The 56540-nt window shown below is 63.9% G+C and carries 55 protein-coding genes, 2 tRNA genes and 3 pseudogenes (1 of these 60 running past the window's edge); 33 read left to right on the plus strand and 27 right to left on the minus strand.

What is annotated here, in order from left to right; genetic code table 11:
- From LZA78_RS04690 to LZA78_RS04730, 9 genes are all read left to right on the plus strand, one after another.
- Nucleotides 1–374, plus strand: a 374-nt coding sequence (locus LZA78_RS04690) for a formyltransferase family protein (protein WP_306798960.1), incomplete at its 5' end; no start/stop codon positions are given.
- A 593-nt stretch (nt 375–967) separates the two neighbouring features.
- Nucleotides 968–2110, plus strand: coding sequence for a glycine cleavage T C-terminal barrel domain-containing protein (locus tag LZA78_RS04695; protein ID WP_233675788.1), 1143 nt, complete (start codon nt 968–970; stop codon nt 2108–2110).
- A 28-nt stretch (nt 2111–2138) separates the two neighbouring features.
- Nucleotides 2139–2588, plus strand: coding sequence for an OsmC family protein (locus tag LZA78_RS04700; RefSeq protein WP_218631451.1), 450 nt, complete (start codon nt 2139–2141; stop codon nt 2586–2588).
- Between the two features lie 21 nt (nt 2589–2609).
- The gene (locus LZA78_RS04705; RefSeq protein WP_233675789.1) at nt 2610–3410 is read left to right on the plus strand and encodes an enoyl-CoA hydratase; all 801 of its coding nucleotides are present in this window, start codon (nt 2610–2612) and stop codon (nt 3408–3410) included.
- Between the two features lie 4 nt (nt 3411–3414).
- On the plus strand, nt 3415–5085 hold the full coding sequence (locus LZA78_RS04710) for an acyl-CoA synthetase (protein WP_233675790.1): 1671 nt from the start codon (nt 3415–3417) through the stop codon (nt 5083–5085).
- Nucleotides 5086–5188: 103 nt separating this feature from the next.
- Nucleotides 5189–5767: a methylenetetrahydrofolate reductase C-terminal domain-containing protein gene (locus LZA78_RS04715; RefSeq protein WP_233675791.1), complete on the plus strand. Its 579-nt coding sequence runs from the start codon at nt 5189–5191 to the stop codon at nt 5765–5767.
- Nucleotides 5764–6822, plus strand: coding sequence for a methylenetetrahydrofolate reductase (locus LZA78_RS04720; protein ID WP_233675792.1), 1059 nt, complete (start codon nt 5764–5766; stop codon nt 6820–6822). The genes LZA78_RS04715 and LZA78_RS04720 overlap by 4 nt, the downstream gene beginning before the upstream one ends.
- 65 nt (nt 6823–6887) lie before the next feature.
- Nucleotides 6888–7304 (plus strand): universal stress protein, encoded by a 417-nt coding sequence (locus LZA78_RS04725; RefSeq protein WP_233675793.1) that lies wholly within the window; start codon nt 6888–6890, stop codon nt 7302–7304.
- Nucleotides 7305–7334: 30 nt separating this feature from the next.
- Nucleotides 7335–9002 (plus strand): BCCT family transporter, encoded by a 1668-nt coding sequence (locus LZA78_RS04730; protein ID WP_233675794.1) that lies wholly within the window; start codon nt 7335–7337, stop codon nt 9000–9002.
- A 260-nt stretch (nt 9003–9262) separates the two neighbouring features.
- Here LZA78_RS04730 and LZA78_RS04735 read toward each other — a convergent pair.
- Together LZA78_RS04735 and LZA78_RS04740 are read right to left on the minus strand one after the other, a co-directional pair.
- A pseudogene (locus LZA78_RS04735) lies at nt 9263–9898 on the minus strand (DUF5681 domain-containing protein); the annotation flags it as partial.
- Between the two features lie 110 nt (nt 9899–10008).
- Nucleotides 10009–11289 (minus strand): site-specific DNA-methyltransferase, encoded by a 1281-nt coding sequence (locus LZA78_RS04740; protein WP_368861015.1) that lies wholly within the window; start codon nt 11287–11289, stop codon nt 10009–10011.
- A 309-nt stretch (nt 11290–11598) separates the two neighbouring features.
- Here LZA78_RS04740 and LZA78_RS04745 point away from each other — a divergent pair, with 309 nt between their 5' ends.
- The 3 genes and pseudogenes from LZA78_RS04745 to LZA78_RS17835 all read left to right on the plus strand — a co-directional run.
- The gene (locus LZA78_RS04745) at nt 11599–12120 is read left to right on the plus strand and encodes a DUF2924 domain-containing protein (protein WP_233675795.1); all 522 of its coding nucleotides are present in this window, start codon (nt 11599–11601) and stop codon (nt 12118–12120) included.
- A pseudogene (locus LZA78_RS17830) lies at nt 12117–12539 on the plus strand (recombinase family protein); the annotation flags it as partial. The gene LZA78_RS04745 and the pseudogene LZA78_RS17830, both read left to right, overlap by 4 nt.
- 125 nt (nt 12540–12664) lie before the next feature.
- Nucleotides 12665–12883 (plus strand): annotated as a pseudogene (locus LZA78_RS17835) (recombinase family protein); the annotation flags it as partial.
- Nucleotides 12884–12985: 102 nt separating this feature from the next.
- Here the strand turns inward: LZA78_RS17835 and LZA78_RS04755 are convergent.
- A complete protein-coding gene (locus tag LZA78_RS04755; protein WP_233675796.1) occupies nt 12986–13693 on the minus strand; it encodes an IS6 family transposase in 708 nt (235 codons plus the stop codon).
- Between the two features lie 100 nt (nt 13694–13793).
- Nucleotides 13794–14726 carry a LysR family transcriptional regulator gene (locus tag LZA78_RS04760; protein WP_233675797.1) on the minus strand — a complete coding sequence of 311 codons (933 nt, stop codon included), beginning with the start codon at nt 14724–14726 and terminating at the stop codon, nt 13794–13796.
- 98 nt (nt 14727–14824) lie between these two features.
- On the opposite strand from LZA78_RS04760, the gene dctP reads away from it, so the two are divergent.
- From dctP to LZA78_RS04790, 6 genes are read left to right on the plus strand one after another with little or no spacing between them, the layout of a single operon-like run.
- A complete protein-coding gene (dctP, locus tag LZA78_RS04765; protein ID WP_233675798.1) occupies nt 14825–15829 on the plus strand; it encodes a TRAP transporter substrate-binding protein DctP in 1005 nt (334 codons plus the stop codon).
- 16 nt (nt 15830–15845) lie between these two features.
- Entirely contained in the window at nt 15846–16319 is a 474-nt protein-coding gene (locus LZA78_RS04770) for a TRAP transporter small permease (RefSeq protein WP_233675799.1), read from the plus strand.
- Nucleotides 16320–16323: 4 nt separating this feature from the next.
- Nucleotides 16324–17607 carry a TRAP transporter large permease gene (locus LZA78_RS04775; RefSeq protein WP_233675800.1) on the plus strand — a complete coding sequence of 428 codons (1284 nt, stop codon included), beginning with the start codon at nt 16324–16326 and terminating at the stop codon, nt 17605–17607.
- A 9-nt stretch (nt 17608–17616) separates the two neighbouring features.
- Nucleotides 17617–17967 carry a hypothetical protein gene (locus LZA78_RS04780; protein WP_233675801.1) on the plus strand — a complete coding sequence of 117 codons (351 nt, stop codon included), beginning with the start codon at nt 17617–17619 and terminating at the stop codon, nt 17965–17967.
- Nucleotides 17964–18923: an alpha/beta hydrolase gene (locus LZA78_RS04785; protein ID WP_233675802.1), complete on the plus strand. Its 960-nt coding sequence runs from the start codon at nt 17964–17966 to the stop codon at nt 18921–18923. Before LZA78_RS04780 ends, LZA78_RS04785 begins: the two co-directional genes overlap by 4 nt.
- A 9-nt stretch (nt 18924–18932) precedes the next feature.
- Nucleotides 18933–19106 carry a hypothetical protein gene (locus LZA78_RS04790; protein ID WP_233675803.1) on the plus strand — a complete coding sequence of 58 codons (174 nt, stop codon included), beginning with the start codon at nt 18933–18935 and terminating at the stop codon, nt 19104–19106.
- 377 nt (nt 19107–19483) lie between these two features.
- On the opposite strand, the gene LZA78_RS04795 is transcribed toward LZA78_RS04790, so the two are convergent.
- Nucleotides 19484–19573: transfer RNA gene (locus tag LZA78_RS04795), tRNA-Ser, on the minus strand.
- A gap of 129 nt (nt 19574–19702) precedes the next feature.
- Entirely contained in the window at nt 19703–20800 is a 1098-nt protein-coding gene (gene ychF / locus LZA78_RS04800) for a redox-regulated ATPase YchF (RefSeq protein WP_233675804.1), read from the minus strand.
- Nucleotides 20801–20931: 131 nt separating this feature from the next.
- Here ychF and trpA point away from each other — a divergent pair, with 131 nt between their 5' ends.
- The 3 genes from trpA to LZA78_RS04815 all read left to right on the plus strand — a co-directional run bounded on the left by trpA (nt 20932) and on the right by LZA78_RS04815 (nt 23329).
- Complete coding sequence (trpA, locus tag LZA78_RS04805) at nt 20932–21723, plus strand: tryptophan synthase subunit alpha (protein ID WP_233675805.1); 792 nt, start codon at nt 20932–20934, stop codon at nt 21721–21723.
- Nucleotides 21724–21792: 69 nt separating this feature from the next.
- Nucleotides 21793–22719: a polyphosphate kinase 2 gene (ppk2, locus tag LZA78_RS04810; RefSeq protein WP_233675806.1), complete on the plus strand. Its 927-nt coding sequence runs from the start codon at nt 21793–21795 to the stop codon at nt 22717–22719.
- Complete coding sequence (locus tag LZA78_RS04815; protein ID WP_233675807.1) at nt 22712–23329, plus strand: TetR/AcrR family transcriptional regulator; 618 nt, start codon at nt 22712–22714, stop codon at nt 23327–23329. The genes ppk2 and LZA78_RS04815 overlap by 8 nt, the downstream gene beginning before the upstream one ends.
- 5 nt (nt 23330–23334) lie before the next feature.
- Here the strand turns inward: LZA78_RS04815 and LZA78_RS04820 are convergent, their stop codons facing one another.
- Together LZA78_RS04820 and LZA78_RS04825 are read right to left on the minus strand one after the other, a co-directional pair.
- Nucleotides 23335–23961, minus strand: a complete 627-nt coding sequence (locus LZA78_RS04820; protein WP_233675808.1) for a LysE family translocator — start codon at nt 23959–23961, stop codon at nt 23335–23337.
- Nucleotides 23958–24410, minus strand: a complete 453-nt coding sequence (locus LZA78_RS04825; protein WP_233675809.1) for an Lrp/AsnC family transcriptional regulator — start codon at nt 24408–24410, stop codon at nt 23958–23960. Before LZA78_RS04825 ends, LZA78_RS04820 begins: the two co-directional genes overlap by 4 nt.
- A gap of 208 nt (nt 24411–24618) precedes the next feature.
- On the opposite strand from LZA78_RS04825, the gene LZA78_RS04830 reads away from it, so the two are divergent.
- Complete coding sequence (locus tag LZA78_RS04830) at nt 24619–25449, plus strand: TPM domain-containing protein (RefSeq protein ID WP_233675810.1); 831 nt, start codon at nt 24619–24621, stop codon at nt 25447–25449.
- Nucleotides 25450–25496: 47 nt separating this feature from the next.
- On the opposite strand, the gene LZA78_RS04835 is transcribed toward LZA78_RS04830, so the two are convergent.
- Complete coding sequence (locus LZA78_RS04835) at nt 25497–26084, minus strand: outer membrane protein (RefSeq protein WP_233675811.1); 588 nt, start codon at nt 26082–26084, stop codon at nt 25497–25499.
- Between the two features lie 180 nt (nt 26085–26264).
- Between LZA78_RS04835 and LZA78_RS04840 the strand changes: the two genes are divergently transcribed.
- Nucleotides 26265–27011 carry an SDR family NAD(P)-dependent oxidoreductase gene (locus LZA78_RS04840; RefSeq protein WP_233675812.1) on the plus strand — a complete coding sequence of 249 codons (747 nt, stop codon included), beginning with the start codon at nt 26265–26267 and terminating at the stop codon, nt 27009–27011.
- Nucleotides 27012–27026: 15 nt separating this feature from the next.
- Here the strand turns inward: LZA78_RS04840 and LZA78_RS04845 are convergent, their stop codons facing one another.
- Nucleotides 27027–27875 (minus strand): DUF2059 domain-containing protein, encoded by an 849-nt coding sequence (locus LZA78_RS04845; protein WP_233675813.1) that lies wholly within the window; start codon nt 27873–27875, stop codon nt 27027–27029.
- A gap of 198 nt (nt 27876–28073) precedes the next feature.
- On the opposite strand from LZA78_RS04845, the gene LZA78_RS04850 reads away from it, so the two are divergent.
- Nucleotides 28074–28163: transfer RNA gene (locus LZA78_RS04850), tRNA-Ser, on the plus strand.
- A 254-nt stretch (nt 28164–28417) separates the two neighbouring features.
- On the opposite strand, the gene LZA78_RS04855 is transcribed toward LZA78_RS04850, so the two are convergent.
- Nucleotides 28418–28783 carry a cupin domain-containing protein gene (locus LZA78_RS04855; protein WP_233675814.1) on the minus strand — a complete coding sequence of 122 codons (366 nt, stop codon included), beginning with the start codon at nt 28781–28783 and terminating at the stop codon, nt 28418–28420.
- Nucleotides 28784–29502: 719 nt separating this feature from the next.
- Here LZA78_RS04855 and LZA78_RS04860 point away from each other — a divergent pair.
- From LZA78_RS04860 to LZA78_RS04885, 6 genes are read left to right on the plus strand one after another with little or no spacing between them, the layout of a single operon-like run.
- Complete coding sequence (locus LZA78_RS04860; protein ID WP_233675815.1) at nt 29503–32946, plus strand: transglutaminase family protein; 3444 nt, start codon at nt 29503–29505, stop codon at nt 32944–32946.
- A 20-nt stretch (nt 32947–32966) separates the two neighbouring features.
- The gene (locus LZA78_RS04865; RefSeq protein ID WP_233675816.1) at nt 32967–35387 is read left to right on the plus strand and encodes a circularly permuted type 2 ATP-grasp protein; all 2421 of its coding nucleotides are present in this window, start codon (nt 32967–32969) and stop codon (nt 35385–35387) included.
- Nucleotides 35388–35395: 8 nt separating this feature from the next.
- Complete coding sequence (locus LZA78_RS04870; protein ID WP_233675817.1) at nt 35396–36280, plus strand: transglutaminase family protein; 885 nt, start codon at nt 35396–35398, stop codon at nt 36278–36280.
- A 32-nt stretch (nt 36281–36312) separates the two neighbouring features.
- Nucleotides 36313–37062: a 5-oxoprolinase subunit B family protein gene (locus LZA78_RS04875; protein ID WP_233675818.1), complete on the plus strand. Its 750-nt coding sequence runs from the start codon at nt 36313–36315 to the stop codon at nt 37060–37062.
- Entirely contained in the window at nt 37059–38075 is a 1017-nt protein-coding gene (locus LZA78_RS04880) for a 5-oxoprolinase subunit C family protein (protein ID WP_233675819.1), read from the plus strand. The genes LZA78_RS04875 and LZA78_RS04880 overlap by 4 nt, the downstream gene beginning before the upstream one ends.
- Nucleotides 38072–38809, plus strand: a complete 738-nt coding sequence (locus tag LZA78_RS04885; protein ID WP_233675820.1) for a LamB/YcsF family protein — start codon at nt 38072–38074, stop codon at nt 38807–38809. Before LZA78_RS04880 ends, LZA78_RS04885 begins: the two co-directional genes overlap by 4 nt.
- On the opposite strand, the gene LZA78_RS04890 is transcribed toward LZA78_RS04885, so the two are convergent.
- The 14 genes from LZA78_RS04890 to pyrH all read right to left on the minus strand — a co-directional run bounded on the left by LZA78_RS04890 (nt 38806) and on the right by pyrH (nt 51269).
- Nucleotides 38806–39042: a hypothetical protein gene (locus LZA78_RS04890; RefSeq protein WP_233675821.1), complete on the minus strand. Its 237-nt coding sequence runs from the start codon at nt 39040–39042 to the stop codon at nt 38806–38808. The two genes, LZA78_RS04885 and LZA78_RS04890, sit on opposite strands and share 4 nt — an antisense overlap.
- 23 nt (nt 39043–39065) lie before the next feature.
- Complete coding sequence (gene lpxB, locus LZA78_RS04895; protein WP_233675822.1) at nt 39066–40229, minus strand: lipid-A-disaccharide synthase; 1164 nt, start codon at nt 40227–40229, stop codon at nt 39066–39068.
- A complete protein-coding gene (locus LZA78_RS04900) occupies nt 40226–41038 on the minus strand; it encodes an LpxI family protein (protein WP_233675823.1) in 813 nt (270 codons plus the stop codon). The genes lpxB and LZA78_RS04900 overlap by 4 nt, the downstream gene beginning before the upstream one ends.
- Nucleotides 41035–41829 carry an acyl-ACP--UDP-N-acetylglucosamine O-acyltransferase gene (gene lpxA, locus LZA78_RS04905; RefSeq protein ID WP_233675824.1) on the minus strand — a complete coding sequence of 265 codons (795 nt, stop codon included), beginning with the start codon at nt 41827–41829 and terminating at the stop codon, nt 41035–41037. Before lpxA ends, LZA78_RS04900 begins: the two co-directional genes overlap by 4 nt.
- Before the next feature lie 4 nt (nt 41830–41833).
- The gene (gene fabZ, locus LZA78_RS04910; RefSeq protein WP_233675825.1) at nt 41834–42295 is read right to left on the minus strand and encodes a 3-hydroxyacyl-ACP dehydratase FabZ; all 462 of its coding nucleotides are present in this window, start codon (nt 42293–42295) and stop codon (nt 41834–41836) included.
- Between the two features lie 86 nt (nt 42296–42381).
- On the minus strand, nt 42382–42975 hold the full coding sequence (locus tag LZA78_RS04915; protein ID WP_233675826.1) for an OmpH/Skp family outer membrane protein: 594 nt from the start codon (nt 42973–42975) through the stop codon (nt 42382–42384).
- Nucleotides 42976–42992: 17 nt separating this feature from the next.
- Entirely contained in the window at nt 42993–45326 is a 2334-nt protein-coding gene (gene bamA / locus LZA78_RS04920; RefSeq protein WP_438811057.1) for an outer membrane protein assembly factor BamA, read from the minus strand.
- Between the two features lie 131 nt (nt 45327–45457).
- Nucleotides 45458–45628: a hypothetical protein gene (locus LZA78_RS04925; RefSeq protein ID WP_233675828.1), complete on the minus strand. Its 171-nt coding sequence runs from the start codon at nt 45626–45628 to the stop codon at nt 45458–45460.
- Nucleotides 45629–45711: 83 nt separating this feature from the next.
- On the minus strand, nt 45712–47058 hold the full coding sequence (rseP, locus tag LZA78_RS04930; protein WP_233675829.1) for an RIP metalloprotease RseP: 1347 nt from the start codon (nt 47056–47058) through the stop codon (nt 45712–45714).
- 3 nt (nt 47059–47061) lie between these two features.
- A complete protein-coding gene (dxr, locus tag LZA78_RS04935; RefSeq protein WP_233675830.1) occupies nt 47062–48240 on the minus strand; it encodes a 1-deoxy-D-xylulose-5-phosphate reductoisomerase in 1179 nt (392 codons plus the stop codon).
- A 3-nt stretch (nt 48241–48243) separates the two neighbouring features.
- On the minus strand, nt 48244–49050 hold the full coding sequence (locus LZA78_RS04940) for a phosphatidate cytidylyltransferase (protein WP_233675831.1): 807 nt from the start codon (nt 49048–49050) through the stop codon (nt 48244–48246).
- Nucleotides 49047–49811, minus strand: coding sequence for a polyprenyl diphosphate synthase (gene uppS, locus LZA78_RS04945; RefSeq protein WP_255697182.1), 765 nt, complete (start codon nt 49809–49811; stop codon nt 49047–49049). Before uppS ends, LZA78_RS04940 begins: the two co-directional genes overlap by 4 nt.
- Before the next feature lie 41 nt (nt 49812–49852).
- Entirely contained in the window at nt 49853–50416 is a 564-nt protein-coding gene (frr, locus tag LZA78_RS04950) for a ribosome recycling factor (RefSeq protein ID WP_218629808.1), read from the minus strand.
- A 121-nt stretch (nt 50417–50537) separates the two neighbouring features.
- A complete protein-coding gene (pyrH, locus tag LZA78_RS04955; protein WP_218629807.1) occupies nt 50538–51269 on the minus strand; it encodes a UMP kinase in 732 nt (243 codons plus the stop codon).
- A 135-nt stretch (nt 51270–51404) separates the two neighbouring features.
- Between pyrH and miaA the strand changes: the two genes are divergently transcribed.
- A complete protein-coding gene (gene miaA / locus LZA78_RS04960; RefSeq protein ID WP_233676108.1) occupies nt 51405–52295 on the plus strand; it encodes a tRNA (adenosine(37)-N6)-dimethylallyltransferase MiaA in 891 nt (296 codons plus the stop codon).
- A 234-nt stretch (nt 52296–52529) separates the two neighbouring features.
- Complete coding sequence (locus tag LZA78_RS04965) at nt 52530–53291, plus strand: AraC family transcriptional regulator (protein WP_233675832.1); 762 nt, start codon at nt 52530–52532, stop codon at nt 53289–53291.
- A gap of 75 nt (nt 53292–53366) precedes the next feature.
- On the opposite strand, the gene adh is transcribed toward LZA78_RS04965, so the two are convergent.
- Both adh and LZA78_RS04975 read right to left on the minus strand, forming a co-directional pair.
- The gene (gene adh / locus LZA78_RS04970; RefSeq protein ID WP_233675833.1) at nt 53367–54893 is read right to left on the minus strand and encodes an aldehyde dehydrogenase; all 1527 of its coding nucleotides are present in this window, start codon (nt 54891–54893) and stop codon (nt 53367–53369) included.
- A gap of 180 nt (nt 54894–55073) precedes the next feature.
- Nucleotides 55074–55976, minus strand: a complete 903-nt coding sequence (locus LZA78_RS04975; protein WP_233675834.1) for a LysR family transcriptional regulator — start codon at nt 55974–55976, stop codon at nt 55074–55076.
- Between the two features lie 100 nt (nt 55977–56076).
- Here LZA78_RS04975 and LZA78_RS04980 point away from each other — a divergent pair, with 100 nt between their 5' ends.
- On the plus strand, nt 56077–56540 hold the 5' end (the start) of the coding sequence (locus LZA78_RS04980; RefSeq protein WP_233675835.1) for a YeiH family protein. It continues 541 nt past the right edge of the window; 464 of the gene's 1005 nt are visible here — the first part of the coding sequence; it begins with the start codon at nt 56077–56079; its stop codon lies off the right edge, out of view.

Raw genomic sequence — 56540 nt, forward strand, 5'->3', positions numbered from 1 at the left:
TGCAGATCCTTTCGGACGAGATGTGCAAGAAGATGTCGGGCCGGATCATCAACATCCACCATTCGTTCCTGCCCTCGTTCAAGGGCGCCAACCCCTACAAGCAGGCGTTCGAGCGCGGCGTCAAACTGATCGGCGCGACCTCGCACTATGTCACCGCCGACCTCGACGAGGGCCCGATCATCGAGCAGGACACGATCCGCGTCACCCATGCCCAATCGCCCGACGATTATGTCAGCCTCGGCCGCGACGTAGAAAGCCAGGTTCTCGCCCGCGCGATCCATGCGCATATCCATCATCGGGTGTTCCTGAATGGAGACAAGACCGTCGTCTTCCCCGCAAGCCCAGGAGAATATGGCTCCGAGCGGATGGGCTGACCGGACCGGATTTGAGCCGGACACAGGCGCGCGCGGGACAGGTTTCCGCGCGCGCCTCGATTATGACCAGTCGATAATATAGAGGGCATGAAGTCCCGCGCAGCCGTCGCCTTCGCCCCTTGGAAAAGGGACTAATGCTGAACGTTCAACGCGGTTCTCCCAAGAGGGAGAGCGGATCTACCATGACATGCACTTCGCAACTCTTCTTCATGTCTGACGCAGACCAAAGGTGATAACCGCGCGCTGAGTTCAGCAAGTCCTGGCAGGCACAGAGAGTCGCTCTGTTGCCGACGCCGGCCGGTTTTCAGGACCTGGTGGGAACCCAACCCAAAGATGGTTTGGAGCTCGGGGCGCCACATGCCCCACATCGTGACTCGCCACATAGATTCTGCCCGCCCAACCTGACGGATCAGCTCCCTAGGGGCAGGCGCTAGACGCTGCAGACCAAACAGACTTCGCGGCGCCTGACAAAAGCCCGTTTGGTCTTTCTGCGGCGTGTTTCCAGTCCACATGCCAACGGCGTCCAGCGCTAGTCTGTCTTCCAGTTCAAATCCTCAACGGCGATACGGCCTGCGGCCCAGAAAGGACACGCAATGGTACAAGCAGACGACTTCGGTTTCGGCACCCAGATCCGCAAATCCCCCTACTTCGACGCTACCGTGCGTTGGGGCGCAAAGGGTTTTTCGGTTTACAATCATATGTATATCCCCCGCGACTTCGGCAACCCGGAACAGAACTTCTGGAACCTGGTGAATGAAGCGATCCTGTGCGACGTCGCCGTTGAGCGTCAGGTCGAGATCACCGGGCCGGATGCCCAAAAGTTCGTGCAGATGCTTACTCCGCGCGATCTTTCGAAAATGGCGGTCGGGCAGTGCAAGTACGTCCTTATAACCAATGCCGACGGCGGAATTCTGAATGATCCGATCCTGCTGCGCCTGGCAGAGAACCACTACTGGATTTCACTGGCCGACAGCGACATCCTGCTTTGGGCGCAAGGCGTGGCAATCAATTCCGGGCTGGACGTTCAGATCGGTGAACCCGATGTCTCTCCGCTTCAATTGCAGGGTCCAAAGTCGGGCGAGATCATGCGAGCGCTCTTCGGCGACGACATCATGGATCTCAAGTACTACTGGCTGCGCGAACTTGAATTGGACGGAATTCCGCTGATCGTGTCGCGTACCGGATGGTCCAGCGAACTGGGCTATGAGCTGTACCTTCAGGATGGATCGCGCGGTGACCAACTGTGGGAGAAGATCATGGCGGCTGGAGAGCCTTTCGGCCTCAAGCCCGGCCACACGTCTTCGATCCGCCGGATTGAGGGCGGCATGCTGTCCTATCACGCCGACGCCGACATCAACACCAACCCCTTCGAACTTGGCCTCGGCCGGCTGGTGAACCTCGACATTGAGGCCGATTTCATCGGCAAGGCCGCGTTGCGCCGCATCAAGGAAGCAGGCGTCAGCCGCAGACAGGTGGGCCTGGTCATCGACAGCGCGCCGCTGAAAGGGCCCAACACCAAATTCTGGGCGATCAGCCGGAACGGTGAGACCATCGGCAAGGTGACTTCGGCGGTCTACTCGCCAAGGCTGAAACAGAATATTGCGCTGGCCATGGTGTCCGTGAAGCATGCGGAACTCGGCAACACGGTCCAGGTCGCCATGCCTCATGGCGTGGTACAGGCCACCGTGGTCGAGGTGCCCTTCTTCGACCCGAAAAAGGCGCTCGCGGCTGCCTGATTGCACCGCCCAACAAAGGAACCACACCATGTCCAACCTCTCGATCGAACTTCACTGGCATCGCTCGGTTCCGGTCCTGGAAACCGGTAAATACTCGGCCGAGCACACTGTCCGCTACAATGACAGCCACGAGGTCTTGGTAGATGCCGCCCCTGATTGGGGTGGCAACGCCAACAACACCAACCCCGAGCAGGCATTGGCATCCGCGCTGTCGAGCTGCCATATGATGACGTTCCTGGCGCTGGCCGCCAAGGCGGGATGGCCTGTGGCAAGCTACCACGACTACGCCGAGGCTCATCTGGGAAAGAACCCCAAGGGCCAGATGTCAGTAACCAAGATTGATCTGCACCCTGTGGTGCGCTTCGACACCGGGTTCAACGTCGATCCTGCCGAAGTCGAGAAGATGCAACATCGTGCGCATCGCTATTGCTTCATCGCCAACTCGCTCGCGGACAGCGTCGAGATGAATATCCTCTAAGCCCCAAGAAGGACCCGCACCGTGGAAAAGCGCGACATCCTGCTGCGTGACCTGGATGCCGACGGCATCCTGCGCCTGACCCTGAACGACGGCGCCCGCCGCAACCCCTTGTCCGAGGCTATGCTATTCGAACTGGGCAGCGCCTTCGCCAAGGCCGGATCCGATCCGGAGGTGCGGGTCATCGTCCTTGCAGCAAACGGTCCGGCCTTTTGCGCCGGCCATGACTTAAAGGAAATGACCGCTGGCCGAGCCGCCCCAGACCGAGGCCGAGCCTATTTCACCAAAGTAATGACGGCCTGTTCCGGGGTCATGCAGGCGATCGTCGCCTGCCCCAAACCCGTTATCGCCGAGGTTTCCGGCATCGCCACCGCCGCAGGGTGCCAGTTGGTTGCCAGCTGCGACATCGCCTTCGCGGCCGAGGGCGCCCAGTTCAGCACGCCAGGCGTCCATATCGGGCTGTTCTGCTCCACTCCGATGGTCGCGCTGTCGCGCAACGTGACCAACAAGCACGCAATGGAGATGCTGCTTGGGGGCGACATGATCTCTGCTGGCCGGGCCGAGGACATCGGGCTTGTGAACCGCGCGGTTCCAGCCGAAGCCCTGACCGAGACCACGATGGCAATGGCGCGCAAGATCGCGTCCAAGTCCAGCATGACTCTGGCGACCGGCAAGCGCGCCTTCTACGCGCAGCGCGAGATGACGCTAGCCGAAGCCTATGACTATGCCTCCGGCGTGATGGTCGAGAACATGCTCGCCCGCGACGCGGAGGAAGGCATCGGAGCCTTCATCGAGAAACGTGCGCCCCATTGGCAGGACAAGTAAGGCCATGAACAACCCCTACAACACCGATCTGGATCGCAACCCTGCGAACTACCAGCCCCTCACTCCGCTGAATTTTCTGGAGCGGGCAGCCAGCGTATTTCCCGATCATACTGCGATCGTCCATGGTGAACTGCGGCGTAGTTACGCCGCGTTCTATGCCCGGTCGCGGCAACTCGCTTCGGCCTTGGCCCAGAAGGGGATCGGGCGCGGAGATACGGTTTCTGCGCTGCTGGCAAACACGCCGCCGATGCTGGAATGCCACTACGGCGTGCCGATGTGTGGCGCAGTACTGCATTCGATCAACACGCGGCTCGACGCGTCGATCATCGCGTTTCAGCTCGACCACGCCATGTCCAAGGTCGTGATCGTCGATCGGGAGTTCATGCCGTTGCTTCAGGAAGCGCTGACGATTGCCAAGGTTTCGCCCGTCCTGATCCAGTACGACGATCCCGAGTTCGACGGCCCACCGACATCGGTCCAAACGACAGATTACGAGGAGTTTCTAACTGGCGGCGATCCTGATTTCGCTTGGCTGATGCCCGAGGACGAGTGGGACGCGATCTCGATCAACTACACCTCAGGCACCACAGGCGATCCGAAGGGCGTCGTGTCGCACCACCGGGGAGCCTATCTGCTGGCGCAAGGCAATGCACTAACGACGGGGATGCTGAAGCACGCCGTCTATCTCTGGACCTTGCCGATGTTCCATTGCAACGGTTGGTGTTTTCCCTGGACTCTTTCGGCGATCATCGGCACCCATGTCTGCCTGCGACAGGTGCGAGCCGAGCCGATCTGGAATGCTCTGGCCGATGAAGGAGTGACGCATCTGTGCGGCGCGCCGATCGTCATGTCGCTGATGATTTCGGCGCCTAAAGACGTCCAGCGCGATCTCAACCGGACCGTGCAGTTCTTCACAGCCGCCGCGCCACCGCCTGAAAAGCTGCTGGCCGACATGCGGGACGCGGGGTTCGATGTCACGCATCTGTATGGGCTTACCGAAACCTATGGTCCTGCGGTGGTCAATGACTGGCATGATGCTTGGTCGTGCTTGCCCCGCGCCGAGCAGGCAGCGCTCAAATCTCGTCAGGGTGTGCGCTATCTGCCGTTGGAGCAGTTGGACGTGCTCGACCCTGACACGATGCGCGCTGTGCCACGCGACGGCAAGACGATGGGCGAGGTCATGTTTCGTGGAAATGTCGTCATGAAGGGCTATTTCCGCAACCCAAAAGCCACGAATGAGGCCTTCAAAGGCGGCTGGTTCCATTCCGGTGATCTCGGCGTGATCCATCCCGACGGCTATATCCAACTCAAGGACAGGTCCAAGGACGTAATCATCTCGGGTGGCGAGAACATTTCCTCGATCGAGGTCGAGGAGGCACTCTACCGCCATCCCGCCGTCGCTGTCGTGGCCGTCGTCGCCATGCCACACGAAAAATGGGGCGAAACGCCCTGCGCGTTTGTCGAACTGGCCGAAGGGCAAACAGCGGATGCGCAAGCATTGCGCGCCTGGTGCCGCGAGCATCTCGCCTCCTACAAGGTTCCCGGACAATTCGTCTTCATGACCATCCCAAGAACCTCGACAGGTAAAATCCAGAAGTTTCTCCTGCGCGATGCGGCAAGAGAGCTTTCGGCTGGCCAACCCGATGCCTTGGCGCCGACAATCGGGACGAAATAGGTGGGGAGTCGGCCACGCACACGCGGCCACAGAACTACGACGCTCGACCTGCCCTGAAGCAATCGCGCTCTTGCGCCAACCGACCTTGAATTGAGGTGATGCCATGTACCGGGTTCGTCTGTTTGCCGTCCGCCATTCCAGGGCCTTCGAATGGCTCTACGCCCGGCTCGAGAGCACCATGGTCGCGCTCGACCCGCTGTTTGCCCGCATTGGGTATGGGCGCATCGAGCGTCCAATAGCTGCCATCGAACGCGCGACCAAAGGTCTGTTGTTCGATTGCAAGATGTGTGGCCAGTGCGTACTATCTTCCACAGGAATGTCCTGCCCGATGAACTGCCCGAAGCAGCTTCGTAATGGCCCCTGCGGTGGCGTCCGCCCCGGCGGCTATTGCGAGGTAAAGCCGCAGATGCGCTGCGTTTGGGTCCTGGCGTGGGATGGCGCCGCGCGCATGAAGGACGGCAGCAAGGTTCGCGACGTCCAGCCACCCGTTGATCGCCGCCTCGAGGGCTCATCCTCGTGGCTTAGGGTAAGCCGTGAGAAGGCAGCCGGGCTCCGCGAGGCCCGAGAGGCATCGCGCACGACCATCGCGAAAGCGTTCCCCGATGCCCGCGCTCATGAACCTGCGGCGGCCCCCCTCGCGACGGAGCCCGCTGCGGCGATCAAGCCAGGAAGAGATCAATGAACGAAGATCAGCAACTCAAGCCAGAACCGTGGCTGCCGTCTTACGACGATCCGCCCCCCGGTCACGTTTCGGGCAGTCGACTCGAACGAGTGCTCCGCAGCGGCCAGTTCGCTGTAACTGCCGAGCTGAATCCGCCTGACAGCGCGGATCCGGCCGACGTATTCGAGGCGGCGCGGCCGCTCGCCGAGGTTGCCGATGCGATCAATGCGACCGATGCTTCGGGCGCCAACTGCCACATGTCGTCGATTGGCATCTGCTCCCTGCTGACCCGCGCAGGACACGGCACGATCTACCAGATCTCCTGCCGCGACCGGAACAGGATCGCGATCCAAGGCGATGTCCTCGGCGCTGCTGCAATGGGGGTGAGAAACGTGCTGTGCCTGACCGGCGACGGCGTCGGCGTCGGTGATCAGCCGGGAGCCAAGCCAGTGTTCGACTTAGACTCGCTCTCGCTGCTACGCACGATCCGCACCATGCGGGACGAGGGCACGTTTCTCTCCGGCCGCCGCATCACCCGTCCACCACGGATGTTCCTGGGCGCTGCCGAGAACCCCTGTGTCCCACCGCTCGACTGGCGCCCCGAGCGACTTGCGAAGAAGGTCGAAGCGGGTGCTGATTTCATCCAGACAAACTACATTTTCGATGTGCCCGTGTTCGAGCGCTTCATGGCGCGGGTGCGCGATCTGGGTCTCGAGCGCCGCGTGTTTATCCTAGCCGGCGTCGGTCCGCTTGCCTCGGCAAGGGCCGCCCGTTGGATGCGCAGCAACGTTCCCGGCATTCACATACCCGACGCGGTGATCGAGCGGATAGAGAAGTCCGCGAAACCGGCTGAGGAAGGCAAGCGCCTCTGCATCGAGCTGATGCAGCAGATCCGCGAAATCCCGGGCGTCGCCGGGGTCCATGTCATGGCCTACCGCCGTGAGCACGAGGTCTCAGAAATCGTTGCGGAATCGGGTGTCCTGAAAGGGCGGGTGCCGGAGAGAAGGCGGACACCAGTCACCAAGGAACCAGTCGGTGAGAATGCTGTCGAACCCGCAGGCATTCCGGGTAAGTGAGCCGAACAGGCGGCCGGAAAGTGATCTGCGTAAACCAGATCAGATATTTTGGAGGGGAAACCAACATGTCCTATACTCAGATCATGCTCCCGATAGACCTTGAACATGCAGACCGCATGGAAAAGGCGATCCAAACAGCGCTGGCGCTCGCGGTGCAGTTTGGAGCGAAGCTGACACTCGTCGGGGTGACCTCGGAGCTTCCGGGAGTGTCCGCCCACAATCCGGCTGAGTTCAAGGAAAAGCTGTCAGCTTTGGCGCAGCGACTTGGTGAAGGCCTCCCGCAAGGCGCGCAATCGAGAACCTATGTGGCGCATGACCCGTCCGTTCAGATCGACGGCATTCTGCTCGACGCGATTAAAGACGTCGGAGCCGACCTCGTCGTAATGGCGTCGCATATCCCGAACGTTTTGAACGCGATATGGCCGTCCCACGGCGGGAAAATGGCGTCGCACGCCGACGTTTCTGTTTTCGTTGTGCGCTGAATCGCGTCAACAATCTGGAGGAGGAGAAAGATGACAGAAAAAGACCCCGGCGCCGAAACCGATCTAGATACGCAATCCAAGGTTGAGCCCGTTCCAGCGCCTCAGGGCCGCACCGAGATCATCGAGACTGACTATGAGATCGGGCGCGACAATTTAACAAGCTCTTGGAAGCTGGAATTCGACATCCATCAGGTCGTGTTTACTGTGTCGGCACTGGGCGTCCTGGCGTTCACCTTCTTCACGATGGCCTTCCAAGAGGAACTCGAACCCGTGTTCATAGGGATGCGTGGCTGGCTAACCAGCAATCTCGACTGGTTCTTCCTGCTCTCGGCTAACATCTTCGTGCTGCTGAGCCTTTTCCTCATCGTCTCGCCCTTGGGCAAGGTGCGCCTTGGTGGCCCTGAAGCGGAACCATCATTCAGCTACATCGGATGGTTCTCGATGCTGTTCGCGGCGGGCATGGGCATCGGCCTGATGTTCTACGGCGTCTCCGAGCCATTGAGCCATTTTGATAGCGCCATGGGCGGCATCTCGGTTGGCGAGGACGGCATTCGCACCGACTGGGCGCCGCTGGGTGGCGCCGAAGGCGACGTTGCCGAGGCCACTCGGTTGGGCATGGCTGCCACGATCTTCCACTGGGGCCTGCACCCGTGGGCAATTTACGCAGTGGTTGGACTGGCACTGGCGCTCTTCTCTTACAACAAGGGGCTGCCGCTGACGCTTCGCTCGTGCTTCTATCCGATCTTCGGCGAGCGAGTCTGGGGCTGGCCCGGCCACATCATCGACATCCTCGCGATCTTCTCTACGATCTTCGGCCTAGCGACATCGTTGGGAATCGGTGCGCAACAGTCCGCAGCGGGTCTGAACTTCTTGTTCGGTTTTTCGACCTCCAATCCCATGCTGATCACGCTGATTTTGGCGATCACGGCGGTGGCGTTGGTTTCGGTCGTCGCGGGCCTTGATGCTGGCGTCAAGCGGCTTTCCGAGATCAACATGGCGCTCGCAGCAATCCTGTTGTTCTTTATCATTGCCTTTGGCCCGACCCTGGAAATCGTCAGCGGATTCTTCGCTAACCTCTTAGCTTATGGTGAATATCTGCCGGCGCTGTCGATGCCCTTCGAGCGTGAAGACGCCAACTTTGCCTCGGGCTGGACCGCGTTCTACTGGGCCTGGTGGATCAGCTGGTCTCCGTTTGTCGGCATGTTCATCGCCCGCGTCAGCCGAGGCCGCACTGTGCGCGAGTTTCTGATCGCCGTGCTGATCGTACCTACGATCTTGTCGGTTATCTGGATGACGGCAATGGGCGGAACCGCCATCAGCCAGCTTGTGAATGATGGGCTGACCGGCGTGCAGGACACGGCACTGGAACTGAAGTTGTTTGAGATGCTCACGCATCTGCCGCTGACTGGCCTGACGTCGTTCGTGGGCATCATCCTCGTGATCGTTTTCTTTGTGACTTCGTCGGACTCGGGCTCGCTTGTGATCGACGCTGTCGCGGCAGGAGGCAAGGTAAACGCTCCGACACCGCAACGGGTGTTCTGGACCATCTCGGAGGGTTTGGTGGCGATAGCACTGTTGCTGGGTGGTGGGCTGGCTGCGTCGCAGGCCATGGCGGTTTCCACAGGCCTGCCGTTCACAGTCGTCCTACTGGGCGCGTGCTACGCCATTGTCCACGGCTTGTTGAAAGAGGCGCGCTGAGAATCCATCGGGGCGGCGATTAGCCGCCCCGTTTTCCAAGCCAACCCGGCAGCCTGCAATGTTAGCCGATAGTACCCGAACTAAAGATGAAAGGTCAGACGATCCGGTAGAGGTCCGCCACGAATGATTTCCCAAGCGGTACCTCTTACCTGATAGATCACAAGTGATATCGTCCAGATGGTTCTGCCCTGCCTACCAATTTTGGACCATCTAAAGCCGGCGGTTTCGGCTGAAGTCATCCGCTCCCCAGACTTCACCTCTCACCCATTTCGTCCGAGGAGGCGTGTCGAACCGGGCTTGGGCACTGGAGAGAGCGCAGTGTCGATGATGTCGATCAGGTTGCGCGAACGAACCGCGTCTTCCTCGAATATCTGGCGCAAACGCGGTTCCTCTTCGGTCGCAAGCTGCTCTTCGAGCCAGACGACTTCCTCTAGATAATCCTGCCGGCGCTTCTGCCAACGCTCCAATGCAGCCTTTTCCTCGTGCGTCGAAGATCCTTGGATCTGCGCTGTTCCAAGTTTCATATCGATGATCCCGTGATCGGGATGCGGCACGGGGTCCGGCAGATCGGTGATGCCGAGCCGTTCGCGTCGGTCCAGTTCACGCTCCCAGGCGATCTTGTAATCCATCGCCGCGTTGAAATACTCCTCGTGCAGAGCCTTGTTGCTCGTCTCAACGGAGGCGAGAAGTTCGGCAAAGAGCCGCTGTGCGCGATGCTGCCCCTTGACCGCGTTGACCGCCAGGGACCGTATCACCGCCTGCACAATCGGAACGCTGACATCACGCTGCCCGTCCCGTACCGTGATCCCCCGATAGGCCTCCTCAAGGATGATCCTCTTCATGCGCTCTTCGTGCAGACCGGGGACCTTGTTCTTGCTGCCCTTCGGACGTCCGCGGGGATTGCCGGACTAGCCCTTTTTGAACTGTCCGCCCTTGGGGGGCTTGCCATAACCCACCTCGCAACCCGGCCGGGCGACCAAGGGCCCCTTGCCTCCGCGTTTGCCTGTCATTGCGCCGCCTCCATCATGCGAGAGGCGCGGGGCCAGCCACAGACAAGCTGCTCCGCCGAGTCCTTGGCGAAGCTCTCCCACCTTGCGAGAATCCGGTCACAGTAGATCGGGTCAAGTTCGACCAGCCTGGCGCGGCGCCCGGTCTTGTGGGCGGCGATCAAGGTCGAGCCGGAGCCCCCGAACGCATCAAGCACGATCTCGCCACGCCCCGACACATCGCGAATGGCATCGGCGATCATTTGCACTGGCTTCACCGTCGGATGCAGCCGAAGCTCGTCCATTCGCCCCTTCCGCATCGTGTTGACGCCCCGGTAGTTCCAGACATTGGTCCGGTAGCGCCCGTGCTGACCGAGTTCGAAGCTGTTCGTATGCGGCGCGGCGCCCTTCTTGAAGGCGAAGATCAGCTCGTGGCGAGAGCGATAGAAGCTACCCATGCCGCAGTTATCCTTGGCCCAGACGATCAGGTTCTTGAGTTCGTCATAGACCGCCTCGCCCGCCGCCAGCATCTCGCGCATGTGTCGCCAATCCATGCAGATGAAGCGGATCGAGCCGTCACAGCTGTGCTCGGCCATGTTGCGCAAGGACTGTGTCAGGAACCCGGTGAACTCCGACTCGGACATCTCGCCAGATGCCATAGCGAACTCGCGGTGCTTGACCTTGCCCGCTCCACCGACATGGCCGTCGATCTTCACGTTATAGGGCGGGTCGGCAAAGACCATCCGGGCGCGCTCGTCTCCCATGAGGAGATCGAAAGTGCTCGGATCGAGCGCATCCCCGCAGATGAGCCGATGTGGCCCCAGCTGCCACAGATCTCCCACCTCGACCCGGCGCGGCGCGATCTCGGGACAGAGGTCATCCTCCGGGTCGTCGGGTTCTTCGGGAGCGAGCCCCTCGATCAGGCTGTCGATCTCGGCCACCTCGAACCCGATCACGCCGATCTCGAAACCGGGATCCTCGATCGCGAGCAAGGCCTGAAGTTCCTCCGCGAGAAGGTCCTCGTCCCAGCCCGCGTTCAACGCGAGCTTGTTGTCGGCAATGACATAGGCCCGCTTTTCCTCGGGCGTCATGTGCTCAATGCGCAGGCAGGGCACCTGCGCAAGCCCCATGAGCCTTGCGGCCTCGACCCGTCCACGGCCCGCGAGGATCGTGTTCGACTGGTCAATGAGGATGGGATTGGTGAAGCCGAAGGTCTCGATCGACTGCGCGATTTGCTTCAGTTGCTTCTTCGAATGCGTGCGCGCATTACGCCCCAGGCGCTCACGCCTTGGGCGTAAGATACTCGATGGTCTGCTCGGTCATGGCGATGGGTCCTTTCTGTCCTTCTGCCTCTCATGCGGTCTCTCCTCTTTTCTGTTTCTTGTTCGTTGTTTTGTTCGGTCATCTGATAATAGCGCTAGTGCAGCATCGAACCCCCAACAGGAACTTATAGTGAACAGACCACGAACATCACGCAAGATATGCGGTCTGAGGCGCTGAGACATCTGGACTTCCAAGTTGAACAGAGCGTTGGTCTGACCACGCCCGGCCCCGTCCGGGCGCGTCCCGGTAGCGGGGATCGGCCCTCGCGGAATGACCGGGAGACAGGCATGCGACGGGACTACGCCCAGGGCGAAGTGACGGCAGAAACGAGGGTACCGCGACGGGCACGTCGGCGAGGTACCGGCGATAATCCCGAAATTACCGTCTCGGAGATAGAGGCGCTCGACCGCGCAGCGCTCTCGACACTCTGGACGGATCTCTTCGGCGAGGCGGTTCCCGCGAAGATGAGCCAGCCGATCCTGCGCCGCTTCATTGCCTTCGAGATCCAGGCCCAGGCGGAGGGCGGTTTGCCTACGAGCTTGGTGGGGCGGCTCGCGCGGATCGCCGCTGGCGATGACCGCAGGGCCACGCCGGAGCTGCGCTCCGGCTCGCGGCTCCTGCGGGAATGGAGTGGAACAACCCATGTCGTCGAGTTGACAGAGAACGGGTTCCTTTGGGACGGCGTCCGTCACCGCTCGCTCTCCGCGATTGCCCGCGCGATCACCGGGGCGCGCTGGTCAGGACTGCGCTTCTTCGGCCTGACAGACGCAAGCGTTGCGCCAGCCAAAAGAAAGGTGCGATCGTCATGAGCACTAAACCAGCCATCCGCTGCGCGATCTACACCCGCAAGTCTTCCGACGAGGGGCTTGAGCAGGAGTTCAACTCGCTCGACGCCCAGCACGAGGCCTGTACCGCCTATGTCGCGAGCCAGCGACACGAAGGCTGGAAGCTTATTCCCGAGCGTTACGATGATGGTGGCCTCTCCGGGGGCACGCTCGAGCGCCCTGCCCTGCAGCGCCTGCTTGCCGAGATCGAGGACGGCCGCATCGGCATGGTCGTCGTCTACAAGATCGACCGGCTCACCCGGTCGCTGCCGGACTTCGTCCGCCTCGTCGAGCGCCTCGAGGCCAAGGGCTGTTCCTTCGTCTCCGTCACCCAGGCCTTCAATACCTCCTCTTCCATGGGGCGCCTGACCCTGAACGTGCTGCTGTCCTTCGCCCTGTTCGAGCGCGAAGTGACCGCAGAACGGATCCGGGACAAAATCGCGGCCTCGAAGCAGAAGGGTCTCTGGATGGGCGGCACCGTGCCACTCGGCTATCGCATCCGCCAGATCCGCAGCGGCGCGAACTCGTCGTGGCCCCCGATGAAGCCAGAACCGTCGCTCAGCTGTTTGCGCTCTACGACGACTTGGGCAATCTGCGGACGCTTGAGGCTGAGGCAGCCCGACTGGGGTTGCGCCCTCGAGCCTCAGCCCGCCCCGGCGCGCGGACCGATGCGCCCTTCTCCCGGGGCCAGTTGCATTACCTGCTGACCAATCCTGTCTATCTCGGGCGGATCCGGCACAAGACGACAAGCTATCCCGGGCTGCATCCCGCGATCGTCACGCAAGAGCTCTGGGACCGGTGCTGTCAGACGGATTCGAACTCGTCTCCACAAGGACAGTGGCGCTGCCGCTTATCCCGCACAGAGAACGCGCCACTCGGCGAGAGCGGCGGCGCGGTTCTGCTTGAAATTGGCCCTGGAGTAGAGGCTTCGCTCCGCGTTGAAATGGTTAAGGACCGAGGCGTGAACGGCAACGAATTTCTGCAGACTTCGCATCCGCCGGAACCGCTGCATAGCCCGTTCACGTCGTCGTAAGGGCAAGTGTGAATTCTCTGCCCGGTTGTTCAGCCAACGGCCAGTCTCCTGCAGGGTAGCCGCGCCGATCGCCTTCAGGGCTGCGCCATAGGACCGCAGCAGATCAGTGACGATGGCCTCGGGCCAGCCATATCTCCGCATCGTTTTTTTCAAGAATTTCAAGGCCGCTTTCTTGTCCCGCGTCTTCGTCACGAAGCTCTCAAGAACCTCACCTTCGTGATCGACCGCCCGCCAAAGATAATGGCGCTCGCCGTTGATCTTCACGAAAACCTCGTCGAGGTGCCAGCGCCACTGGGGACCGGATCGCAACCGCTCGGCTCGTTTCGCCCGGATCTCGGAGGCAAACATCGGGCCGAACCGGTTCCACCAAAACCGGACGGATTCATGGCTGATGTCGATACCCCGTTCGTGCAGCAGATCTTCGACGTTCCGCAGCGACAGCGGGAACCGGACGTACATCATGACCGCCAGGCGGATGATTTCCGGGCTGGTCCGGAAGTACTTGAATGGGGCGTCTCTCGTCATCCCAAGACGCTACGAGACTGCCCTGCCCCGCTCAACAGATTCCCTCTGACAAAGCCTTCGGTAGACCAAAACGCACAAGCTGACGCCGACCGGGGACCGATCAGGTAGGCCATGCGCCAGAGTCGTGAAGGTCCGATGCGAGCGCTTCCACCTCGGCCGCGACGCGGGTCCGGGCGGGGTCGCCCAGCATGCGCCGGTGATGGCTCAGGCTGACCGTGCGCAGATAGGACGGTTCGAGCGGCACGGCGGCGACCTGTCCGCGCAGCAGTTCGCCCGCAAAGGCGCTTTGCGCGAACACCCCGAACCCCACCCCGGAACTGACCAGTCGGACCAGCTGTTGGCCGGCGTCGATCTCGTAGAGGATGTTCAGCTTGAGCCCCAGGGCTTCGACCTGCCGTTCAAGGTTCGACCGCAGGGTGTGTCGCCCCGACGTGACGATCAGCGGCAGGTCCGGAATGCGGCTGACGGGAAAGGGATCGGGCATGTCCCGCATCTTGTCCGCGGCGCCGATCAGCATCATCTCCTCCTGCATCAGCGGGCGCGAAATGACGGTTTCGGTGTCGCGGGCGTTGAACGTGACGGCAATGTCCAGTTCCCCGGCATCGACCCAGTCGGAGAGATAGCCTGACATCGCCTCGACGATCCGCAGCTTGACGTTTGGAAAGGCGGTGGACAGCCGTTGCAACAGCGGCTGAGTCATCACCACAGAGACCGATGGCGGCAGTCCGATGGACACGTCCCCGGACGGCTCAAAGCCGATCTGGCGCAGTTCGGCCTGAAGATTTCCGAGTATGCCGAACACTTCGTAGACCCTGGGCAACAGGTGCCGGCCTGCCCGGGTCAGCGTCACGCCGCGCGGCAAACGCTCGAACAAGGGTTGGCCTATGTCGGCCTCAAGCCGTCGGATCGACGTCGACAGCGCCGGTTGCGCCACGCCAAGCCGTTCTGCCGCAGCGGTGATCGAGCCCTCTTCGGCGACGGTCATGAAGGCCCGCAGACGGACAAGATCGAATTGATGAACGAGTTGCGCCATGACCCATATAAACTCTCATATGTCACCAGAGGCAATCCATATGAGTTTCCTTTGCTAATCCGGGCTAACAAGATGCGGCAGTTTTCTGGGAGGAATACATGAAACATCTGGCACTCATCGCGACCACGGCCGCAAGCGCCCTGTTCGCGGGTTCGGTCCTTGCCGCCGACTACACCATCTCGGTCACGCTCGACACCAGCCCGCAGCACGTGCGCAACGTCTGGCTGAAGGATTTCGCCAAGGCGATCGAGGAAAAGTCCGAAGGCAAGCTGGAGCTCGAGATCTTCGAGGCTGCCGCGAAATACAAGGACAGCGAGGCCGCCGCCGCGGTCGCACAGGGCGCCATCGACATGGCGATCCCGCAATACCAGTTGATCTCGCGCTTTGTCCCCGAGGCGGATTTCGAGCAGTTGCCGATGTTCTACGGCCTTGGCCGTGACCAGATCTATGCCGTGGTCGATGGCGCGGTCGGTGACGAACTGCACGCCAAGATCGAGGAAAAGCTGCGTGTCAAGGTGCTGGGCCGTCCGATCGACCTGGGTTTCGGCACCGTGTTTTCCACCGATGTCGAACTGAAGACGCCTGCCGATCTCGCCGGGCTGAAAGTCCGCGTGCCGGGTGGCCCGGCGACGGTTCAGCGCTACGAGAACATAGATGCGGTTCCCGTGCAGATTTCCTGGCCCGACGTGCCGCAGGCATTGCAGACCGGCACGATCTCTTCGCTCTGGTCGACACAGGAATCCGTCGCCTCGGCCAAGCTTTGGGATGCCGGCGTCAAATACGCGATGGAGGACCGTCAGGCCATCGTCCAATACGTGCCGCTGATCAACCAGCGTGCGCTGGACAAGCTGCCCGAGGATCTGCGCGCCCTGCTGATCGACACCTGGGACGAGATGGTCGATGCGCAGCGCGACTTTGCGGCGCAGCGGCAACAGGATGCCCGCGACCTGAACGCGCAGAACGGCATCGTCACCTCGGACCCCGACGCCGAGGCGCTGGCCGCGATGCGCCAGAGGCTGATGCAGGTCCAGCCCGCCTTGGTCGAGGAACTGGGCATCGACCCGGCCTTCATCGACCGGATCGCCGCCGTGACCGGCGACTGATCGGGCGGACCTGACGATGAAATCCCTCCTTGTCGGGCTGGAGACCGGGGCAACCGGTCTCCTTGCCCTCGCGGCTGCCCTGCTGACCGTCAGCGAATCCGTGTTGCGCTATGTCGCGCCCATGAGACTGCCCGACTGGGGCGCTGAAGTGACCGTCTACCTTGTCGGATGGGCGGTCATGCTGAGCGCCAGTCGCCTGATCCGCGACCGGATGCATGTCAGCGTCGAGATGCTGGCAGAACGGCTTCCGGAGCGCACCCAAAGTGCCCTGCGGCTGTTCACCTGCCTGTTCGGGCTGGTTGTTGCAGGCTGCATCGCATGGGCGGGCTGGTTGATGGTGGATTTCGCCCTGATGCTGGGGGAACGGTCCGACAGCTCGATCCGCTTTCCCATGTGGGCCTATTACGCCGCCATTCCCGTAGGCTTTGCCCTGTCGGCGGCCACCTATCTTTGGCAGGCGGTCATGATCGCCACCGGGCGGGAGGCATGATGCGATGCTTCTGACCGTTGTCCTGATCCTGTTCTTCATCCTGCTGCTGATCGGCGTGCCGATCTACCTCGTGTTGTCCGGCCTTGCCGTCATGGTCTGGGTGGTCGAGGGCGATCCCTTGGTCTCACTGGGGCAACAATACGCCAACCACCTGAATTCCTACACGCTTGTGGCGGTGCCACTGTTCGTGATCGCCGCGACCTTCATGCAGCGCGGCGGCGTGGCCCGCGCGCTGATCGACATGGCGTCGGCATGGGTCGGTCGGACGCGTGGCGCGCTGGGGATCGTCTGCATCCTTGCGACAGCCCTCTTTGCCGCGATCTCGGGTTCGTCCGTCGCCACGGCGCTGGCGATCGGCGCGGTGCTGATCCCCGCGATGAAGCAGCGCGGCTACCCGATCACCTTCGCCACCGGCACCATCGGTGCAGGCGGCACGCTGGGCATCCTGATCCCGCCTTCGCTGGCCATGCTGATCTACGGCATCATCGTGGACGAATCCGTGCCGCGCCTGTTCCTTGCCGGTGTGATACCCGGCCTGATCCAGGCGGCGCTGCTGATGGCCTATGTCCGCTACTACGCCGTTCGCTACGATCTGCCGGTCGAGGAGCCGATGGACCGGCAGCAGTTCATCACCGCAAACCTGAACGCGATGCCCGCCCTGCTGGTGCCGATCATCATCCTTGGCGGCATCTACTCTGGCCTTGTGACCATCTCCGAAGCAGCGGGCCTGTCCGCCGTGGTCGCGATGATCGTCTCGCTGACCTTCTACCGTGAAATCCGGCTGCGCGACGTGCTGCCGATCCTGGCCGACGGTGTGCGTCAGACGGGTGTCATCATCTTCATCGTGCTGGCCGCCCTGACCTTTGCCCATTGGCTGACCGGAGCAGGCGTGACCCGTGCCCTTGTCGGCTTCATCGAACACATGGACCTGACCGCGCTGCAATTCCTGATCGCGGCAAACATCATCATGTTCATCCTGGGCATGTTCCTCGAAGTGATCTCGGTTATTCTGATCTTCGTACCGCTGGTCGTGCCGGTTCTGCTGAAACTGGACATCGATCCGATCCACTTTGGCGTGATCCTCGTGGTGAACATGGAAATCGCGCTGCTGACGCCGCCGGTCGGGTTGAACCTGTTTGTCCTGAAATCCGTCGCCGATACCGGCATCGACAAGGTGATCCGGGGCGTGACCCCCTACATCGGGCTGATGCTGGTGCTGCTGGTCTTCATCACGCTGGTCCCGGCGGTGTCCACCTGGCTACCGGACCTCGTCTTTGGCGCAAGATAGGAAGTTTCCATGCCCATTTCCCAGATCATCGTCGCACCCCAGCTGGCGGGGACCGTCGCGGCCGAGGCCGACAGGATCACCGCCGATCTCAAGGCGGCCCTTGTCGAGGGCCTGTCGACCGATCCGCATCTCGTGCAGATCACGATCACCGCTGCGCTCTGCCCGCCCGAGGGCTGCGAGACGCTATGCCTCGTGCATCATCGGGCCTCGGAGACGCGGACCGAGGACATCCGCAAGGAAACCGCCCGGCAGCTGCACGACATCCTGCGCGACGCAACGAATGCCACGGTGCGGGTCCGCCTGATCGCGACGGACCCATCGCATATCGCAGCCTGTGACACTCCGGAGGCCCTGTCGTGACCTGTAACACAATCTCGCTTCGCGACATCCGGTCGTTCCATGTCGGCGGCGCGACTGTCGAATTGACCGGCCAGACCTGCAAGGACGTGCGCGTGTCCCCCGACGCGGCGCTGCGGACCGTGGACCTGAACGGCCACTATGTCAGCGGGCAGCTTTACGCCCAGCACTTCATGTTGGACCGGCCGCGCAGCGACGTGCCCATCCTGTTCTGGCATGGCGGGGCGATGACGGGCGTCACATGGGAAACGACTCCCGACGACCGGCCGGGCTGGTCGCAGATCTTCCTGCGCCATGGCCACGATGTCGTCGTCTCGGATGCCGTCGAGCGGGGTCGCGCCTCGTGGTCGCCCTATCCGCAGATCTACGACAGCGCACCGCTGTTCCGGACGGCGGAAGACGCCTGGTATCTGTTCCGCATGGGCGCGGCCAAGGATTTTGCCCAGCGACGTCCCTTTGCCGGGCTACGGTTCCCGATCGCGCAGTTCGATCAGCTCTGCGCGCAGTTCGTGCCACGCTGGACGACGAATGCCCAGGCCACCATCGCCGCCTACATGCAGCTTGTCGCGCGGTTCGAAAGGGTCATCATCGTTGCCCATTCGCAGGGCGGCTGGTTCGCGCAATGCCTTGCCGCCCGCATGCCCGAACACATTGCCGCTGTCGTGCTGCTTGAACCCGCGGGCGCACCGAACCTGAAGCCGGAGGAGATGGCCCGCTCGGCCCAGGTTCCGCACTTGTATGTGTGGGGGGACAATTGCGACGGTCACCCGGCATGGAATTCCTACAAGAACGATGCGACGGCCCACTCGGAGTCGCTTCGCGTGCTCGGCGGGACTGTCGAGACCCTCGACCTGCCCAGACGTGGGATAGTCGGCAACTCGCATATGCCGATGATGGACGACAATTCCGACGAAATCGCGTCCATGATCCTGGCATGGCTTGCGCGAACGAGGGGTTGAGAGCGGCCGATGCATGGGGCGTTCCGTGCCTCGGCATTTCCAACGTTCGAAGAAATCAAACGTGTTGGACTTAGTGCGGCCGACGAAGACAAGGGAACGTTACCAGTCGTGCATAACACGATGAAAGTCGGCTACTTGCTCGACATGCCGATCAACCGGATGTCTGTCAGACTTCTCGGCTGAATGTCTGCTTTCGCAGCGGACCATGGGTCTATTCGCCTACTTCGTTGCTCGGCTATCAGCGTTAATCGAGCAGGAAGTTTAGCCTCCACGCGCAGCCTTTTTTGCTCCGTCGTTGTTCGATCCCGGTTCCATTTGAGGCGGACGGGCCTGACATCGAAAGCAACGTTGGTCACGGAAACTTATTGTTCAAGTACAGTAGCTTAAAAGAAATTCACCGAATCCGCGCAGTCATGAGGTCCGGAGAATATCGGCTCTGAGAGACCGCTTCCGGGCCTCTTGGTGCCGGGGCCAGTGCTCAGCCCCTCCCGCATAACCCTCTCAAACAACGGAAAAATCCGGCCGTAGCCGGCTCGGGAGAACGCTTTCGCGAGGGCAAGTGGCGGAGTGGAAGGGATTCGAACCCTCGAGACGGTTTCCCGCCTGCACCCTTAGCAGGGGTGTGCCTTCGACCACTCGGCCACCACTCCGCCGACCCGTTTAGCGGGAGTGTCGGGGGTCGGCAAGGGCAATCTCGTTTCCAAGGTCGCTGTTTTCATGGCGAAAAGCAAAGGGGGACCCGAAAGCCCCCCGCGAAAGATCGGATACAGCCGAACTGTTCATGCGTTGAACAGGAAGTGAAGGACGTCGCCGTCCTTGACCTCGTAGGTCTTGCCCTCGACGCGGAACTTGCCGGCCTCCTTGGCGCCCGTCTCGCCCTTGTAGGCGACGTAGTCGTCATAGGCGACGGTCTCGGCGCGGATGAAGCCGCGCTCGAAATCGCCGTGGATGACGCCGGCGGCCTGCGGTGCGAGCGTGCCCTTGCGGATCGTCCAGGCGCGTGCCTCCTTGGGGCCAACGGTGAAATAGGTCTGAAGGCCCAGAAGCGCGTGACCGGCACGGATCAAACGGTCGAGGCCAGCCTCTTCCAGACCCATCTCTCCCAGGAACATCTCGGCTTCCTCGTCGTCGAGCTGGCTGATCTCTTCCTCGATCTTGGCCGAGATGATAACGATCCCCATCCCCTGCTCTGCCGCCATCTTTGCGACGCGCTCGGACTGGCTGTTGCCGGTGGCGGCCGAGGATTCCTCGACGTTGCACACGAACAGGACGGGCTTGGCGGTCAGCAGTTGCAGCATGTTCCACTGCTTGCGATCGTCTTCGGACACCTGAACCGTGCGCGCGGGCTTGCCCGCCTCAAGCACGGCCAGCGCGGCCTTGAGCAGCTTCTCCTGCTCGACCGCTTCCTTGTCGCCGCCCTTGATCTTGCGCGAGATATTGGCGAGGCGCTTCTCGATCGACTCCATATCGGCGATCATCAGCTCGGTCTCGATGGTCTCGGCATCGGCGATCGGATCGACGCGGCCTTCGACATGGGTCACATCGCCATCCTCGAAACAGCGCAGCACATGGGCGATGGCATCGACCTCGCGGATGTTCGCGAGGAACTGGTTGCCCAGGCCTTCACCCTTGGACGCGCCCTTCACCAGACCCGCGATATCGACGAAGGTCATCCGCGTCGGGATGATCTGCTTGGAGCCCGCAATCGCTGCCAGCTTGTCGAGGCGCGGATCGGGCACGGCCACCTCGCCCACGTTCGGCTCGATGGTGCAGAAAGGGAAGTTGGCGGCCTGCGCGGCGGCCGTTTTCGTCAGCGCGTTGAACAGCGTCGATTTGCCAACGTTCGGCAGCCCGACGATCCCCATCTTGAAGCCCATGATCTTTCCCTTTCAATCGTTGCGCGCCTCATACGCGGGCAAGGCCCTCAAGGCAAGTCGCGCCCCCTTTCGGCATTGATTTTCCCGTCCCCATGCCGCAAACCGCTTGGGATGAATTCCAAGGGGACGCCATGACTCGCATCGACGCCAAATTCGCCGCGCTCAAAGCCGAAGGTAAACGGGCCTTCGTGGCCTATATCATGGCGGGCGATCCGGATCTGGACACCTCGCTTGAGGTGATGAAGGGGCTGCCGGGCGCGGGCGTTGACGTGATCGAACTGGGCCTGCCCTTCACCGACCCGATGGCCGACGGCCCGACGATCCAGCTGGCGGGTCAGCGCGCGCTTGATGGCGGTCAGACGCTGCAAAAGACGCTCGACATGGTTGCGGCCTTCCGCGAGACCGACGCGACCACCCCGATCGTGATGATGGGCTATTACAACCCGATCTATAACCGCGGCGTGGACCGGTTCCTGACAGATGCCAAGACCGCAGGCGTCGACGGGCTGATCGTGGTGGACCTGCCGCCCGAAGAGGATAGCGAGCTGTGCCTGCCCGCGCGCGAGGCCGGGCTGAACTTCATCCGCCTCGCCACGCCCACCACCGATGACAAGCGCCTGCCGAAGGTGCTGCAAAACACCTCGGGCTTTGTCTATTACGTTTCGGTCACCGGCATCACCGGCAGCCAGGCCGCGCAGGCCGCCGAGGTCGGCCCCGAGGTCGCCCGCATCAAGCGCGCCACCGACCTGCCCGTGATCGTGGGCTTCGGCATCAACACGCCCGAGGCCGCGCAAACCATCGCCAGCGTGGCCGATGGCTGCGTGGTGGGCTCCGCCATCGTCAAGGAGATCGGGGCGGGCAAACCCGTCGCCGAAGTGCTTGCCAAGGTTGCCGCACTGGCCTCGGGCGCACACGCGGCCTGAGGTCGGGGACGCGCTTGCGGTGCGGCCCGCGCGCTCTATAGTGAATCCGGTTCACATCAGGAGCGGCAGATGGGCAAGAAGCACGACAAATCCGACGACAAGGCCAAGCCGCCCACGCCGCTGGCCGCCGACATTCCTTTTGTCGGCGACATCACCCGCTATCTGACCGACGAAGCGCCCGAAACCGTGCGCACCGCGATCACGGACGCGAAGAAAGACGAAATCCTTTCGAAATCATATCCCTACCGGGAGGAGATGTCGAAAAAGGCCTATGAGCGGCAGATGGAGGCGCTTCAGGTCGAACTGGTCAAGATGCTCTGGGATCTCAAGGCCACGGGCAAGCGCCTTGCCGTGATCTTCGAGGGACGCGATGCCGCTGGCAAGGGCGGCACCATCGCCCGGATGAGCGAGAACCTGAACCCGCGCTCGGCCTATGTGGTGGCCCTGCCCAAACCGACCGAGCGCGAGGCGACCCAGTGGTATTTCCAGCGTTACGTCGATTGGCTACCCGCCGCGGGCGAGATCGCGATGTTCGACCGCTCCTGGTATAACCGCGGCGTGGTCGAGCATGTCTTCGGCTTTTGCAAACCCGAGCAGCGCGCGCATTTCTTCGCCCAACTCCCCGATTTCGAGAAGATGCTGATCGAGGAAGGCATCATCCTGGTCAAGCTCTGGCTCAGCGTCGATCGCGCCGAGCAGTTACAGCGCTTCCTCGACCGCGAGAAAGACCCGCTGAAGCAGTGGAAGCTGAGCTGGATCGACGTCGAGGGCCTCAAGAAATGGGATGCCTATTCCGAGGCGATCAACGAGACGCTGGAGCGCAGCCACAGCGATCATGCGCCCTGGACGGTGATCCGCTCGGACGACAAGATGCGTGCCCGGATTGCCGCGATCCAGACCGTCCTGCACCGCGTGAATTACGCGAACAAGGACGCACAGACTATTGGTGTTGTTGACGAAAACATCTGCGGCGGCCCTGGAATCCTGAATGACTAAGCAGGGCTATCACCACGGCAATCTGCGGCAGGCCCTTGTGCAGGCCGCGCTAAAGCTGATCGCCGAGCGCGGCCCGACCGGGTTCACCCTGTCCGAGGCCGCCAAGGATGCGGGCGTGACCCCCGCCGCCGTCTATCGCCATTTCGCCGGGCGCGACGATCTGATAGCGGAATGTGCGCGCCAAGGTTATGCAATTTTCGCCGACCTGCTCGAACATGCCTGGAACGCGGGTAAACCCTCGTCTCTGTCCGCGTTTGGCGCGGTCGGGCGGGCCTATCTGGCCTTCGCGCGCAAGTTCCCCGGTCACTACATGGCGATGTTCGAAAGCGGCGTCGTGCCGAACCGCAACCCGGAGCTTTCGGCGCAGGCGCAACGCGCCGAAACCGCCATGCACCGAGCGACGGAGGCGCTCTTGCGCGCCATCCCCGAGGGGCGCCGCCCGCCTGCAGCAATGGTGGCCGCACATGTCTGGGCGATGGCGCATGGCGTGGTCGAGTTGCACGCCCGCGCCGCCCCCGGTTCGCGCGCGCCCTATGACCCCGAGGCGCTGCTTGAATCCGGCATCGGCATCTATCTGCGCGGCCTTGGGCTGTTGCCCCCCGACAGCTGAGCGCGCTAGGTCAGCGCGTGCCAGAGCGCCCAGATCCCGAAGGCCCCCATCATCACGCTGGAAATCCGCGCGGTCCATTGCGCGAAGGCCTCGGGAAGGCGGTGATGGAGCGCCGCGACCAGACCGGACAGAAAGACCCACCACAGCATCGAGCCCGCGAAAACCCCCGCCACCACCGTGACCGAGGCCCCGACCGAGGCCGTGCGCGCTAGCCCCAGCCCCGCGAAGATCGCAGCAAAGCTGAGGATCGTCGCCGGGTTGGTCATCGTCAGCGCAAAGGTGGTGAGCGTCGTCGCCCAAAGTCCGCGCACCTCGGGCGCGGCGGCGGCACGCACAGCTCCCCCGCCCGCGCGCGGCCAGCCGCGCCAGGCCAGCCACAGCAGAAACGCCCCGCCAACCAGCCCAAGCGGCCCGCTGATCTTTTGCAGCACAGCCGCGAAGGTGGCAAACCCCGCCGCCGCCGCCGCCGCATAGCTCGCATCGGCCAGCGCCGTCCCCAACCCGCCTGCGACTCCTGTCGCGAAGCCGCGCGCCAGTGTGCGCTGGATGCACAAGGCGCCGATCGGCCCAAGCGGCGCCGCGATCGCCACGCCCATCGCGATGGACTTCCCTAGAAGCAAAACAGTGCTCATGCGATCCCCCGGTAGCGGAAGGGCGGCTCAACGACACTCGAAAGCGCAAGGTTTGTCTCGGACCGCGCGATCCAGCCGCCCGCTTTCAGCTCGGACAGGAAGGCCTCGACGCCGTCAAGGCTTGGGGCGCGGATCTGCACAAGGTAGGACCAGGGGCCGGTGACATGGTGGCAGGCGGTGACGCCGCGATGCGCCGCCATGGCAACACGAAACGCGGCCTCGTCCACTTGCGGCGCCAGCGCGACCCAGACAAAGGCCGCAACCGGCAGGCCGATCTGCTCGGGCGCGACATCGGCCATTATGCGGCGCAGCACGCCACGCTCGCTCAGCCGGCGGATACGCTCATTCACGGCCGAGGTGGACAGGCCAACCTGCGCCCCGATCTGCGCAAGCGAGAGCCGTGCGTCCTTCGACAAGAGCGTCGCGATCTTATGGTCTACTTCGTCCAATTCAGTAATCCTTGCGGAATTTATCTGCATCTACAAAAATATTTATCGCACAGCACGTATTCCATAGCATTTCTCACGGCGCCGCAAACTTTCCTGCACAGCGCACGCCCGGCTACCGGATTCCGCAATTCTTCCCGCGCCTCCATTGACCAGCACTGCCTCGCCGTGCCCAATTCGCAGGCTTCCAGCGAAAGGCCCCGTCATGCGCGTGATCACTGCACTGATTCTGCTTCTATGGGCGGGCATCGCCTCGGCCGAGCCTTTCCCGAATTACCAGAGCCTGACGGTGAACGATTTCGCCGGCATCCTGCCGCCCGAGGTCGAAGAGCGGCTGGACCAGAAGCTGAGCGACCTGCGCACCCGCACCGGGATCGAGGCCACGGTGGTGACACTTGTCTCGCAAGACGCCTACGACCCGGCGCCCTCGCTTGAGACCTTCGCGACGCGCCTGTTCAACGGCTGGGGGATCGGCGACCCCACACGCAACGACGGGATCATGATCCTCGTGATCAGCGCCGATCGCGCGATGCGGATCGAGTTGGGCGCGGGCTACAACCCAGAATATGACATTCCTGCGCAGGATATCGTCAACCGGATCATGCTGCCCGCCTTCCGCGACGGGAGGCTGCCCGAGGGCATCGATGCCGGGACCGACGCCGTGATCAGCGAGATCGCCGAGCGTTATGCCGATGGCCAGCCACCCGGTTCGATTCCAAAATCATCGAAAGGCAACGTGAGCTTCATTGCCCTGATCGCGATGGGGATCGCGGCGCTGATGGCGCTGCGCAGCCGGATCTGGCAGGCGATGGGGCGGGTCTGCCCCTGCCCCGGCTGCGGTCATCGCGGCATCACGCGCAACCGTGTTGTCGATGAGCCCGCCAGTCGGGCCTCGGCCGGACGCGGGCACTGGGATGAAAGCTGTCCGAATTGCAGCTGGACGCGCACCAAGCCCTTCACGATCCAGCGCAAGGGATCGGGCAGCCGCAGCTCGTTCGGTGGCGGGCGTTCGTCTGGCGGCGGCGCCAGCGGGCGCTGGTAAATGCAAACGGCGGCCACCGAGGCCGCCGTCGCTATGATCCGGTTGGATCAGAAGTTGAAGGACGCCTTCATCGAGAGGGTCGTCATCTCCAGATCCTCGCCCGAGCCGTCGAAGTCGTCGCCCTTGTGGTACATAAGCTCACCACCGAGGGTCCAGGCATCGCTCATCTTGTAGTTGGCACCAAGGCCCACGGCTGGGATCACGTCATTGTAGCCCGTGCCGCCAACATCCGCGTGCACATAGGCGGCGCCAAGGGTGCCGTAGAGCAGCCAGTCGCCCTGGTCGATACCACCGATGGCCTTGATATGGCCAAGCCGGTCAATCGAATTCCCCTGACCGAAATCCAGATCGGCCGCGCTGTAATCCACCTCGACCCCGGTCACGAAGCGCCCGAGATCATAGAGGTAACCCGCGTGGACACCGCCGAAGGCACCGTCGCCATCCTCGGCGCCGAAATCGCTGCTGCCATAACCAAGCTGGCCACCGGCGTAAAAACCAGTCCAGTCGCCACTCTCGGCCACGACGGGTTGCGCAACCACCGGGGCGGCCTCGACAACCGGAGCGGTATAGCCGCCAGCCTGCGCAGCACCCGCCATCAGGGCGATCATTCCGCCAGCCACCATAATCCGTTTCATCGCATTTCTCCTGTAAGACGCTGGCCGCAACGAGCGCGACCGATGCGGACTATACGCCAGGGCTTTTCCATTCCGGCGTCACGTCCTTTCACGAAATGCGGCGCGCGTCGTGATATGAGACTGGACAGCTGCGGCCCCTTGCCCGTAAATGAACATATGTTCATTTCATGGGAGGACGGAATGGAACTCGGCCAAGTCTGTGCGATCGTCACCGGGGGGGCATCGGGCCTGGGCGCCGCCACCGCGCAATATATCCGCGAGATGGGCGGCAAGGTCTGCCTGTTCGATCGCGACAGCGCGCGCGGCACCGAATTCTCGTCCGAGATCGGCGCGAGCTTTGCCGAGGTTGACGTGACCGACGAGGCCTCGGTCCTGGCGGGCATCGCGCTCGCGAAAACGGCCATGGGCGCGATCAACACGGTCGTCAACTGCGCCGGTATCGCGACGGGCGAGCGCGTCGTGGGCCGAGAGGGTCCGCACCGGCTTGAGACCTTCGCACGCACGATCAACATCAACCTGATCGGCTCGTTCAACGTGCTGCGCCTCGCGGCGGCCGAGATGGCCCAGAACCCCGGCCCCGAGCGCGGCGTCATCGTCAACACCGCCTCGATCGCGGCATTCGACGGCCAGAAGGGTCAGGCGGCCTATGCGGCCTCGAAAGGCGGGATCGCGGGCATGACCCTGCCGCTCGCGCGCGACCTGGCCGCGCAGGGCATCCGCGTCTGCGCCATCGCGCCGGGTATTTTCGCTACCCCGATGATGAAGGGCCTGCCACAGGATGTGCAGGACAGCCTTGCCGCCGAGGTCACCTTCCCCAAGCGCCTCGGCGATCCGGCGGAATACGCGCGCCTCGCGGGCTTCATCATCTCCTGCGGTTACATGAACGGCGAGGTCATCCGCCTCGACGGCGCACTGCGGATGCGCTGAGCGGTCCGGGCAGGGCTAAAGCTCCTGCCCGTTCAACCGCCGCGCCAGTGCCGCGCCAAGCGCGGCCGAGCTTTCCTCATAGACCACGTCGAACGCCTCGAACTGTGCCCGGATCAGATCCTGACCGGACTTCGAGGCGTTGAACTCGGCAATCTGAGTCATTTCCTCAAGGCTTAATGGCGAATAGGCCATGAACAGGTAGCCCTCGATCCAATGCGTGACGTCAGCGCGGATCTCGGGCTCCTGCGCGGCGACATCGGCCAGCATGTCGGTCTCGGTCACTTCGTAGGGGAAGGCGCCACCCTCGGCCATGGCGCGGTAGAAGGCCAGATTGGCGTTCAGCCCACCCATCACGTTCGGCTCGATTAGGTCGCCCGCCTCCATGATCCCGCGCACGGCGGCCAGGCGCGGATCGCGCTTGGCATCGGCCTCTTCTGCGGCCCAAAGCGCCGCCTCCTCGACCGACGGGTCCAGCAGCGCACGCCGCGCCGAGATCTCCAGACCGATCATGCGTTGCCCAAGGTCCGAGGCAAGCCAGCCCTCGATCGCGGGTTGATCCGCCTGGGCAAGCCCCTCGGCTAGCAAGGTGTCATAGCGCGGACGCAGGGCGGCCGGATCGTGGATATCGGAAACCTCTCGCTCCCACAGCGCATCGCCGGGCGCGCCCATGATTTCCTGCATCAGATCATCGCCATAGGCCAAGCCTTCCTGCTGCAACACGTCGAACAACTCGCCCGTGTGCAACAGATCCGAGATCCGCGCCGGATCGGCCCGCAGCGCCGCCGTGGGGAGCGCCGAAACCAGCAAGGTCAGCGCCACCCGCGCCATCACGCCCCGCCCTGCCCTCAAGAATCGCCAAGCCATCCGTCGCCCCAAGAAGCCTTTGCCCATCGCTACCGTGCGCCCAATAGCCTGCCAAGGAAAACCCCAAACCCCAACGAACACAAGGCTGAGACCGCTTCGCCGCAGGGGCTGAAACCGGCCGCAAAAAAAGTTTCAAAAAAGCGGTTGCAACCGCCCTATCGGCAGGCTAAATCCCGCCCACACGACGACCACCGATGCGGAGAGGTGCCGGAGCGGTCGAACGGGGCGGTCTCGAAAACCGTTGTGGGTGTGAGCCCACCCAGGGTTCGAATCCCTGTCTCTCCGCCACTTTCCCTCGATTTGAATTCTTAATACAGCAAGTTTAGCGGTCGATACCTTGTTCCGCACTCAAGAGAATTTGCTGTTGCGGGTGATGAGCGACGTTCCGCTAAGAACCCGAGCACTAGCTATCTCCCTCACGGCTAACCGAGGGAACTTTACTGCGCCAGCGCACTCCGTCGAAACGCTCTTCGATGACATTAGTCAGCGCCCCACGAAGGCTGTTGGCCGCGCTGCCGACACCAACATCTATCTTCGAAAATTCACTTGTACTGCACGATCACAGAAAGGAAGTCTTCCTTGCTGGTGACGACGGTATGGTGCCCACGTCCGTGCTTATCCTCCATGTGCCAGACATCGCCGGGGCCAATATCACGAAACTCTCCATCGCTTGCGGTCACGCGTACCGTGCCCTGCAGGCAGATCAATTTCTGCGCCACGGGTGTGGGATGAATTGGTTCATTCCAACCAGCTCTTAGCCGCAGGAACACCAGCTGTTTGACGGGCTCAGGCTCTGAAATCTCGATGGCTTTGGCCGGAGGCGCGAATATCCGCTCTTCGAGCAGAACATCTACGTCCGTCCAGTGACTCTCCCCATCAGAAGACGAGAATAACTTTTGATACTTCATGCGTTGTCCCTCAGAGCGATCCCGGATTACGGCATTTCACCTGCCTGCAAAATCGGCTGTCAGAAGCGGGCCGGTCATACTCAGAACGCGGACCAGACTGAGACCGAGGTCAGTCCCAAACTTAATTTCCGTAACCCTCAGCTTCGAACCCGCCGCGGAATGCCGCAACTTTTAAATTGTCATTCAACTCCCTTTCCGCCCAGCCGTGAATTAGCCCAGGCATGCAAGTCGAGGCATCATTGCCAGATCGCTTGGATCAATCATTGTGCCCCTCCCCATGCCCGAGGATGCCACGGAGGTCCGCACTGTGTCGACCCAGACCCGAAATAGGATGTCTGTTCGGGCTCAACACTGCACTTCGCCGCGGCAACACACGATGGCTCACTTCTTGGAACTTGCGTCAGATTGACATCGCGACACAGCGTGATTGACCAAGGGAGCCGTTGCCTACACCTTGAATCGCCACCAACCCGAGCCCGTCGCCCGGCTTGGAAGAAAAGCCCATCATTCCACCGAATTTCCCGAGTGCGGAGCATGGGCTCAAAGGTGGTAACCTTGATCCTTTGAGCGTCAACGAGGCACCGGCCATCGATGCCTTTCGCACAAATTTCCGGCAGATGCCCGAAAGTAGCGCGCAAGCGCCGCCAGATCGGCGTTTTCGATGGAGCATGCGCCTGCGACGGCTAAGCTTGCCTTGAAACGGCAACAAGGCTCGGCCCATGGCGATCTACGCATCTATCCACCACCTGACTCATTACAAATACGACCGCCCTGTCACGCTTGGGCCGCAGATCATCCGGCTTCGGCCCGCGCCGCATTCGCGCACGCGTGTGATTTCGCATTCGCTGAAGGTCTCGCCGGGTGGGCATTTCGTGAACCATCAGCAGGATCCCTACGGCAACTGGCTTGCGCGCTTTGTCTTCCCCGAGCCGGTGACCGAGTTCAAGATCGAGGTCGACCTGGTCGCCGACATGACCGTTTACAACCCGTTTGACTTCTTCGTCGAGGAAAGCGCCGAGCACTGGCCCTTCGAATACCCCGAGGAGTTGCGCGACGACCTGGTGATCTACCGCGCGCCGGAACCCGAAGGCCCCCTTCTTGCCAAGTTCATCGGCAGCGTCGATTTTACCAAGACGCGCACCGTCGATTTCCTTGTGGATCTGAATGCTCGGATCTCGCGCGAGGTGAATTACACGATCCGGCTTGAGCCGGGCGTGCAGGAACCTGATGAAACGCTTGGAAAAGCCTCGGGCTCGTGCCGCGATTCAAGCTGGTTGCTGGTGCAGACGCTGCGCCATCTGGGCTTTGCCGCGCGCTTTGTCTCGGGCTACCTGATCCAGCTCAAGCCCGACGTTGAGGCGCTTGATGGCCCCTCGGGGACCGATCACGACTTCACAGATCTTCATGCCTGGTGTGAGGTCTACCTGCCCGGCGCCGGCTGGATCGGGCTTGATCCGACGTCGGGACTGCTGACCGGCGAGAGCCATATCCCGCTGGCCGCAACGCCGCATTATCGCAATGCCGCGCCCATCGTGGGCGGGTTTTCCTCGGCCGGTGCGCCCGAGGTCGATTTCAACTTCGACATGCAGATCCGCCGCGTGGCCGAGCATCCGCGCATCACCAAACCCTTCTCGGACGAGGCATGGGACCGGCTGAACGCGCTTGGCCGCAAGGTGGACAAGGAGCTGGACGCGGGCGACGTGCGCCTGACGATGGGGGGCGAGCCGACCTTCGTCTCTGTCGATGATTTCGAAAGCGCCGAGTGGAATACCGCCGCCGTTGGCCCGCAGAAACGCGGCTTGGCCGATGACCTGATCCGGCGGCTGCAATCGCGCTTCGCGCCGGGCGGCTTTCTGCATTACGGTCAGGGCAAATGGTATCCGGGCGAAAGCCTGCCGCGCTGGACCTTCTCGCTTTACTGGCGGCGTGACGGCCTGCCGGTCTGGCGCAACCCCGACCTGATCGCCAGGGAAGCCTCGCCGCGCAAGCTGGGAGCCGCCGAGGCGGGCAAGTTCATGGCGGGATTTGCCGAGAAGCTTGGCCTTGATCCCGGTTTCGCGCAGCCCGCTTATGAAGATCCGGCGGAATGGATTCTGAAAGAGGCGCAGCTGCCCCCGAACGTCACCCCCGAGAATTCGAAACTGAAAAACCCAGAAGATCGCGCACGTTACGCGCGGGTCTTCAACCGGGGTCTGAGCGAGCCCTCGGGCTACATCCTGCCGATCCAACGCTGGTGGCAATCGGCGGACAAGCCGTCGAACTGGCGCTCTGAGCTGTGGAAGCCGCGGCGCGGACATATCTTCCTGGTCCCCGGCGACAGCCCGGTGGGCTTCCGCCTGCCGCTTGCGTCTCTGCCCTATATCTCGCCCGCGCAATACCCCTATTCCTACCCCGCCGACCCGACCGTGCCGGTCATGCCCCTGCCCGATTACCACGCCGTGATCGAAGAGCGCCGCCGCAAGGTTCAGGAAGAGATCGAGCGTATCAAGCGCGAGGATACCGAGCGCGCCGAGATGATCCCGCCGGTCACGCCCGGCCATACGCAGGGCTCGACCCCCGGCGCGGCCGAGGCCGAGCGGCAGCAGTGGGTGCCGCAGGGCGCGCATCTTGGCGAAGGCGTCGACCCGACGGGCGGATGGGTGCGCACCGCCATTGCGCTTGAACCGCGCGACGGGCGGTTGTGCCTCTTCATGCCGCCCTGCGACACGCTCGAAGATTACCTAGAACTGATCGCCACGGCCGAGGCCACCGCCGCCGATCTGAACCTGCCCATCCATATCGAGGGCTATTCCCCCCCGCACGACCCGCGCCTGAACGTGATCCGCGTGGCGCCCGATCCGGGCGTGATCGAGGTCAACATTCACCCCGCCCATTGCTGGGACGATTGCGTGGCCACTACCGAGGCTATCTACGAAGAGGCCCGTCTGTCGCGCCTTGGCGCCGACAAGTTCATGATCGACGGGCGCCATACCGGCACAGGCGGCGGCAACCATGTCGTCGTCGGCGGCGCGACGCCCAATGACTCGCCCTTCCTGCGCAGGCCCGATGTCCTGAAGTCGCTGATCCTGATTTGGCAGCGCCATCCATGCCTGAGCTACCTGTTCTCAGGCCTCTTCATCGGCCCGACCTCGCAGGCCCCGCGCATCGACGAGGCGCGCCACGACACGCTTTATGAGCTTGAGATCGCGCTGTCGCAGATCGGCGATCCGGTCAACGGCGGCCCCCTGCCCCCGGCGTGGCTGGTGGACCGGCTGCTTCGCAACATGCTGACCGATGTCACCGGCAACACCCACCGCGCCGAGATCTGCATCGACAAGCTCTTCTCGCCCGACGGCCCGACCGGACGCCTCGGCCTGGTCGAGTTCCGCGGCTTCGAGATGCCGCCCCACCCGCGCATGAGCCTTGCCCAGCAATTGCTGCTGCGCGCCATCATCGCGCGCTGCTGGAAAGCGCCCGTGCAAGGCCGCCCGGTGCGTTGGGGCACGGTGCTGCACGACCGCTTCATGCTGCCGCATTTCCTGTGGGAGGATCTGCTCAGCCTGCTCGCCGACCTCAAGCACCACGGCTTCGAGTTCGACCCTGTCTGGTTCGAGGCGCAGGCCGAGTTCCGCTTCCCCTTCTGCGGCCAGATCGAGGCCGAGGGCGTGCATCTTGAGGTCCGGCAGGCGCTGGAGCCCTGGCATGTGCTCGGTGAAACCGGCGCGATCGGCGGCACCGTGCGCTATACCGACAGCTCGGTCGAGCGGTTGCAGCTGAAACTGACGACGCTGCATCAAGACCGCTATCGCGTGATGTGCAACCGCCGCCCGGTGCCGATGGCGCGTACCCAGACCTCGGGCGTGGCCGTGGGCGGCGTGCGCTTCAAGGCCTGGCAACCGCCCGAAGCACTGCACCCGACGCTGCCGATAAACACACCCCTGACCATCGACATCTACGACGACTGGACGGGCCGCGCGCTGGCAGGCTGCACCTATCATGTGGCCCATCCCGGCGGGCGCAACTACGACACCTTCCCGGTCAACGCCTATGAGGCCGAGGCCCGCCGTCTGGCGCGGTTCGAACCCTACGGCCATGCGCCGGGCTGCTACACCCCTGCAACCGAGGTTCCGCACCCTGAATTCCCATTGACGCTTGACCTCAGGCGCCCGATAGGGCTCGTCTGAGGGAAGACACAAGGAGCATCATGGCCGAAACAGCGCAGCACAGCGAGGCACCGGATCTGTTCGCGGAATACCGCCTGACCCCTGGCGTCGCGGACGAGCTGTTCGATGCCCACGGCCAGATGCGCCCCGTCTGGCGGCGCTTCGTCGATCGCTTCGCACGGCTGTCCCCCGAGGATATCGCCGCGCGGTTCGAGCGCGGCAACCAGTATCTACGCGATGCGGGCGTGTTCTTTCGCCAGTATTCCAACGACCCGCTGACTGAACGCGAATGGCCGCTCTCGCATATCCCGGTGATCCTGCACGAGGATGAGTGGGAAAGGATTTGCACCGGCCTGTCGCAGCGCGCCGATCTGCTGGAACAGGTGCTGGCCGACCTGTACGGGCCCGCCCGGCTGGTCAGCGAGGGGCATCTGCCCGCCGAACTGGTCGCCGGATCGCGGCAATGGCTGCGCCCGATGGTCGGGGTGCCGCCGCGCGGCGGGCATTACCTGCATTTCCTGGCGTTTGAGATCGGCCGCTCGCCCGACGGGTCGTGGTTCGTTCTGGGCGACCGCACGCAGGCGCCCTCGGGCGCGGGCTTTGCGCTGGAAAACCGCATGGCCACCGGGCGCATCTTCCCCGAGCGGTTTCCCCGCGCGCATATCCACCGGCTGGCGGGGTTCTTCGGCGCATTCCGCACCTCGATGGAGCGGCTGGCCCACGGCCAGGGCCGCGCGCGCGCCAGCGCGATCCTGACGCCCGGCCCCTCGAACGACACCTATTACGAACACACCTACATCGCCCGCTACCTCGGCATCCCGCTGCTTGAGGGCGAGGATCTGCTGGTGCAGAACGGCCAGGCAATGGTGCGCACGATCGAGGGGCCGCAGCCCCTGGGCGTCCTCTGGCGGCGGATCGACGCGGCCTTCGCCGACCCGCTTGAGCTGGACTCGGGTAGCCAGATTGGCACGCCCGGGATCATGGAGGCGATCCGGCAGGGCAATCTGGCGATGGTGAACGCGCTCGGCTCGGGCGTGCTTGAGATGCGCGCCATGATGGCCTTCCTGCCGCGCATTTCCGAGGTGATGACGGGCAAGCCGCTCGCCATGCCCAATATCGCCACCTGGTGGTGCGGCGGCGCACAAGAACAAAGCTATGTGCGCGAGAATGCCGCGCGGATGCTGGTGGATTCGGCCTATGCCTGCGATCTGCCCTTCGATCTGGGCTCGCAGGCGGCCATCGGTGGGGCTTTCCGTAGCCAGTCGCGGCAGAACCTTTCGGACTGGCTCGCGGCTGATGGGCACCGGCTGGTCGGGCAAGAGGCGGTGACGCTGTCCACCACCCCGGCCTGGGTCGAGGACGGCGAGGACGGCCATGGCCGCGTCCTGCCACGTCCGATGACGGTGCGGGTCTTTGCTGCCCGCACGCCGCAAGGCTGGATCTTCATGAAGGGCGGATACGCCCGCATCGGGCGCTCGGGCGATACCACGGCGCTGGCGATGCAGCGCGGCGGATCGGTGGCGGACGTCTGGGTGGTGTCGGACCGGCAGGTGCCTCAGGAAACGCTGATCCCGCGCGAAACCGATGTCGCGCTGCGCGCGGCGCCCGGCATCCTGCCCGCGCGCTCGGCCGACAACCTCTACTGGCTTGGCCGCTATGTCGAGCGCACCGAGGACACGATCCGCATGGTGCGCGCCTATCATCTGCGTCTTGCCTCGACCGACAAGCCCAACGATCCCAGCCTGCGCGAGATTGCCCGCTTCGTCGCGCGCAACGGCGTCGATCTGCGCGATCCGATCCCGGACGCCCTGATCAACAATATCGAGTCCGCGCGCAGTTGTGCCTCGAAGGTGCGCGACCGTTTCTCGACCGATGGATGGTCGGCGCTTGGTGATCTGGCGCGCACAGCGCGCGCCATGCGCAAGACCGCCAAGCCCGGCGATGATGCCGCGCGCGCCATGAGCGTTCTGGTGCGCAAGATCACCGGCTTTTCCGGCCTCGTGCATGAAAACATGTATCGCTTCAGCGGCTGGCGCTTTCTTAGCTTCGGTCGGGCGCTGGAACGCGCAGACTCGCTCGCGGCGATGCTGGGGGCGTTCGCCAACCCCAAGGCCCCGCCCGGATCGCTCGACATCGCGGTCGAGGTGGCCGACAGCGTCATCACCCACCAGCGCCGCTATCGGATCGAGACCACCCGCTGCACCGCCGTAGATCTGTTGGCACTGGATGGCGACAACCCGCGCGCGATCCTGTTCCAGATCGAAAGGATTCGGCGCCTCGCATCGGAATTGCCCCATGCCTCCGACAACGGCCGGCTGGCCGAACTGTCGCGCGCCATCGTCCCGATTGAGGCCGCGCTGAGCGTCGCAACCCCGACCGAGATCACCTCGGCAAAGCTGGACGAGTTGCGGGCCGGGTTCTCGCAGATCTCGGACCTGCTCACCTCGGCCTATCTGCGGTAGGGGGCGGCATGCGTTACGATATCCGTCTGACCATCGAATATGCCTATGCTGCGCCCTCGGATCATGCGCGCAACCTTCTGCGGCTGCTGCCGTCGGATATCGCGGGCACGCAGCGCGTCACATCGCGGCTGCTCAGCACCGATCCAATGCCGGACGAGCGACGCGACTGTCTCGATTTCTTTGGCAACGCGACGACCTCGGTCGCTTGGCATCAACCGATCGACGCCGTCTCCCTGACGCTGCGCGCAACCGTCGAACGTTTCACCCCGCGCCCGATGCTCGACCTGTCGCCGCCGCTCGCGGCCCTGGCGCAGGAGATCGGCGAAGTGCAAAGCCTTCGCTCTGACGCGCCGCACCATTTTCTGGGCGCCTCGCCCAGGATCGCCACGCAAGACGAGATCACCGCCTTCGCGCGCGAGCGCCTGAAGCCCGGTTTTTCCGCCCTCGAGGCCGTGACGCAAATCGGCCGCGCGCTGCATCGCGAGATGCGCTTCGACGCCGAGGCAACCACCGTGGACACCACCCCCGCCGAGGCTTTCGCCGCTCGCCACGGCGTTTGCCAGGACTTCGCGCAGGTGATGATCGCGGCGCTGCGCGGCATTGGTATTCCGGCGGGCTACGTCTCGGGCTTCCTGCGCACCTTCCCGCCGCCCGGTCAGCCCCGGCTTGAAGGGGCGGATGCGATGCACGCCTGGGTTTGTGCCTGGGTGGGTCACGATATGGGCTGGGTGGAGTTCGACCCCACGAACGACCAGTTCGCGGGTCTCGATTACATCACCGTGGCCACAGGGCGCGATTATTCCGACGTGGCACCCGTGCGCGGCGTCATGCGCACCGCTGGCGCGCATGAGACCCGCCAGGCGGTCGATGTCGTGCCGCTAGACAAAGGTTGAAGCCGGCGCGGATTGGGCGTTTGATGGCAGCGATGACAAACGCTCACGCCCCCTTTTCCGAACCACATCCCGAGGTCCTGCCGCTCGGGCTCGATGGCGTGTTGGTGCGCTTTGCGCTGCGCTTCGATGCGGGCGCCAACCGCGCCGCCCGTGCGCTTGTCGCCTCGCTTGAGGCCGCACCCCTGCCCGGCCAGGTCGAGTGCGTTTCGGCGCTGGCCTCGACGCTCGTACGCTTCGACCGCATGGCGACAACGCGCGCCTTCATCGAACAGGCGCTGCGCGAACGTCTGCTCGATATCGCACATACCCCAACGCACCCCGAGCGAATCTGGCGCATCCCGGCCAGTTTCGGCGGCGAGAACGGCCCGCAACTCACACAGGTCGCGCAGATCGCCGGGCTTGGCGAGGCCGCGCTGATCGACCAGCTTTGCGCAAGCCCGCTTGACGTTCTGGCCATCGGTTTCGCCCCAGGCCAGCCCTATCTCGGCCTCTTGCCCGCGAATTGGGAGATGCCGCGCCTGAGCGCCCTGACCCCCGAGGTGCCCGCCGGGGCCATCGTGACCGCGATCCGCCAGATCGTTCTGTTTGCCAATGCCTCGCCCACCGGGTGGCGCTGGCTGGGGCGCTGCGCCTTCCGCCCCTTCCAGTTGCACGCCGAAAACCCGGTGCCGCTGCGCGCAGGCGACGGCGTGCAATTCATCCCCGTCGAGCACAGCGCACTCAGCGCTATTGAGGCCACCGGCGACCCGATGGGCGGCGCCCGGCTGGAGCGCGCATCGTGAGTGGCTGGCTCGACATTCTCAGCATCGGTCCCAGTGTCACGGTGCAAGACCTCGGCCGTCCGGGGCATCTGGCTCAGGGCCTTAGCCCAGGTGGCGCCACCGACCGCCGCGCGATTTACGAGGCGGCGGCCCTGCTTGGCCAGGCCACCCCGCGCGCCTGCCTTGAGATGGCGGGAATGGGCGGGCGGTTTCGGTTGACCCTTGATACGCGGATTGCCCTGACCGGCGCACCGATGCGCGCGCTGCTTGAGGGCGAGGCGCTGCGCTGGAACGCCTCGCATCTGCTGCCCGCCGGTTCGGTGCTGGACATTGGCGCCTGTGAGAGCGGCGCCTTCGGTTATCTCAGCGTTGGCGGAGGGCTGGCCTGCACGCCCCTGATCGGCGCCCAATCCGCCCATCTTGCGGCGGGCATCGGGCACCGGCTGCAACCCGCAGACCGCCTGCCGCTTCTTGCCGACCCCACGCCAGACGCGCCATGCCTTGCCTTGACGCCCGAGCCACGTCTTTCCGGCGGAACCCTGCGGGTCATCCCCGGCCCACAAACAGCGCTATTTAGCGCGGACGAGCGCGCGCGGTTCTTCGCCACCGCCTTCACCGTCACGCGCGGCAACCGTCAGGGCGTGACCTTGGCCCATTCCGGCGCACCCTTCGCGCCCGAGGCCGCAGGCTCTCTCGTCTCCGACCTGATCACCTCGGGCGATATCCAGATGACCGGCGCAGGGGTGCCGATGGTGCTGCTGGCCGAATGCCAGACCGTCGGCGGCTATCCGCGGCTTGGCACCATCCTGCCCGTCGATCTGCCGATATTAGCTCAGGCAAGCCCCGGAACCACGCTGCGCTTTCGCGAAATTGGTCTGCCCGAGGCCGAAGCCGCCAGTCCGCCCGAAAGCCAGTGGCTGGCGCCGCTCCGGCGTGCCTGCCAGCCGCTTATCCGCAGCCCGCATGACATCGCCGACCTGCTTGGCTATCAACTGATCTCAGGCATGGTGCGCGGCGACGAGGAGGGAACATGAAGGTCGATCTGAACGCCGATATGGGAGAGGGCAGCGGCTCGGACGCTGAACTGCTTGAGGTGATTACCTCGGCCAATATCTGTTGCGGGCTGCACGCTGGCAGCGCCGGGCTGATGGCGCAGACCCTGCGCGCGGCGGCGGCGGCGGGTGTTGGCCTTGGCGCCCATCCGGGATTTGACGACCGCGCGAATTTCGGCCGCACCCGGATGCATCTTTCTGCCAACGAGCTGGCCGATCTGATCGCGTATCAGACCGGGGCCGCGCGGGCCGTGGCCGAATCTAACGGATTGAAACTGCGTCACTTCAAGCTGCATGGCGCGCTGTCGAACATGGCCTCGGAAAATGCCGCGATGGCCGAAACCTGTTATCGCGCCGCGCTGGCGGTGCAGCCCGATCTGGTGCTGATGGTTCTGGCTGCAACCGCGCAGGAGCAAGTCGCGCGGGCGTTGACGCATCAGGTCGCCGCCGAGATTTTCGCCGATCGCGCCTATAACCCTGACGCGACGCTGGTCGATCGCCGCCTGCCCGGCGCGGTCCTGCATGACCCCGATTTCGCGGCCGAGCGTATCCTGTCGATGCTGCGCGAAGGCGCGATCATCGCCGAGAACGGCCACCGCATCCCCTCGCGTATCGACACGATCTGCCTGCATGGCGACACGCCCGAGGCGGTCGCCATGGCCCGCGCGCTACGCGCGAGGCTAGAAGGTGCGGGTGTCACACTTAGCGCGCTTTAACGCTCGGCGAGCCAGGCTGCGATATCGGCCGCCGCTGTCGCTCCGGGGGAGTGGTGCGTGGCGATGAACGCCTCGAGCCGCGCCGCGCGGGCCGCACTGTCGCTGGCCGCGAAATCCGGCCCGAGCCGGGTCAGAATGACGGACGGGTCGCGATGGCAACGCGCACAAGCGCGCTTATAGGCAGCTTCCCCGGCGAGCGAATCCGCAGCCCAAGCGGGTGCACCAACAAGCAACAGAGAAACCAGAAAGCCTCGCATCATCGGGCGTTTCGCGGCGCGTCCAGCACCGACAGAACCGATCGCGCCGCCCGCAGACCGGGGTCTTCGCCGCCCTCGCCAAGGCGCTGCATCGTCAGCTCCATCGCCACCAGCTGTTGCTGACGCAGGTCGTCATGCTCCAGCAGTTCCAGCATCGCGCTGGCGATCAGGCCGGGGCGGCAGCGCGGCCCGAGATATTCGGGCACAGCGCGGGTCTCTGACACCAGGTTGACCAGCGTCACCGTATCGATCCGCAGCATCCGCGAGGCGATATGCCAGGTCAGGAAGTTCGCATCATAGGCGATGATCATGGGCGTGCGCGCAGCGGCCAACTCGAGACTGACGGTCCCCGAGGCCGCAAGCGCCAGATCGGCCGCAGCGAAGGCCGCACGCTTGGCTGCGGGGTCTTCGACCACGATCGGCGGGACCGGCCAGCGCGCCGACATCTCGCGCACCATGTCCGACACGCCCCGCACCGTGGGCAGGACGACGCGCAGGCCAGGCTCGCGGTCGCGCAGTCGCATCAGCGCCTCGTCAAAGCGCGGCGCAAGGCGCTTCACCTCCCCCGCGCGGGAGCCCGGCAGGCAGACGACCAGAGGCTGATCCGGGGCGATCTGGTGCGCGGAACGGAAGGCGCTGGCGTCTTCGTCTGAGGCGCGCGGCTCGGCCACGACCGGATGGCCGACGAAATCGCAGCTCATCCCGGCCGCTTCCATATAGGGCGGCTCAAAGGGGAATAGCGCCAGAACGTGATCGATCACCTCGGCCATCTTGGCCGCGCGCCCGGGACGCCAGGCCCAGACCGAGGGTGCGACGTAATGGATGGTGCGCAAATCGGGCTGCGCCGCACGGGCCAGCCGCGCGACGCGCAGGCAGAAATCGGGGCTGTCAATGGTGATCAGCGCGTCAGGCGCCAGCCGCGTCACGGCCTCGGCGGTCTCGGCGATACGGCGCTTGAGATGGCGGTATTTCGGCAAGACCTCCATCAGGCCCATGACCGACAGCTCCTCCATCGCGAAAAGCGAGGTCAGCCCCTCCGCCTCCATCAGCGGCCCGCCGATGCCGTGGAATTCGACCTCGGGGGAGAGGGACTTGAGCCCGGCCATCAGCGCCGCGCCGAGTTTGTCCCCCGAAGCCTCCCCCGCGATCAAAAACAGCTTCATGGTTCGCGCGCCCAGAGGAAAAGCCCCGCCTCTTCGGCTGCGGCGATGGTCGCGGCGCGGTCAAGCAGCAAGACCCCGCCCGCCTCGAAGGCGATCCCGGCAAGCCCTGCCGCCGCCGCGCGGGCAACGGTTTCCGGGCCAAGCGCGGGTAGGTCGATGCGGCGATCCTGACCGGGTTTTGGTGCCTTGTAAAAGACCCCGCGCGCGCCCTTCGGATCTGGCTTAAGCCCTTGATGCAGAGCCGCGAATTCCAGCATCGCGTCGGTTCCGGGCAGCGCCTCGGTCGCCAGGCAAAGGCCTTGCGCCACGACCGCACCCTGCCCCACATCGGCTGCGCCAAGCGCCGCGACAATCTCGGCGCCGCGCGCTGCGTCGCGCAGATCCGCGTCGGAGGGCGTGCCGGTCAGGATGCCCGCGCCGGGCACGAGGTCGGGCGCGATCTCATCGGCGCCGACAACCGTCAGGCCCCATTCCTCGAACAGCTCGATTACCGCTCGCAAGGTCGCGTCGTCGCCTGCCTGAATGGCCGGAAGCAGGCGCGGCACGAGGCTTGCGGTGCGCATATCGAATAGCTCGGCCTCAAGACGCGGACGGCGCATGGCCCCGGCAAAACAAACCCGTTGGATCCCGCGATCCACCAGCGCGTCCAGAAAGACCGCCAGCCGCTCGATCCGGAAGCGCAGCGGTTCGGCGCCCGGAATTTCGCAGGCAAAGCCGTCCAGCTCGCAAATCAGCATCCCCGGCGCGGCCTGAGCCAGCAGGCGGGGCAAGGCTCCGGTCCCGGCGATCAACGCCGTCGCACTACTCATCGCGGGGTCAGGAAGCTGCGGTCCGACGGACCGAGGATGAAATCGAGCACCTCACGCGCCAGATCGCTTTCGATCCCCTCGTCGTTCAGCTTGCGGGCTTGCTCGCGGAAGTTGCCCTCGGAGAGCGCCATGTAGAGCTCACGCAGTGCGCTGATCTCGGCCCGTGCCGTGCCGCGCCGCTTGAGCCCGACAAGGTTGAGCCCCTCAAGCCCCGCCCGAGGGCCTGCCACCAGCGCATGCGGGATGACATCGGCCGTCACCATCGAAAGCGCCCCGATGATCGCGCCGCGCCCGATGCGCACCCACTGGTGCACGCCCGACAGACCGCCGACGATCACGTCATCCTCAAGATGGCAATGCCCGGCGATCGCGACCGAGTTCACCAGGATCACGCGATCGCCGATCTGCACATCATGCGCCACATGGCTGTTGGCCATGAACAGGCAGTCGTCGCCGACCTGGGTCAGGCCGCCGCCACCCTCGGTCCCGGCGTTCATCGTGACATATTCGCGAATGCGGTTGCGCGCGCCGATCACCAGACGGGTGCGCTCGCCCTTGAACTTGAGATCCTGCGGGATCTGGCCAAGCGAGGCGAAGGGGAACACGGTCGTGCCCTCGCCGATCTCGGTCCAGCCGGTGATGACGACATGCGATTTCAGCTCGACCCCGGCGGCAAGCACCACCTCGGGTCCGACGTGGCAAAACGGGCCGATATGGCAGCCCTCGCCGATGACCGCCCCGTCCTCGATCACCGCGGAGGGATGGATGACCGCGCTCTGGTCAATGGCCATGCGCTTACCCCTTCAGGTCCATCATCGCGGTGAATTCCGCCGAGGCGGCAAGCTCGTCGCCAACCTTGGCGACGCCTTCGAACTTCCAGATCTTGCCACCGCCGCGCAGCGCCTTCACGTGCAGCTCAAGGCAGTCGCCCGGCACCACCATGCGGCGGAACTTGGCCTTGTCGATGCCCATGAAATAGGTCAGCAGATCCTTGCCGATGACATCCATCGACACGCCCACCAGAACCGCCGCCGTCTGCGCCAGCGCCTCGACGATCAGCACGCCCGGCATGATCGGCTTCGAGGGGAAGTGCCCTTCGAAATGCGGCTCGTTGCAGGTCACCATCTTGATCCCGACGGCGGTTTCATTCGGTACGATATCGCGCACCTTGTCGATCATCAGGAAGGGGTAACGGTGCGGAATGATCTGCTTGATCAGGTCCAGATCGGCCGAGGTATGGGGGGCGGGTTCGGTCATGAGACCTCCTTCGAATACAGTTGGCCGGAATGGCCCGTTGCTGACTTTGCTAGCAACCACGCGCCCCCTTGGCAAGGATCGGGCGCTTACTCGGACGAGGGCGTCGCAGGCGTGGCAGCCTCCGAGGCGGGCGGAGGCGCGCCCGCGCCAAGCCGGTCATCGACCAGTGCGATCATCTCGTCGGTGACATCGAGGCGCGACAGCGCACGGATCACGGCGCGGGTGTCGATGACGATCCCGCCTCCGTTGCCCTCAAGATATTCATCCAGTAGCGGCAGCACCTGGGCGGTGAAGGCCTGACGTTCATCCTCAAGTAGCCGCGAAAGCGCCTGCGCCTTGTTGCGCTGCTCATTGCGGATATCGGTGGTGCGCTTGTCGAATGCCTCTGCGGCGGCCCGGAAGGCCTCGGGATCCATGGTCGCGCGCTGATCGGTCAGGGCGCGCTCCTCGGCGATCAGTTCCTCGGCGATCCTGCTGTTTTCTGCGTTCAGCTTGGCCGAGGCCTCCGCCAGATCGGCCCGCACCCGCTCGCCCCATTTCGAGCCTTCGAACAGGCGCTCCCAGTCGAGCGTGACGATCTGCTGGGATGCGGGTGCCGGAGCCTCTTGCGCCAACGCGCCCCCGGAAAAAGCAACGAGCGCCGCCAGAAGCGCCGCTCGCAGTGCCGACTTTGCAGTCATCAGACCCACGTCCGACCTCAGAACTTGGTCGAGATCGTCAGGTCGAACACCTGCTCTTCGTCGTAGTCTTCTTTCTTGATCGCCTTGGCGATGTTGAAGCGCAGCGGGCCGATCGGCGTGCTCCAGAACACCGACACGCCGATGGACGAGCGCAGGTTCATGCTGTCATCAACCTCGTTGCCACCCGTCCCAAGCGTATCATCAAGCCCCCAGACCGAGCCCACATCCATGAACACACCGCCCGAGATCCCGTATTCTTCGGGAAGCCCCAAGGGGAACTCGGATTCAAGACGAAGCGCGGCGAAATACTTGCCGCCAAGCGCATCTTCGTTATCGGCATAAAGGTCTCGCGGGCCATAGCCCCAGCTTTCGAAGCCGCGCACCTGACCGTTGCCCGAGAAACGGTCGAGAATGGTCAGGTTCGTATCGCCCCGTGCGTGGATCGCTCCACCTTCAAGTTCGGCGCGCAGGGTCACCTCTTCCTGGAAGATCTTACGCTCGACACGCGCCAGAGCGGTGGTCGACAGGGCTTCGACATCACCGCCAAACCCGGCCAGGTCCTGGCTGAAGCGGAAGGTCAGGCCCCAACGCGGATCGATCGAGGTCGTTCGGGTGTCGTAGGTATAGGTATAGCCGAACGACGACGAATCCTGCTTTCCGGCCTCACGCTGAAGGATCTCGGACGAGTCGGTCGTAACATCGAACAGATCATCGCGCGAATAGGTGTAGCGCGTCTCAAGTCGGCCATTGCGCGAAATCGGGAATTCAAGCGCAGGCGAGATCCCCATGCGCTTCGTAGAATAGTAGTTGTTGTCGTTTTCCGAGGTCGTGTACCAGGCGCTGAACTTTCCTTTCAGATCGCGCCCCAGCAAGTAGGGCTCGATAAAGGTCAGGCTGTTCTTCTGGTTGTCCGAACTGGTGCTGACCGAAAGCCCAAGATACTGGCCGCGACCGAGGAAGTTCGATTCCTGCAGATCAAGCGTCACGCCAAAGCCCGCCTCGACACCGTAGCTTGCGCCGATACCGAACGAGCCGGTGGGCTGTTCCTGCACGTTGACGTCCACGATCACCTGATCTTCGGCCGAACCCTGACGCGAATTCACGTCGGCGGTCGAGAAAAAGCCAAGTGCCCGGATGCGTTCGGCCGAGTTGCGGATCTCGCGCGGGTTGAAGGGGTCGCCTTCGACGGTGCGGAACTCGCGACGGACAACCTTGTCCAGCGTCGTGGTGTTGCCCTCGATGTCGATGCGTTCGACGAAAATGCGCGGGCCGCGCACCAGCGCGAACTCCAGATCCAGCGTCTGGTCGCGGTCATTGCGGGTCACGCGCGGCTCGACGCGCACGAATTGCGCACCCTTGCGCAGTGCCAGTTCTTCCATCCGGGTGATGGCAAGGTCCACCGCGTTGGGCGAGTAGACGACACCCGTGCGGATCTTGGCCTGCTTCTGGAATTCCTCGGCGTCGAGTTCCGCGACCTCGGAAACTGTGGTCACCGAGCCGAACTTGAACTGCTGCCCTTCGCGCACGTTGAAGGTCATGAAGAAGCCGTCACGCTCGCGTGCCATCTCGGAGGAAACCCCGGTGACCTCGACATCGACATAGCCGCGCGAGCGGTAGAAGTCGGTCAGCAGCTGACGGTCAAGCTCGACGCGATCGGCGACGAAAGTGTCGCGCTGGATGATCTGACGGAACAGACCGGCCTGTTTGGTCGAAAGAACGTTGCGCAGCTTGCGGTCGGAATAGGCGCGGTTGCCGGTGAACGAGATACGCTCAACCTCGGACACCTTGCCTTCCTTGATCTCGAAGGCCACGTCCACGCGGTTGCCGTCGCGACGAATGATCTTGGGATCGACGCGGGCGGCAAAGCGGCCAGCCTGGGAATACGCCTCGACGATCTTGTTCGCGTCGGCCTCGACGGTGGCGGGCGAGTAGACCTTGCGCGACTGGGTCGTGACGATCTTCGCAAGCTCTTCGTCCTTCAGGCGCTTGTTGCCTTCGAAGTTGACGATATTGACGGTAGGGTATTCCTGAACGCGGATCACAAGGGTGTTGCCCTGCGGCACCAGCTCGACCTTTTCGAACAGCCCCGAGGCCTGCAGGCGCTTATAGGCATCGTTCAGACCACCGGCCGAGATCGCCTGCCACTTACCGATTCCGGCGAAGGTGATGATGGTCTGCGGTTCGATCCGCTCATTGCCCTCGATCACGAGCTGGCTGAACTGGTAATCCTGCGCGGTGGCGAACTGCGGCGTGGCCGTCCAAACCATTGCAACGGAAAGCAAAATTGCCGCTTTCCTGGAAAGCGTCTTAGCAGCAGGCAGCCCGACCCCACGTTGCAGCCAGTTGTTCATTGCCCTTACCCCGCCCCTTGGCATTTCTCTTCCCCAAAGTGACTACCGGGAAAGCCCGATATTGTCAAAAGCACAGGGCGCAGGATTAACCTGCGCCCTGTAGGAATTTCACTTGGGATGGGGTGCCCGCGTCAAATCCGGCCGGGAATGGCTCCGGCGTCGAAATATTCCACCAGGTGAACCCCGACCACCCCGGCTGCTGCCAGTGCCAGAATGATCACAAGCGGAGGCAGAACACGGTCGATTGCCAGGTCATAGATCATCGACAGGCCGCGATATCCGTGGGACAGAACGAGTTGCATCTCCGGACCTCCTCCAAAAGGTTCACGGATACAAGCTAGCCCGCCAATATGGCTGAAATGCGGCCCTCGCGTGGCGCAATCCGTCAGGGACAGAAGAGGTCGTTCGACAGGCCAAAAAGCATCAGCGTCAGCACCAGAGCCATCCCCACGGCCATCAACCCGTTCAGGACACGGTCCGACGGCGGCTTGCCCACAACGGCTTCCCAGACGTGAAACACCAGGTGCCCGCCATCCAGCACGGGGATCGGAAAGAGGTTCAGGAACCCGACCGCCGTGGAGAGAAGCGCGATAAACCAGATGAAATCGGGCATCCCCGATTTGGCCGCCGCCGCCGAGCCCTCGGCGATGCCGATCGCGCCGCGCAGGTTGCAAGACGAGATCTGACCGGTGACCATATGCCACAGCCCCGAGACCGATTGCGAGATGATCCCCCAGGTCTGGGTCGCACCGCCGCGCAGCGCCTCGGTGATCGACGTGGGCCGGGTTTCCGGGGTGAAGAAGAACGAGCCCGTCGCCCCGATCAGCCAACGGGTTTCGAACCCGCCCTCGGGCAACGGAAGGTCGGTCCGCTTTGGCGCCAGCGTGACCTCGAATCGCGTGCCCTGCCCGTCCTCGGTCGGACGCCAGATACCGATAGTCAGCGGCGCACCATCGGCGGCTTTCACGGCATCCTGCAACTCGCGGAACTGCCAGACTTTCGTGCCGTTGACCGTCTCGATCACATCGCCCGCCTCAAGCCCGGCCTCATAGGCCGCCGACTGCGCGGCCACACCGGCCATGCGGGTGGGCAGCAATTGCGGTCCCGAAAGCTCTAGCCGCGCGCCGTCGCGCTCAACCGAGTAGGTCAGCCAGTCGCGCGCGGGCACAGCCTTCGATGCGGCGTCAAGCGTCAGGTAATCGGGAGTTTCGATCCCCTCGACCGCCAGCAACCGGTCGCCAGCCTGCAAGGCGCCGGTGCCCTGCGGCAGGGTCACGACCTCACCGATGGTCGGCTCTTCGGTCGCCGTGCCGGACCACAGCATCAGCCCCGCAATCACGCCTATCGAGAGGATGAAGTTGAAAATCGGCCCCGCGGCCACCGTCGCCGCGCGCGCCCAAAGCGGCGCGCCATGCATCGTGTGGCGGCGCTCTTCGGGGCTAAGCTGCGCCAGTTCGTTTTGGTCAACACCGGCAGAGGCCGCGTTCGCGTCGCCCAGGAATTTCACATAGCCCCCCATCGGGATCGCCGCGATCTGCCAGCGCGTGCCGTGCTTGTCCACGCGCGAGATCAGCTTGGGCCCGAAGCCAAGCGAGAAGACCTCGGCCTTGATGCCCGACCAGCGCCCGACGATGTAATGGCCGAACTCATGCACCGCGACGATGATCGAAAGCGCAATGACGAACGAGGCGATGGTATAGCCCGCACCGAGAAAGCTGCTCAGGAAATCCAATACTCAGATCCTTCCGGTCGAAATCAATTCACTGGCAAGGGCGCGGGCCTCCGCATCCGTCGCCATGACGTTATCGAGGCTGACGGCAATATTTCCAAGGCCCTGACGCGTTGACATCTGCGCGAGCACCCGCTCGACCAGATGCGCCATGTCAAGAAACCCGATGCGCTCGTCGATGAAGGCGTCAAGCGCGGCCTCCTTGGCCGCGTTGAACGCGGCGCCCGCCGTTCCGCCGATCTCCATGACCTCGCGCGCCAGCCGAAGGGCCGGGAAACGCGCCAGATCTGGGGCGCGGAAGCTCAACCGGCCGATCTGCGCCAGATCGAGCCGCGCGACAGGCAGCTCGGCGCGCTCGGGCCAGTTCAGCGCATAACCGATGGCGTGGCGCATGTCGGGCGCACCCAGATGCGCCATCAGCGCCCCGTCGCGAAAGCCGACCAGCGCGTGCACCAGGCTTTCGGGATGCACCAGAACTTCGATCATCTCGGGATCGACGCGGAAATATTCCTTGGTCTCTATGACTTCCAGTGCCTTGTTGAACATGGAAGCCGAGTCGATCGTGATCCGCTGGCCCATCGCCCAATTCGGGTGTCTCGACGCCTCGGCCACGGTCGCATTGGCCAGCCGGTCCAGCGGCCAGTCGCGGAATGCGCCGCCCGAGGCGGTGATGATGATGCGTTCAACCGCGTCCATCTCTTCGCCAACGAGGGCCTGGAACACCGCAGAATGCTCGCTATCCACCGGCAGGATGCGCGCGCCGTGACGCTCGGCCTCGGCCAGCAAAAGCGGGCCAGCGGTCACAAGGCTTTCCTTATTGGCCAGCGCCAGCGTGGTGCCGTGGCGCAGCGCTTCGAACCCCGGCGCAAGGCCCGCCGCGCCAACGATTGCGCTCATGGCCCAGTCGGTCGGGCGCGCGGCAGCCTCGATCAGCGCGGCCTGCCCCGCCGCCGCCTCGATGCCCGAACCATGCAGAGCCGCGCGCAGTGCCGGAAGGCAGTCTTCATGCGCGGTCACGGCCAGCTCTGCCCGCAACGAACGCGCCTGCGACGCCAGCAGATCTACATTGCGCCCGCCACTGAGCGCGACGACCTGATAGGCCTTGGCACCGCCCTGCCGCGTCAGCAGATCAAGCGTATTGACCCCGATCGAGCCGGTGGAGCCGAAAACCGAAACCCTGCGCATATTTTACCCTTCTGACAGCGGCAGCGGCATGATCTGGGCGATCAGGAGCAGCATCAGCACCGCGCCAATCAGTGCGTCGAAGCGATCCATCACACCACCATGCCCCGGGATCAGGTGCGAGCTGTCCTTGATGCTCGCGCGCCGCTTGATCCAGCTTTCGGCGATATCGCCCATCTGACCGGCGAAAGCCAGAAGCGGCGAGAGCCAGATAAGGGCGTGCCCACCACCGAACAGCACGAAAATCCAGCCGACGATGGCCGCACCGATCCAGCCCGCAATGGTGCCAGACCAGGTCTTTTTCGGGCTGATGCACGGCCAGAACTTGGGGCCTCCAAGCGTGCGCCCGGCGAAATAGCCCGAGATATCCGACACCACCACAATCGCGATGATCCAGGTGATCGCGTCAAGCCCATGCCCTGCGCGCAAGGCGACCAGCCCGTAACCGGCCAGCATCACGCCGAGCGCATAGACTGCGTATATCGCCCGGTCGCGCCGCTGCATCAGCGCCCCGATTACCGAGGGAAGGAACAGCAGGCCGATCGCCCAGGGCGAATGCAGCCAAAGCACCGCCGCAAGGATTAGCGCCGCCAGCACGCCAAGAACGCGCGCCTCGAACTTGCGCACGGGCGCCGTCATCGCGCTGAGTTCCCAGATCATCAGGCCCGAAACGACGATGGCGAGTTCGGCAAAGATAAGCCCGCCCCACCAGATCGCGCCCGCGCCAAGCACCAGCATGGCTACGGCTGAAAGCACCCGCGCCCGCAGATCGCCCCAACGCCCGCCGCCATTTGCAGCTTGCGGCGCGCTCATGCCGGGGCTCCGCCAAAGCGCCGCTCGCGCGCGCCGAAACGGCTCAGAATTGCGGCAAGCTCCTGCGGGGTGAAATCGGGCCACAGGATGGGGGTGAATTCATATTCGGAATAGGCCGCCTGCCAGGGCAGGAAATTCGAGGTGCGCGTCTCGCCCGAGGTGCGGATCACCAGATCCGGGTCGGGCAGCCCATGCGTATCGAGGCGCTCGGCCAGCGCCGCCTCGGTCAGGGCCTCGGCGCCGATGCGGCCCTCGGCATGGTCGCGGGCCAGTTGCGCGGCCGCGCGGGCCAGTTCGTTGCGCCCGCCATAATTGATGGCGACCGTCAGCGTCAGGCGGGTATTGGCGCGCGTGCGCTCTTCGATCCCCTCCATCAGCTTCACGAGCCGCTTGTCGAGGCGCCCACGCTCGCCGATGAAGCGCAACCGCACCCCCTCGCGCGACAGACCGTCGGCCTCTTTCTCGATGTAACGCCCGAACAGCGCCATCAGGCCCAGGACTTCCTCGGTCGAGCGTTTCCAGTTCTCGGTCGAGAACGCATAGACGGTGAGGTATTTGACCCCCATCTCGGGCGCTGCGCGGACGATTTCCTTCACGCGCTCGGCCCCGCGGCGATGCCCCGCCAGACGGGGCCAGCCGCGATTGACGGCCCACCGCCCGTTGCCATCCATGATGATCGCCACATGGGCAACGCCATAATCGACGCCGCTGGTGGCGGCCGGCGTACCCTGATCTGGCTGGTCGGAGGCGCTGAGCACCATGGGGCCGCCTTTCGCTGCGGATCGACGGTCGGACCCGAGGGTCAGACCTGCATAATCTCGGCTTGTTTCGCCTCGAGCGCCTTATCGACAACCCCGATGTGCTTCTTGGTCAGATCCTCGACCTCGGATTCCCAGAACTTCACGTCGTCTTCCGACATGCCGTTGCCCTTGGCCTTCTTGATCTGGTCCATGCCGTCGCGGCGCACGTTGCGGATCGCGATGCGGGCCTGCTCAGCGTATTGCGCGGCGACCTTGGTAAGCTCGCGGCGGCGTTCCTCGTTCAACTCGGGAATCGGCAGCATGATGATCGGGCCGTTGGTCTGCGGGTTGATACCCAGGCCCGACTCACGGATCGCCTTTTCTACCTTGTTGATCAGGCCCTTGTCCCAGACGTTCACGGTAACCATGCGCGGTTCGGGGACGTTGATCGTACCCACCTGGTTGATCGGAACGAGCGAACCGTAGGCGTCGACCATGATCGGCTCGACCATCGAGGCCGAGGCGCGGCCGGTGCGCAGGGTGCCGAATTCATGTTTGAGCGCGGCCATCGCGCCATCCATGCGGCGTTCGAGGTCGTCGGTGTCGATTTCGATATCGTCGGACATGGGTCCTCCCGGGTCTTTGATCGTGTGTCTTTTTAGCGGGCTTTGGGCCCGATGGGTAGGGGGAGAACGGGGGCGCCGCCCCCGAACCCCCGAGGTATTTTGGCCAAGAAGAAGGGGATGGTTAGCCCTGAACCCGCGTATAGGTGCCCTGCCCGGCCAGAATGCCGCGGAAGCCGCCCGGCTCGTCGAGCGAAAAGACGATGATCGGCAGGTTGTTGTCGCGGGCAAGTGCGATGGCCGAGGCGTCCATCACGCCGAGGTTCTTTTGCAGCACCTCATCATAGCTGACTGTGTCGTAGCGCTTGGCGTCGGAGAATTTCTTCGGGTCCTTATCATAGACCCCGTCCACCTTGGTGCCTTTGAAGATGGCTTCGCAATTCATCTCGTTGGCGCGCAGGGTGGCTGCGGTATCGGTGGTGAAATAGGGGTTGCCGGTGCCCGCGGCGAAGATGCAGATCCGCTTCTTCTCGAGGTGGCGGACCGCGCGGCGGCGGATATAGGGTTCGCAGACCTGATCCATCGGAATGGCCGAGATCACACGGGTGTGGATACCAAGCGCCTCAAGCTGCGCCTGCATGCCAAGTGCGTTCATCACGGTGGCAAGCATCCCCATATAGTCGGCGGTCGTGCGCTCCATCCCCTGGGCGGAACCTGCGAGGCCGCGGAAGATGTTGCCGCCGCCGATCACCATGCAGATCTCGACGCCCATGTCATGGACGGTTTTAACCTCGCGTGCGATGCGGGCCACGGTCGGCGGATGCAGGCCATAGCCCTGATCGCCCATCAACGCCTCACCCGAGATCTTCAACAGCACGCGCTTGTATTTCACCGTCGGCTCTGCATCGACAGTCATCTCGGGCCCCCAAATCTACAGGTTGTCATCGCGCCGCAAAATGTCGCAAATGACGGGCGGGTTCAACCTCGGGATTGCGGCATGGACCGGGGATTTTGACGCAGCCTGCGCAACCGATTGAAAAGACGTGAGGATATGCACGAGAGCTTGCCCGAGATCCGCCCTGATGTGCCGGTATTGATTGCCGGCCCCACCGCCAGCGGGAAATCCGCCCTGGCGCTGGCGATCGCGCGGCAGAGCGGCGGGGTGATCGTCAATGCCGATGCGCTTCAGGTCTGGTCCTGCTGGCGGATGCTTTCGGCCCGGCCCTCGGTCGATGACGAAGCCTGCGCGCCTCATCTACTTTATGGGCACAAGCATCCTGGCGAGGAATATTCCGTCGGGCACTGGCTGCGCGAGGTGCAACCGCTAATCGAGGCGCATCGCGCGGGCGGGCCGCGGCCGATCATCGTGGGCGGCACCGGGCTTTACCTGACCGCGCTGACCGAGGGGCTGGCAGATATTCCCGCGACGCCGCCCGAGGTGCGCGCCGAGGCGGAGGAACGCCGTACCCGCGAGGGTCACGAGGCGATGCTGGCCGAGCTGGACGCGGAGACGCGCGGGCGGGTTGATCCGCTCAACCCGATGCGGGTTCAGCGCGCCTGGGAGGTGATGCGCGCCACAGGGCGCGGGCTGGCCGCCTGGCAAGATGACACGCCGCCGCCCCTGCTGCCTCTGTCGGATTGCGTGCCGCTGGTGATCGAGGCCGACCGCGACTGGCTGGCCGAGCGGATCGACCGCCGGTTCGATCTGATGCTGGAGCATGGCGCCCTGAGCGAGGTGCGGGCGATCCTGCCGATCTGGGACCGAGAGGCGCTATGGGCCAAAGCCATCGGCGCGCCCGAGCTGGTCGACTACCTGCGCGGTGACTGCGATCTGGACGAGGCCCGAACCCGCGCACAGGCCGCTTCGCGCCAATATGCCAAGCGCCAGCGTACTTGGTTTCGTGCCCGAATGCGGGACTGGCACAAGATCGTGCGGCCCTGAGGAGAACCGGCAACGCTCCGCCAACGTTTGGCAAAATCTGTTGGAAATAAGGGGTTTCGCGCCTATTCTTCAGAAAAAATCGAGCACGCCAAATCGGCCCCAGCGAAAGTCCGACCGTTGAAACTATTCAGCGCCCCGCCCCTGTCGCAATTTGCGAAACCCAAGACGCAGGCGGCGACTCCCCCTGCCGCGCGCGCCACTACCCTTCCCGAGACGCCCTCGGACATCCGCGTCATGCCGATCACGCGCCTGGCCCATGGCGGGCGCTGGCGGGTCGAGGCGATGCGCGCGCTCTCGGAACCCTGCCTGCTGTGGTTCACCCGTGGCCAGGGCCGCATCACCATCGGCGGCGTCACCCGCGGCTATGGCCCGCACAACGCGATCTTCATCCCCGCCGGGGTCATGCATGGTTTCGAGATCGGCCAGCAGACCCATGGCGTGGCGCTGTTCTTCGGGCGCGACCATGGAGTCACCCTGCCCCACGCAACGCATCACCTGCGCATCCGCGAGAACTCGCGCCAGGTTGAGCTGTCGGGCATTCTCGACTCGATCCAGCGTGAGATGAACAGCGAAAGCCCCGGATCGGACCGCGCGGCCAAGCACTATCTTGGCCTGCTGAGCGTCTGGCTTGAACGACAGTTGGGCACCGCCGCGGACGAAGCGCCGAAACCCTCGGCTGCCAAGCGGCTGGTCGCGCGCTATGCCGCCCTGCTGGAGCGCGATTTCCGCACGGGTCATGGCGTGGCTGAATTCGCTGCCGAACTGGGGGTAACGCCGACGCACCTGACGCGCTCGTGCCGGGCCACCTGCGGACGCGCAGCCTCTGACCTGCTGCAGGACCGCAAGATGTTCGAGGCCCGCCGCCTGCTGGCCGACACCCGCCTGCCGGTCAAGGAAATCTCGAATTCGCTTGGCTTCACCAGCCCGGCCTATTTCACCCGCGCCTTCCAGACCAAGATCGGCAAGACGCCCTCGCAGTTCCGCCGCACCGGTTAACCCCTTCTTTCTTCTGCTTTGCCAAGCAAAAGGGCCGCCCCCGAAGGGGCGGCCCAGTAGCCGGGCGAGGAGGTATTAGAAGAAGCCCAGCTTGTTCGGGTTGTAGCTGACCAGCATGTTCTTGGTCTGCTGGTAGTGGTCGAGCATCATCTTGTGGGTCTCACGACCGATGCCCGACTGCTTGTAGCCGCCGAAGGCCGCGTGGGCCGGATAGGCGTGGTAGTTGTTCACCCAGACGCGACCGGCCTGGATGTGACGGCCGAAGCGGTAGCAGGTGTTGATATCGCGCGACCACACACCGGCGCCGAGGCCATACATGGTGTCGTTGGCGATGTGCAGCGCCTCTTCCTCGTCCTTGAAGGTGGTCACCGAGACGACCGGCCCGAAGATCTCTTCCTGGAACACGCGCATCTTGTTGTGGCCCTTGAGGATCGTCGGCTGGATGTAGAAGCCGTTCGCCAGATCACCGTTGAAGCGGGCAGCGTCGCCGCCGCACAGAACCTCGGCGCCTTCCTGCTTGCCGATTTGCAGGTAGGACAGGATCTTGTCTTGCTGTTCCTGGCTAGCCTGCGCGCCGACCATGGTTTCCATCAGGCGCGGGTCGCCCTGCTTGATGGCTTTCACGCGGGCAATGGCACGCTCCATGAAGGCTTCGTAGATGTCTTCCTGGATCAGGGCGCGCGACGGGCAGGTGCAGACCTCGCCCTGGTTGAAGGCGAACAGAACGAAGCCTTCGACCGCCTTGTCAAGGAACGCGTCGTCCTTGGCCATCACGTCCGAAAAGAAGATGTTCGGCGACTTGCCGCCGAGTTCCAGCGTGACCGGGATCAGGTTCTCGGTCGCGGCCTGCATGATCTTGCGGCCGGTCGCGGTCGAGCCGGTGAAGGCGATCTTGGCGATGCGCGACGACTTGGCCAGCGGAGCGCCAACCTCGGCGCCAAAGCCGTTGACGACGTTCAGCACGCCCGGGGGAAGCAGGTCGGCGATCAGCTCGACCAGAACCATGATCGCAGCCGGCGTCTGCTCGGCGGGCTTCAGCACGATGCAGTTACCGGCGGCCAGAGCCGGGGCAAGTTTCCATGCCGCCATCAGGATCGAGAAGTTCCACGGGATGATCTGGCCGACGACACCGAGTGGCTCGTGGTAGTGATAGGCGACGGTGTCGTTGTCGATTTCCGACATCGAGCCTTCCTGGCTGCGCAGAACGCCCGCGAAGTAGCGGAAGTGGTCAACCGACAGCGGGATGTCGGCGAAGGTGGTTTCGCGGATCGGTTTGCCGTTGTCCCAGGTCTCGGCGGCGGCGAGCAGGTCGAGGTTCGCTTCAAGCACATCGGCGATCTTCAGCAGGACGCTGGAGCGGTGCGCAGCCGACGAGGTGCCCCAGCCCTCTTTGGCGGCGTGGGCAGCATCGAGCGCCAGCTCGACATCGGCAGCGTCAGAGCGGGCGACTTCGCAGACCTTCTCGCCCGAGATCGGGGTGATGTTGTCGAAGTAGCGGCCGTTGACCGGTGCCACGAACTTGCCGCCGATGAAGTTGTCGTAACGCGCCTTGAACGGCGAAACATGAACGCCCTGGAATTCGGAAGCCATATCGTTGGCCATGGTTTTATCCTCCCTCAGTGACGGACCCTCCATGGGCCCGGGATGAGTTGAGGCTGTGGCATTCGGCCCTATATGCATAGCGGGGCTGCACCTGCGGCATGGCCCGACTGTCTCAGGTGCGAGACAGTTGCGGCCGCAGAAACCCGTCCTTTTGCGCGGCATTCACCTTTAGTCGTAGGCTCAGGTGCGGGTTTCGCGCATCTCATCGATCACGGTGAGCATGGCGCTGACCGCGCGGGTGCGGTGGCGCTCGGGGTGCGAAAGGACGACGAAGGGCCGCTCGGGGCGCGCCTCGCCCGCCAGTCGATGCACCGCCAGCCCCCGCCCGCGCCCGGCCCCCACTGCCCGCGCCGAGACCACGGCGACCGAGCGGCTTGCGGCGACGGCGGCCAACACGGCCTCGTTCGAGGGGAGTTCCAGTACGACATCAAGCTGCGCGACCGACAGCCCCAGCGTCGCCAGATGCGTCTCAAAGACCGAGCGCGTGCCCGAGCCCGTCTCGCGCAGGATCCAGCGCAGCGCCGGATAATCTGACGCGCCGGGCGCCGGGCAGGTGGCAAGCGGATTGTCCTGCGCCATGATCAGCACCAGTTCATCGCGCGCGACCACTTGGCGGCGCAGATCGCTTGGCGGCAGATCACCCTCGACAAAACCCAGATCGGCGGCACCCTCGGTCACGGCCTGCGCGGCCTGGTGCGTATTGCCGACACTCAGCGTGACCTCGATGCCCGGATGACGTTCGCGCAGCGCCACTAGGCGCGCGGGCAGCCAGTAGCTTGCGACCGACTGGCTGGCGAAGATGCGCAGATGCCCGCGCGTCTGGCTGGCCAGATCGTCCAGCATCAGGCGCGCCGATTCCGCCTGACTGAGCACCGCACGCGCCGCAGGAATGAAGCTGCGGCCTTCCTCGGCCAGCTCGATCCCGCGCCCGACCCGGTCGAACAGCCGCACCCCATGCTGCGCTTCAAGCGCGGCAATCGCCGCTGAGACGGCGGATTGCGTCAGCCCAAGCGCCTGCGCCGCGCGGGTCATATGCCCGCGCTCGGCCACCGCCAGAAAAATGCGAAGTTGATCGAGGGTCATGGGTTATTCATTCATATTCTCGATTGGTTTTGCAAGAATAATGAGTTGGATCGAATGACGACATTGATGCCATGATGGCCCTACCCTGACGGAGCCGATCATGTCCCCAACCGCCGCCCTTCCCGCCCCCTTCATTTTCCGGTTCGCACCGGGGCTGGCGCTGGCTGCCGGGATCGCGGCGGTTGCAACGCTGGCACAGCAGGTCTCGGGCATCGCCGCGCTGAACCCGATGGTGCTGGCAATGCTTGCGGGCATCGTCATCCGCAATGCGCGCGGCGTGCCCGGCGCGGCAGCGCCCGGCATCGCCTTCGCATTGCGTCCGGTTCTGCGCGCCGGGATCGTGCTGCTCGGCTTTCGCCTGACGCTTGCTCAACTGGCCGAGGTCGGCGCGCCGGGCCTGATGGCCATTGTGCTGACGCTGCTCGCGACCTTCCTGTTCACCAAGGCCGCCGGGCAGATGCTGGGTGTGGACCGCAAACTGTCCGAGTTGATCGCGGCAGGCAGCGCAGTTTGCGGCGCCTCGGCGGTGTTGGCGGTGAACACCGTCACCCGGGCCCGCGATGA

Source organism: Rhodobacter flavimaris, assembly GCF_021378075.1.
Lineage (GTDB): Bacteria > Pseudomonadota > Alphaproteobacteria > Rhodobacterales > Rhodobacteraceae > Rhodobacter > Rhodobacter flavimaris.

Excerpts from the sequence above, each read along its gene's own strand:
- LZA78_RS04925 (WP_233675828.1), bottom strand. The coding sequence starts at position 45,628 with ATGCAACTCGTTCTGTCCCACGGATATCGCGGCCTGTCGATGATCTAT.
- ychF (WP_233675804.1), bottom strand. The coding sequence starts at position 20,800 with ATGGGCTTCAAGATGGGGATCGTCGGGCTGCCGAACGTTGGCAAATCG.
- LZA78_RS04790 (WP_233675803.1), top strand. The coding sequence starts at position 18,933 with ATGCATGGGGCGTTCCGTGCCTCGGCATTTCCAACGTTCGAAGAAATC.
- lpxB (WP_233675822.1), bottom strand. The coding sequence starts at position 40,229 with ATGAAGCTGTTTTTGATCGCGGGGGAGGCTTCGGGGGACAAACTCGGC.
- LZA78_RS04695 (WP_233675788.1), top strand. The coding sequence starts at position 968 with ATGGTACAAGCAGACGACTTCGGTTTCGGCACCCAGATCCGCAAATCC.
- trpA (WP_233675805.1), top strand. The coding sequence starts at position 20,932 with ATGACTCGCATCGACGCCAAATTCGCCGCGCTCAAAGCCGAAGGTAAA.
- dxr (WP_233675830.1), bottom strand. The coding sequence starts at position 48,240 with ATGCGCAGGGTTTCGGTTTTCGGCTCCACCGGCTCGATCGGGGTCAAT.
- LZA78_RS04775 (WP_233675800.1), top strand. The coding sequence starts at position 16,324 with ATGCTTCTGACCGTTGTCCTGATCCTGTTCTTCATCCTGCTGCTGATC.
- LZA78_RS04715 (WP_233675791.1), top strand. The coding sequence starts at position 5,189 with ATGTACCGGGTTCGTCTGTTTGCCGTCCGCCATTCCAGGGCCTTCGAA.
- LZA78_RS04915 (WP_233675826.1), bottom strand. The coding sequence starts at position 42,975 with ATGACTGCAAAGTCGGCACTGCGAGCGGCGCTTCTGGCGGCGCTCGTT.
- LZA78_RS04730 (WP_233675794.1), top strand. The coding sequence starts at position 7,335 with ATGACAGAAAAAGACCCCGGCGCCGAAACCGATCTAGATACGCAATCC.
- LZA78_RS04720 (WP_233675792.1), top strand. The coding sequence starts at position 5,764 with ATGAACGAAGATCAGCAACTCAAGCCAGAACCGTGGCTGCCGTCTTAC.
- LZA78_RS04745 (WP_233675795.1), top strand. The coding sequence starts at position 11,599 with ATGCGACGGGACTACGCCCAGGGCGAAGTGACGGCAGAAACGAGGGTA.
- LZA78_RS04815 (WP_233675807.1), top strand. The coding sequence starts at position 22,712 with ATGACTAAGCAGGGCTATCACCACGGCAATCTGCGGCAGGCCCTTGTG.
- LZA78_RS04835 (WP_233675811.1), bottom strand. The coding sequence starts at position 26,084 with ATGAAACGGATTATGGTGGCTGGCGGAATGATCGCCCTGATGGCGGGT.
- LZA78_RS04865 (WP_233675816.1), top strand. The coding sequence starts at position 32,967 with ATGGCCGAAACAGCGCAGCACAGCGAGGCACCGGATCTGTTCGCGGAA.
- LZA78_RS04885 (WP_233675820.1), top strand. The coding sequence starts at position 38,072 with ATGAAGGTCGATCTGAACGCCGATATGGGAGAGGGCAGCGGCTCGGAC.
- LZA78_RS04965 (WP_233675832.1), top strand. The coding sequence starts at position 52,530 with ATGCCGATCACGCGCCTGGCCCATGGCGGGCGCTGGCGGGTCGAGGCG.
- LZA78_RS04875 (WP_233675818.1), top strand. The coding sequence starts at position 36,313 with ATGACAAACGCTCACGCCCCCTTTTCCGAACCACATCCCGAGGTCCTG.
- LZA78_RS04845 (WP_233675813.1), bottom strand. The coding sequence starts at position 27,875 with ATGGCTTGGCGATTCTTGAGGGCAGGGCGGGGCGTGATGGCGCGGGTG.
- LZA78_RS04840 (WP_233675812.1), top strand. The coding sequence starts at position 26,265 with ATGGAACTCGGCCAAGTCTGTGCGATCGTCACCGGGGGGGCATCGGGC.
- LZA78_RS04900 (WP_233675823.1), bottom strand. The coding sequence starts at position 41,038 with ATGAGTAGTGCGACGGCGTTGATCGCCGGGACCGGAGCCTTGCCCCGC.
- adh (WP_233675833.1), bottom strand. The coding sequence starts at position 54,893 with ATGGCCAACGATATGGCTTCCGAATTCCAGGGCGTTCATGTTTCGCCG.
- lpxA (WP_233675824.1), bottom strand. The coding sequence starts at position 41,829 with ATGGCCATTGACCAGAGCGCGGTCATCCATCCCTCCGCGGTGATCGAG.
- LZA78_RS04770 (WP_233675799.1), top strand. The coding sequence starts at position 15,846 with ATGAAATCCCTCCTTGTCGGGCTGGAGACCGGGGCAACCGGTCTCCTT.
- LZA78_RS04710 (WP_233675790.1), top strand. The coding sequence starts at position 3,415 with ATGAACAACCCCTACAACACCGATCTGGATCGCAACCCTGCGAACTAC.
- LZA78_RS04755 (WP_233675796.1), bottom strand. The coding sequence starts at position 13,693 with ATGACGAGAGACGCCCCATTCAAGTACTTCCGGACCAGCCCGGAAATC.
- ppk2 (WP_233675806.1), top strand. The coding sequence starts at position 21,793 with ATGGGCAAGAAGCACGACAAATCCGACGACAAGGCCAAGCCGCCCACG.
- LZA78_RS04870 (WP_233675817.1), top strand. The coding sequence starts at position 35,396 with ATGCGTTACGATATCCGTCTGACCATCGAATATGCCTATGCTGCGCCC.
- pyrH (WP_218629807.1), bottom strand. The coding sequence starts at position 51,269 with ATGACTGTCGATGCAGAGCCGACGGTGAAATACAAGCGCGTGCTGTTG.
- fabZ (WP_233675825.1), bottom strand. The coding sequence starts at position 42,295 with ATGACCGAACCCGCCCCCCATACCTCGGCCGATCTGGACCTGATCAAG.
- LZA78_RS04975 (WP_233675834.1), bottom strand. The coding sequence starts at position 55,976 with ATGACCCTCGATCAACTTCGCATTTTTCTGGCGGTGGCCGAGCGCGGG.
- LZA78_RS04780 (WP_233675801.1), top strand. The coding sequence starts at position 17,617 with ATGCCCATTTCCCAGATCATCGTCGCACCCCAGCTGGCGGGGACCGTC.
- LZA78_RS04820 (WP_233675808.1), bottom strand. The coding sequence starts at position 23,961 with ATGAGCACTGTTTTGCTTCTAGGGAAGTCCATCGCGATGGGCGTGGCG.
- LZA78_RS04760 (WP_233675797.1), bottom strand. The coding sequence starts at position 14,726 with ATGGCGCAACTCGTTCATCAATTCGATCTTGTCCGTCTGCGGGCCTTC.
- LZA78_RS04860 (WP_233675815.1), top strand. The coding sequence starts at position 29,503 with ATGGCGATCTACGCATCTATCCACCACCTGACTCATTACAAATACGAC.
- bamA (WP_438811057.1), bottom strand. The coding sequence starts at position 45,326 with ATGAACAACTGGCTGCAACGTGGGGTCGGGCTGCCTGCTGCTAAGACG.
- miaA (WP_233676108.1), top strand. The coding sequence starts at position 51,405 with ATGCACGAGAGCTTGCCCGAGATCCGCCCTGATGTGCCGGTATTGATT.
- LZA78_RS04700 (WP_218631451.1), top strand. The coding sequence starts at position 2,139 with ATGTCCAACCTCTCGATCGAACTTCACTGGCATCGCTCGGTTCCGGTC.
- LZA78_RS04940 (WP_233675831.1), bottom strand. The coding sequence starts at position 49,050 with ATGAGCGCGCCGCAAGCTGCAAATGGCGGCGGGCGTTGGGGCGATCTG.
- dctP (WP_233675798.1), top strand. The coding sequence starts at position 14,825 with ATGAAACATCTGGCACTCATCGCGACCACGGCCGCAAGCGCCCTGTTC.
- LZA78_RS04855 (WP_233675814.1), bottom strand. The coding sequence starts at position 28,783 with ATGAAGTATCAAAAGTTATTCTCGTCTTCTGATGGGGAGAGTCACTGG.
- uppS (WP_255697182.1), bottom strand. The coding sequence starts at position 49,811 with ATGGTGCTCAGCGCCTCCGACCAGCCAGATCAGGGTACGCCGGCCGCC.
- LZA78_RS04725 (WP_233675793.1), top strand. The coding sequence starts at position 6,888 with ATGTCCTATACTCAGATCATGCTCCCGATAGACCTTGAACATGCAGAC.
- frr (WP_218629808.1), bottom strand. The coding sequence starts at position 50,416 with ATGTCCGACGATATCGAAATCGACACCGACGACCTCGAACGCCGCATG.